Raw genomic sequence first — 42,981 nt, forward strand, 5'->3', positions numbered from 1 at the left:
TGAATCCGAAGAAATTGCAAATCAATTGGTAAAACCTTCGCTGTGCCTTCATTCCAATTTCTGCCTGGAACAGCATTAAGGTCAAAACAGAAACATCTGAAACCTTGCATTGCTCTACATTCTTACGATGAACCAGCTCATCAGGAGCAATCTTTTGATATAAGTCACATCAGACTTCACGAAGCTGTGGCATACTGAGTTGAAGAGGATGACGACTCGGTGTATAATGGAAAGTGTCCATTTGGTTTACCTCTCTGCTTTTTTCTTCACTTGCAGTGTACACCAAATGGGCTTTTTTGTGAAGCAAAATCAACTAGAAGCAGGGGTATATAGTATTTTAAAACAAGACTTCTGTAAATTTGACAACTATACTTTGTGCCTATGTAAACAAACATATCATTTCTTTTAAAATTTATCGGGGCAAAACTAGAAACGATTATGACTTTGCTTCACTTCCTCATCTAGCCAATTTTATTGTTTATTTACAAATCGCTTTAGAAACTGAACAAGAATAATCCAGAGTATAAAACTAATAAGCACAATATAAAGCCAAGCATTCTTATCACTTGACCAAGGCAGTGGCACATTCATTCCAAAGAATCCTGTAATAACTGCCAATACTGCCAATAAGACTGAAATAATAGTTAATAGAGCTAAATTGTCGTTTAGATTGTTGTTCAAAATATTGTTGTACGAGCCTGACAATTGATTGAGAACTTGAGCAATCAAATCTGTCATAGCGACGAGTTGACGAGCTTCAATCATGACATCATCAAACTGCTCTTTTTCAATCTCATCTAAATGGCGATAAATGGCATGGCCTTTAATATGCTCCAAAAGCATGCGGTTCTGCTTGGTAGCAGCAACCAGATAGACCATAGAGGTTTCTAAATCCGCTAAAGCAAAGAGATTTTTTTTAGTGGTTGTTTGGTGCAAAAGATGATTGATGTTATCTTTTGTTTCGTCCATTTGTTCAATCACAGGATAATAAGAATTACACACTAATTCTAAACTAGCAAATAGAAATTTGTAAACTGTAACTGGTTCATGGTGTTCAACATAATTTTTCATCATATCTACAACATAAGTATTTTCCTTATTGCTAATGGTAATGAGCCGATCCTGCTGTACCACAAAGGTCATAGGGACTGTTTCATAGTAATTTTTAGCTCTTTTTAAATTGAGTACATTGAAAATAAAAACAACTGTTCCTGTCTCACGATTGTAGTCCATGTGGGCGCGTTCATTTTTATCCAGTGCATACTCAATTGTTTCTTCATCAATATCGTATTTTGTATAAGAACCTGGGTGTTGACTCAAAATATCTGCATCCAAATTTATCCAGGCCATTCCACTCTGTAATTTCTTTTCGATAAACACTACTTTCCCCTTTCACTATCAATGGAAAAGGACTGAGAGAAGAAAGCTCAATCCTTAGGAAAATTTAATATATACAATTCAGTAAATTTTTATATCCCGTAGCAACTAACCTAGCGAGCCGATTTTATTATAACTATGATGCTGCTATACACGGTCTGTAATCAGATAGTTTTGGTACGTCACATCTTCTCTTCCAACTTGACATCCGGATACTTGTCTGCGAACCAGCGAAGAGCAAAATCATTTTCAAAGAGAAAGACAGGCTGGTCAAAGCGGTCTTTAGCTAAAATATTGCGACTTGAGGACATACGCTCATCCAGGTCATCTGGTGAAATCCAGCGAACTGTCTTTTTGCCCATGGGATTCATAACCACTTCGGCGTTGTATTCATTTTCCATGCGATGCTTAAAGACCTCAAACTGGAGTTGTCCGACAGCTCCTAGCATGTACTCGCCAGTTTGGTAATTGGTATAAAGCTGAATAGCACCCTCTTGCACCAGCTGTTCAATCCCCTTATGGAAGGATTTTTGCTTCATGACATTCTTGGCTGCAACCTTCATAAAAATCTCTGGTGTAAAGGTTGGCAAAGGTTCAAATTCAAACTTGTTCTTGCCCACAGTCAGGGTATCACCAACCTGATAAGTCCCGGTATCGTAAACTCCGATGATATCACCTGCCACAGCATTGGTGACATTTTCCCGGCTTTCGGCCATAAACTGGGTGACATTAGACAGCTTAGCGGACTTTCCGGTACGAGGCAGGTTGACACTCATACCGCGCTCAAACTCACCAGAAACGATACGGACAAAGGCAATCCGATCGCGGTGGCGCGGATCCATATTGGCCTGAATTTTAAATACAAAACCTGAAAAGTCTGGGCTGAGCGGCTCGACTACCTCACCGTCTGTCTTCTTATGGCCATGTGGTTCCGGAGCAAACTTAAGGAAAGTTTCTAAAAAAGTCTGCACGCCAAAGTTGGTCAAGGCTGAACCGAAGAAAACCGGGGTCAATTTACCAGCCAAAATCGCTTCTTCTGAAAATTCATTTCCAGCTTCTTGTAAGAGTTCGATATCCTCCTTGACCTGATCATAGAAAGAATTGGAAGCAAAAAGTTTATCCCCATCTTCCAAAGAAGCAAAACGCTCATCGCCTTTATACAGTTCTAGACGTTCATTATAGAGATCATAGAGACCCTCAAAACTTTTTCCCATACCGATTGGCCAGTTCATTGGGTAGCTAGCAATGCCTAGAATTTCTTCCAGTTCTTCCAGTAGATCTAAAGGTTCGCGGCCATCTCGATCCAGCTTGTTCATAAAGGTGAAGACTGGGATATTGCGATGTTTGACAACCTCAAAGAGCTTCTTGGTCTGTGCCTCAATACCTTTAGCTGAGTCAATGACCATGACCGCTGCATCCACCGCCATCAAGGTTCGATAAGTATCTTCTGAAAAATCCTCATGCCCCGGCGTATCCAGAATATTGACCCGTTTGCCATCGTAGTCAAACTGCATAACAGAGGACGTCACAGAAATTCCCCGCTGCTTCTCAATATCCATCCAGTCAGACTTGGCAAAGTTTCCGGTCTTTTTCCCCTTGACTGTCCCAGCCTCACGAATCTCGCCCCCAAAGTAGAGCAACTGCTCAGTAATGGTCGTCTTCCCTGCGTCCGGATGGGAAATAATAGCAAAAGTCCGTCGCTTCTTAATTTCTTCTTGTAAAGTCATCTTTTTCTCTTTCTTTCATTTTAGAATAATCGTGAATGTTAGCATCTACTTTTTATTTTTACATTGGAACCCTTGATCCTTTCAACTTATCCATTATAGCGGATTTAGCGCTTTTTTTCAATAATCTAAGGTTTGTAAATAATAGGTTAAGATATAGCTCATATAACAATTATTTAAAAAAATCCACCTTGTAAGGTGGATTTTTTGATAAGCAACTTTCTTCTTCCTATAAATCAGACAGAATTAAAAGTCAAACAAATCATCTTGGAAGAATTCATTCATTGGCTTCCAGTATTCTCTGTCATTGATATCCTCTTTCCATACAGTATTGTTAAAGAGTAAGCCCGTCACATCGCCAGCAGTATTGACGATTGGACGGACAAAAGCAAAACGCGCCCCATTTGGATTGGTGTCCTTATTTTCAGACCACTCTCGGATTGCTTTGAATTTTGCTTCTGAGTATGTGTCAATATTTTGTTTCTTTCCACCTTTAGTTTCAACGACATAGGTCCGACCATCTGTCCCTAAAAAAATATAATCCGGGAAAAAGCCTTCTTTCTTTTGCCCATACGCAACTGAGAAATAGTTATCTCCTCGGTCCTTGCTGCGGTACCACCACTTGACTTGTTGGCTGCTTTCAAGCCATTCTTCAAAGGCTTTTTCTGGCTTTGAAGTTGTCACCCAATTATTTCTGCCGTAACCTTTGTAAACATTTTTTGAGAAAACTTCTCCGGCTTCATTTTTCAAAGTTTGATACATTTCATTCTTAGGAAGAACCAAAGAAACAAGGTCCAATTCATTATGACTGATACCGTATTCCAAAGACAACTGTTTATCAAACAGTCCCTGTGCATCTGCATTTTTAGCAGTTTCACGAAGAAGTCTGTAATTATTGATGACAAAAGCCATAAATTCAGACGGTTTTAAACTTAGAAAACGCTTGGTAGGTTCTTCGCTGCGATTTGAAAATAATTCCAGTAAGATATGATTGACATCACTAGGTCTATCTCGGTAAAGATATTTTTGGATGGCTTGTTCAGCATTCAGTAGATCCAAACGATTGTCACGAAGATTGACAGGCATTTTAATATCAAATGCTATTAGCTGTTCAGTAACGATATCTCGCTCTAATTTATCAGATTTAACTAAATATTGAAGAATTGTTGTTCCAAAAATATAACCGTAACTCTCTAATTTTTCTTGATTTTGCTTGCCGTTTTGTTCTACTAGACCATAGTCATTTTTGAACTGCTTGCGAAGTGCTTGAATGACTTCACTGTTTGTCAAACCGGCTCGTAAATTTGGTTTTACTGAAGTAAGTTGGAAATCAGGTGCTTCCTCTTTCAGCTCATAAGTCGCAATATAAGCTCCTTCTCCTTTTTTCAAGACATCTGCTATATATTTCTGGTCGTTCGAATAGATGAAAGCGTTGTCTAACAAGGGATTATCATAATGCTTTTGCCCAGGCATTCTGCGAATACGACCAATAGTCTGCAAAGTAAAATTGGGTTCAGTATTGAGACGCAGCTTGACCAAAATTTTAGCTCGAGGCGCATCCCATCCGGTGGAAACCGCCTGCTTCATCAATAGATAATTAACAGGACTGTTCTCTTTTTCAATCGCAGTTATGTTAATTTTCTCATTAGCCAGCCAAGTCGCTACCTGTCCATCCTCCTGACCAATTTCAGATAGATAGTCCCTGACTTGTTTGATGAGGCTCTTGCGTTCCTCCTTATTTGCTTTTCTCTCATCAGGAAACTGAATCAATACCAATGGATTGATGGAAAGACCTAATTTTTCGTATTCTACTTTTACCTGACGGCGCTTATCATCCGCAAAATCCAAAAAATATTGGACCATATTATCCACAACATCTCCATCCACGCCATCTGGATTGAGCTCTACATTACGGACAATCAGCCCCTGAGCAATGACATCTTCATCATTGACCTGAACATTATCATAATCTGGTGATGATGATTTGGGTGTTGCAGAAGCTCTAATAATCTTATCTGCTTCAAATTTATCAATAATCCGCTGTGCTTTTTCCGTCTGATCGCGATGCTCTTCATCAATAATCAAGACAAAGTGCAACCCCTTATGCTTAGCAACTTTGATAATATCGTCAAGATTTTTAGTCTCGCCCTCACGCAAGGCAATAGCCTTATCGTTTTTGATACGTTCCCAATTCAGAAAAGTCGCTGTGCCAGCTTGAAAACCTCCAGTCAAGGCTTCATCTAAAGTAATAGATTTGACAAATTTCCCAATATCTCTGGCTTTGTTCCAAGACTGCTCTTCCAATTCTCCATTTCCCGGTGTCAGCCAGACAAAGACGTAATCATAAGGATTGGGATTATACTCAATAATTCTGTCCATCAGTCTAATGAGCATGATAGTCTTTCCGGCTCCAGTAGGTGCATAAAAGACCGTTGTTTGTTTTCGAGAATAAAAAAACTTGTCTTGCAGGGTTTGAACTGCCTGCTCTTGAAAAGGAAATAGTTTCATTATAATCCTGCCTCTCTCATTTCTTTTGCAAAATAGTATTCCGGAACATCAACTAGCTCAATCCCTTCATATCGCGCCCTATCTTCTTTTTCCATCAAAGCATGGGAATGCTGACGAACATAGACTGTCTTAATGCCTGTCAAATCCAGCTCTCTGATTTCCGACAAAGTAAAGGCAACTGCCTTATCACTTTCCTCTAGGTCAATGGCATGCTCCAGCTCAATCAAGGTCTTCACATTATTGAGCAGGGCATATTCTAAATCTTCATCCTCTTTTTCGATGAATTGAGTTTTGAAATATTTGAGATTATGCGGCAAATCTTCCTGAATATTGGAAAGGCGCTGATAAGTTACTTCTTCACAGATATTATTCTCATTGTTGGTGCAAAGAATATACTTGCGATTGCCGCCATCCTCTTTGTTGAGCTGAGCCACCGCATGACCCGTTGTGCCCGAACCAGCGAAGAAGTCGAGGATGGATGAAGTTTTATCGGATTTAAGAGAAATTAATTTCATAATTAGTTTTTTAGGTTTAGAAAAATTAAAATCAATATCTAATCCACTCAGCTCTTCTGCTGCATCCTCATTAACACCATCCTTATCAAACCAATTATTAGAAATCTGACCCTCTGATTTATCCAAAAAAATTTTTAAATAGGGAGTACCCGTTTTTGTCCAATAAATTTCGCCATTCTTATCTTTTTCTTTAAAAAATTCTTTTGTTCTTATACTTTTAATAACTCTTTCTATTCCAGTCGGGGATTTAATATGTAATAAATTTTTTCCTCTAGTATTATCTACGATTGTCCCTCTCCTAAATCGCCTACCGGTTAAGTCATCAACATATCTGTATTCTTTAATCGCGCTTTCTTTTAACTCAATCTTATTAAAGTGATTTTGAAACTTATTTAACGCGTAACACAATATTGACTCACCAACTATTGATAATTGTTTTGCATTATTATTTTGTGATTCACTTCTTTTCCAATGTATAGATGTTACAAAATTCCCTTCCCCAAATATCTCATCACAGAGCAATTTCAACTGTGCTTGTTCGTTATCATCAATGGAAATAAAAATAACACCAGTTTCACTTAGGAGATTTTGTGCAATCTCAAGCCGTTTACTCATAAAGGACAGCCATTTTGAATGTGAATAACCATCATTCTTATCCACAATTTTATCATTATAGATAAAATCGTTATTGCCCGTATTGTAAGGTGGATCAATATAAATCACATCAATCTTGCCGGCATGAGTTTTTTCTAACAGATGCAAACTGTGGAGATTATCTCCTTCCAGCAGAAAATTATAATCTTCCGATGCAGGATTTTCTTTGATTTTTCTGGTTTCATCTTCGACAAAAACAGGGATTTTGCTTTTCATCTCCTCTTCCACCAGTTCAGCATGTTCCTCCCAAACCAAACCATATCGCTTAGAATCAATCAATTCAATTAGTTTTTCCAATTTTGGCAGGTCTTCATGATTAGACTCTTTTCTTGCCTGCTCCATCAAGCTTCTGACATAAGCCAGGACTTCTGCCTTTTCATTTTGATGCGGGCGTTCGTCAAATGTCGCAGGCATTAGAAAACACCTCCAATCTTAGTGATTGAAAGTGTTTTTGAGTATACTAAAAAAAGGGTATTAATTACCTCTGCTCTGCTCTGCTCTGCTCTGCTCTGCTCTGCTCATGATAAAATCCTTTCCTAACCATGTCAAGCCAAAATATTTACTTTTTTTCTTTATTTTATCAAAATTTCAAAATGAAATCAAAAAAGAGTTTGGATTAGCCAAACTCATATTATTATCTGTGATAAAGAATCTCTTACAGATTAAAACTTAACAAGAATCATACTGAAAAGAAAAATGATTAAAATAAGTACTAAAAGCAAAGGTAAACTGTTGGCAAAAGGCAAACGAAAACCCACATACTAACTATAAAGAACTACCAACTGTACAATCTGAAGCCATTTAAAAATCTTCACAAAACGTGGATTATCATGATTTTTTAAAGCCGTATAAATAGACAAAGATAAATGCAATCATCAAACCATGCCAAAACATCGGTATCAGGAGCGGTTCTGTTTTGTGAGTCGTTAAAAAACTATTCACCATAACTTAATTTTCCTGTCTTATCGTTTCTTCTTGTTCTTGCTTAAGCTGTATTTGTTTAAAGACCAGAGAAATCATCCAAATAGCTAAAATCAGAGGCAATGACACCAACAGATAATTGCTAATTATCCCATGATCACCTACTAAAGGCGGCTCCTTCAAAAAACCATAATTTCCACCACTCACAAAATTTACAAATAATAACAAGAGATTCATAGCAAAACTAATCTCTACAATTCGCTGCAAGTCCAATTGCTTACTATCATAATGATTCATCAAATACGTGAGAGAATTCCCCAAAAGAGCATAGTGACCAATCAGATAGGATACTAAGGTAATATGAGGAAAAGCAAATGGATCAAATATAGGATAAATCAATGCACAAATAGGCCCAAATACTCCTAAAAGAGCAAAATATTGTTTATAAACTGAGGAATCAGGCAGAAACAAAATAGCAAACATCGCCAATCTACAATGATAAAAAGGAAGTGCCTCAGATAGTGGTGACAAAGTGGCGACATACCAGCTATAAAGCATTAGAATTTGGAATCCTTGTACAAATTTTAAAATAATTTGATAACGCTTATTTTGATGATATTTTACAGCACTGTACATGATGTAAATGATTCCTAAAAACATCATTCCATACCAAAACGGGGTTAATTGTGGTGCCTCTGTTTTATGACTTGTAAAAAATTCTTGTAAATTCATCTCTTACTAATCCATCCTATTGATTAATTTTTTTATTATAGTTAGTTTTCTCGCTGTGGCAACAGTCCCTAGTTTCTTTTCGAGAAAATTATTATTTAACTTCTTTTTTCTGGCATCTTTTAGCAAATATATATAAAGACAAGCTTCTCCAATTACAAATATTTCATCTGTAAAGCTCATTTCTGCTACTTTTTGAGTCTCTCTGTAGATAGAAAATTGTTTGTAAACAACAAATGAATCCTCAACTGGTCCAATTCCGTAGGAAAAAGATTTTGCAGGACAGCCTTTTCTAAATCAGATTTTTTCTTTACGACAATCGATAAATTCACACCAAGCTTCTCCCAAATCAACTGGTGAATATGTTGAGCAAGTTCTTCAGCGGACATACTAGTTTTGCAAATGACATTGCCTGATTGACTATAGCTTGAAACATTATCCAAACCAGATGTTCCCAACAATTGAACTAAGTCACTCATCTTAGGGATTCGATTTGATCCCGTAGGCATCACACTGCGAAAAAGAGCAAGATACTGCACCTGATGCTTACACCTCATTCTCCAATTCCTCTACTAGATTAGCTAAATTCATAGAATTGCTACCCTTTATCAAGACTTGATCCGTTGGTTTTAGTGCTTTTTTAACCGCTTTTACCAAATCCAAAAACTGATCTTTGTCAGCATTTTTTACAAAATAATGAACTTTCTCTGGTGGGAAAATTTCCTGAGCATAGGCAAAAAGCGCAGCCATATCCTCTCCGTAGAAAAATATTTCTGAGAGAATTTCCGGATTTAGACTAGTTATCATAGCACCATGCATTTGTTTAGACTCAGCCCCCAGCTCCTTCATATCAGCTAAAACAACCAACTTCCGACCATTATCATTATAAGGAATTGTAGAAAAAGTTTCCAAAATCAGACGCATTGCTGTTGGATTCGCATTATAAACATCTGAGAGGATATCAGCTCCATTTTTAGCTTTTTTCCATTCAGTGCGATTTCGCGTTAATTCAAGAGTCAAAAAAGCTTTTTGAATGACCTCTTCTGTCACCCCTTCTTTTAAGGCTACATAAGCGGCAATCATGGCATTAGTCGCATTGTATTTTCCAGTTACCGGAAGGTCAATAGCACTAGTTAAAAAGTTGGTCTCAAAGGTCAAACTATCTTTTCGTTCTTCTAATTTTGTTAGACAAATATCTTCGTCTGGACCAAAACGAACAACGTTCTGCTGACTTGGTAAAAAGTCATTGATAATTTTGTCCGCTGGGACAACTAAAAGAGCCCCATTTTTCATACCGTCAGCGATTTGTAGCTTTCCTTTTGCAATTTCATGACGGCTTTTAAAAAATTCTAGATGTGCTTCGCCAATTAAAGTCACTATGCCTACTTTTGGCTGAGCGATAGTAGATAAAAGATGAATATCTCCCATGTGATCTTGACCCATTTCCAGAACCAACTTTTCAGTATCATCTGGCATATGCAAGATTGTATAAGGAAGACCAATTTCATTATTGTAGTTTCCTTGCGTTTTGTAAGTCTTATAAGCCATTGACAAGAGGTGAGCCAGCATGTCTTTGGTCGTTGTTTTACCATTAGAACCTGTGACTGCAAAAACATCTACCTTCATCTTTTCCAGATAATACCGTGCCAAATGCTGCAGTGCTGCTAATACATCATCTACTAAAATATAAGGATAGTCTTCCAATTCTTTTTCTGACAAGGTTGCCACAGCTCCATTTTCAAATGCTGTCGCAATAAAGTCATGCCCATCACGCGCACCCTTAAGAGGCAGAAACAAATCTCCCTCTCCAATCAATCGGCTGTCAAATTCTGCCTTTCTAAATGTACAATCTGGAAATAGATGAACATCATTTTTAGCTTTCAAAACAGAAGCCACTTCATAGAACGTTAATTGCATTTTTATCCCCTACTTATCTTAAATATCTCTAACTCTCTCATTATACCACAGAAAAACCGACTTTTACAGATTCACTAAAAGATCTAGCAAAATAACAGAAAAAAATGAAAAGACAGGAGCAATGTTATTCCTGTCTTGTTTTATGACTGCAAAAAGCTCTTATATTGATGCTATGGCTAATTGCTCAAAGCAAAGCTTTAAGATTCAGACAAAACTTACGACTTATTCGCTTTTCAAACTTGGAAGAGTACCTGCTCTTATCTCATAGTAAATGCTTTTCACGTTTTGTAAACATTTCTTGAGCTAACCGAACCAATTTTTCAATCAAATCTGTATAAGAAATGCCCATATTTTCCCAAAGCAGGGGATACATAGACCACTGTGTGAATCCAGGCATCGTGTTTAACTCATTGAGGAAAATCTCACCTTTATCAGTGTAAAAGAAATCACAGCGAGCTAAACCAACGCCGCCAATCGCTCGAAAAGCTTTTTCAGCATGTTGACGCATGGTAGAAATCACATCATCTGACAATTTTGCAGGAATAGACATAGTGATTTTGTTGTCAATGTATTTAGCTTCGTAATCATAGAAAGCAACATCTTTCACTACCTCACCTGGTAAGCTGCTTTGGGCTTCTTCGTTCCCAAGTAAACCAACTTCAATTTCACGCGCATTGACACCTTGCTCAATCAAAACACGACTATCGTATTTGAAAGCTAACTTAAGAGCAGAACGCAATTCATCTTGATTTTCAGACTTGGAAATACCGACGCTAGAGCCCATATTGGATGGTTTTGTAAAGACTGGATAAGTTAGATTTGCCTCTACTTCTGCAATCTTTTCTTCTATATTTTCGTCTTCAATCACAGCTACATATGGTACTTGTGGAATGCCAGCAGAAGCCAACACTCGTTTTGTTGTGATTTTGTCCATGGCAACACTAGAAGAAAGGATATTACAACCCACATAAGGCATTTTCAACACTTCAAGAAATCCTTGGATAGACCCGTCTTCTCCCATTGGACCATGAAGAACGGGGAACACAGTAGCACCTTCTTCGTAAATATCACTCGGCTTCATTTTTTGACTCTCAATGACGGTATCATTTGTCATCAATTTTTCATCATCAGCAGGTTTGCTTGAAAATTCTTGCGTCTTGATAAAATCACCTGCTTGTGTGATGAAATAAGTCTTGACAAAAAATTTGTCATAATTAATCGCACGCATGACACTCTCTGCTGATAAGACAGAAACTTTTCTTTCCGCACTGCGTCCGCCGTAAAGAAGAATGATTTGTTGTTTTGACATTTTCATACCTAACCTTCTCATCTTAAAAGAAATCTACAAATTTAATCGCCTTTTAGTATACCATATTTTAGCTTGTTTTTGAACAGAAACAGAGCTTTCATTTTCTTTTAAACAAAGCTCTATCACCCTTTTACAACTCCGTACGATTCTCAATAGCTCGAAGCAAAGTCACTTCATCTGCATATTCAATATCAGATCCAACTGCTAATCCACGGGCTAGTCGCGTCACTTTGATACCAGCTGGCTTTAACACCCGCGAGATATACATGGAAGTTGCTTCTCCATCTGCTGTAGCATTGGTCGCTACAATCACTTCAGCCACCTCACTATCCATTAACCGTGTAATCAAACTTTTCAGATTGATGTCATCAGGTCCGACACCATTCATAGGAGAAATCAATCCTTGCAAAACATGGTATAAACCATGGTATTCTTGGATATTTTCCATAGCAGATACATCTCGACTATCTTCTACAACCAAAATAGTAGACTGATCACGGGTCTCATCGGTACAGATAGCACAAGGATCATCATCCGTTAAATTGCCACAAATAGAGCAATAGGCTAGCTCACGTTTGGCTGCAAGTAAATTTTTAGCAAATTCATTGACATCATCATCACTCATGCCAATCGTATAAAAAGCCAAGCGTGTTGCTGTTTTTATGCCAATTCCCGGTAATTTTGAAAAACTTTCAATTAATTTCGCAATCAGTGTTGGATAAAGCATAATTCCCTCTCTAATTCATCGGATGCTGTTGATGATATAAATTAATAATATCACGTGTAATGCTATGGCTAACGGTTGAAGATAAGTCTGTATTATGTGGAAAAACAACTGCAACTGCAATTTGCGGATTGTTACTTGGTGCATAAGCAACAACGTTTGTATTGATGGCTTCCTGTTTTCCATTATTGACAAACGTTTCAGCTGTCCCTGTTTTCGCACTGATTGGCACTGCTTCACCTTGAGATAAAGTACGCCCTGTTGTAAAGCCGCTTGTTCCATGTACTACTTGGTAAAAACCTCGACGAATCAAATCCATGTTGTCTTTTGAAATATCCACTTTATTTAACTCTTTGGTGGCTTTTCCTTCAATTAATTTTCCAAGACCACCTTTTTCATTATTGTCATAAATTCCTTCCACTAAGTGTGGTGCGATACGAGTCCCACCATTAGCTACCGTTGCAGCATACTGAGCTAATTGCATCGGTGTATAGTTATCAAACTGGCCAAAAGCATTGGTTAAATAGTTTGCAAACGTATATTTTTTAGGAGTATAGCCTTCGGACTCACTTGGTAAATCAATTCCTGTAGATGCTCCTAATCCATATTGCGCAAAAGTTTTACGCAATTTGTCCATAGAGGAATTCAAATTTTTCAAATCAATCGTCATATTAGGCGAATAAGGGGTTCCCATCATATTCAACGCTAGTTGAACCATATAAGTATTGGATGAATATTCTAATGCCTCTAAAGCTGTAATTTGTCGAGGACCATACTGAGTAAACCAAGAAGTGATTGCTGAGGAACCTCCAAAAGAAATCGGTTGATCTGTCAGAACTTGGTTACCTGTGATAGCTCCACTTCCCCAACCTGCTGTCAAAGTCGCACCCTTAACAACCGAACCAGGCACAAAGTTATTCATAATGGTACCAAGTGAATCGGCTGTCAATTCTCCAGTATCAATATTATGTTTTAAACCTGCCATTGCTAGAATAGCACCCGTTTTGGGATTCATAGCAACAGCATAAACACCCTCAGAATATGTCGCATGACCGTTCGCTAATTCTGCACTGAAATACCTTCTCAAAATATCTTCCACACCATTTTGGAAAGTCAAATCCATCGTTAATTTCAGATTATTTCCCTTACTACCATTGGAAATATTTTTCACGCTCTCCATATTTCCATTTTTGTCAAGATTGATTTCTTTGATTGCGCGTTTCCCTTGAAGTGTAGACTCATATTGTTTTTCCAAATAACTCGTCCCAACACGATCATTAAGAGAATAGCCTTTTTTCAAATAAGCATTCACTTCTTCTGCGGGTAGCCCTGCCTTTTCACTTGAGACACTTCCAATGATAGAAGCTAAAGATGTGTCTAACACTTTTCTATCCCAGCTGGTGGTAATACTGATACCAGACAATTCTTTTGAGCTAGAAGCAATTGTCGCAATTTGGTCAGGAGACAAATCGTCTGTTCGGATATTTCCCGTCTCAAAATTTGCAATAGCATTCATTTGACTAAACAAATAAATAACTTTTTTATCTTCATTTGAGTAGTTTAATTTGACCACATCAACACTTTTAACGGCATTACTATAAATCTTCGACTCTGTCAAACGATTTCCATCTGCACTATACTTTTTATTTTTAGGCAGTTGATTGACGACCTTCTTATAAACCTCGCTATCTGCCAAATAATAATCGACCTGTTGTCGATCAGTAACGTCTGCATTGGAAATGGAAACTAACGGCAGTAATTTTTGAGCAATTTCTTTAATTGTTTCAGCTCTCATTTTATTGCTACGCGTAAAGGAAACGACTTGCTTGGTTGTATTTTCCACCAAAGGTTTTCCACTTGCATCATAAATTTGCCCACGAACAGAGCTAGTTGTTACTTTGGTTTTGCTGGCAGTCGCCAATTTTTTTGTATAAAATTCCCTATGCACAACTTGCATATAGCCCAAACGAACAATCAAACTCATAAACAATAAAATCACAATCCCAAATAACAAATTGAGCCGTCTAGGAATGGAATGACTATCAAATTTTCTTTTTTTCTTAGACATGTTTTCTCTCATTCTAGTCAAAATACTACCTTTTATTTTACCATAAATCCAAAGAAATGAAGTCAAAGAAAATGGAAACACTGATAAAAAACACAGCTAAACCAATTAGAATTCTGCACAATATCAAAAAGCTCTGTTTACGCAGAGCTTCTTAATATTTTATTGGGCTTATTTTCCAAGATAGTATTCTTTTACAAGATTTAATTTATCATCAAATTCAAATACAAGCGGTGGGAAATTAGGAATTTCCACATTCATGATTTCATCATCTGATAATTGTTTGATATGTTTTACAAGAGCGCGGATTGAGTTACCATGCGCACCTACAAACACATTTTTACCATCTTTCAAAGCTGGAGCAATTTTATCTTCCCAGAATGGAAGAGCACGTTCCAAAGTAACTTTCAAGTTTTCCGCATCTGGAATCACTGAATCATCAAGGTTTGCATAGCGACGGTCAGTATGTGCTGAATATTGATCATCTTTTGCCATAGCTGGTGGCAATACATCATAAGAACGACGCCAAATATGAACTTGTTCGTCACCCCATTTTTCAGCTGCTTCAGCTTTATTTTGACCTGTCAAACCGCCATAATGACGTTCATTCAAGCGCCATGATTTTTCAACTGGCACCCAAAGTTGACCTGCCGCTTCAAGAGCAAGATTTGTTGTTTTGATAGCACGTGTCAAAACAGATGTGTAAGCTTGGTCAAACTCAATACCAGCTTCTTTAATCAATTTACCAGCATCAATCGCTTGTTGCGTCCCTTTTTCAGACAAATCAACATCAGCCCAACCAGTAAAGAGGTTAGCTTTATTCCATTCAGACTCACCATGGCGAGCAAAAACTAATTTTACCATTAGATATCTCCTTTGATTTTTGAAAACTGTCTTACAGTCATTTTATATTTTACAAAATTTTTCATAAAAAATCTAGTAGCAATAGGAGAATATTTGATTTTTACTGTTTTCTTTATTCAAACAGTGTATCTATTTACTCAGCTATCTCCTAAACAATCAGCACAAATTCCATATATCAGCACTTTGGTTTTTGTGATCTTATAACCTGTCTGCTTTTCAGCTTCACGTCTCAGATCAGGTAGGTCCACATCTTCAAAGTCTGCAATTCGTCCACATTTTTCGCAGACAATATTCAGATGTTCATGCCCCATAAAATCAAAATAGGTCGTATTGTCATTCTTTATCTTGATTTCTTCCACAAAACCCTCTTCAATCAATACTTTCAGATTATTATAGACCGTTGCTAGGCTCATGTTAGGAAACTCAGGCCTCAAATCTTGATAAATCTTTTCTGCACTAGGATGCGCATGCGTCCAAATCATATAGGCAATAACCGCCTTTCGAGTCTCTGTAATACGCACACCTTTCACTTTTAACCGTTGAATAACATTGTCATAATCACTTTGATCTTTAATTTCTAAATAAGGATGTAAATTCATGCCTACCTACTCATAATTGTTTTTTCTTATTATATCATGAAATTAAGAGAATACGTATTTAGAATGATTGTAAATAAATGCAAATGATCAGCTTTTGTCTTTCAAAACATAAGAAAAACCTATTGCACAACGCCGAAACGTTGATACAATAGGCTTTTTATCGTTGAATTATTTAACAGCGTCTTTAAGAGCTTTACCTGCTTTGAATGCTGGCACTTTAGAAGCTGCGATTGTGATTTCTTTACCAGTTTGTGGGTTACGACCTTTACGAGCTGCACGTTCACGAACTTCAAAGTTACCAAAACCGATCAATTGAACTTTTTCACCAGCTGAAAGGAATTCAGTTACTGCTGCAAATACCGCATCAACTGCTGCTGCTGAATCTTTCTTAGTCAATTCTGTAGCTTCTGCTACTTTTGCAATCAAATCTTGTTTGTTAGCCATTTAACAAATCCTCCAAAATATTTTATGAATTAGTAGTCACTAACTCTAACAAGTATTATCATATCTAAAAAATGTTATTAGGTCAAGCACAAAACGAACTTTTTTCAATTTTTCCAAAAATATCAAACTTATTCATAGCGAACGAGGATTGCCCACGCATTTTCACCTGTATGTGTTTGAATAATAGAACCAGTCTCCAAAACAGAAATCGTTTTTTCCACACACGGTTGCAAAATCTGTTTCATTTCGTTCGCCAATTCGGCAGTTCCTGCATACGAAATTCCAATCTCTGTTACTTTTTTATCCTTCAGACTTACAGCCAAATCATTGACCCATTTTTTAAAAGTTTTTACGCCCCGCCCCTTTACAATTGGTTGTAGTTCATGCTGTTTCATCTGCATCACCACTCGAATATTCAGAAGCGAGCTGAGAAGTCCTGTTACACGACCAATGCGACCTCCTTTTACAAGATTTTCAAGAGTTGATACACCGATATAAAGTTCCGTTTTTTCACGCACTTCTTCAATTTTTGCCAAAATATCTTCTAAATCAGCACCTGCCTTGGCTAATTTGGCAGCTTCTACCACTTGAAACTTCAAAGCTTGATCTGTAAAAGAGCTATCAATGACTGTAACATCGACGTTTGATAAAGTGGCACCTTGACGGGCGGCTTCAACTGTTCCAGATAAAGCATGGGACATATGAATTGAAATGATTTTATCAGCATGTTCACCCAATCGTTCAAAAACCTCTGCAAAGACGCCGACGGGCGGTTGACTTGTTTTAGGAAGATTTTTACTGGACTGCATCAAGCGAAGAAATTCTCCTTCTTTCAGATCAGCATCGGAATAAACAACACCATCTACCATTACAGACAAAGGGACGATTGTAATCTCTAAATCCTCTACAATTTGCGGTTCAATCGTAATAGATGAATCCGTTACAATTTTGATTTTTGTCATGTTTTTCCTACTTTATAAATTTTATCTATTTAATTTATTATATCAAAAAAATAACTTTTTGTGGAATAATTTTTCTGAATAAAATATGTAAAAGATGTGTATAGCTCTTTATTGTTCTCAATAGACAGAATTATTAAATTTTCAGAAAATAATTGACACTCTAATGTTTTTTTGTTAGCCTATTCTTGTATCTTAATTTAAAGTAAATTTTAGAGAAAGAGGGAATAGTTGATAAATGAAACAGACAAAATTTTTAGGAATTCTTTGTCTTATACTGGCTTTCATTTCAATTATGGTTGGTGCTAGCAGTTTTTCTTGGCATAAACTACTCAGTGGTGAGACGAACACTTGGCTATTATTTTTAGAGTCGCGCTTACCAAGGACTATTAGTATCATTTTAGCAGGATCTAGCATGAGTATTGCGGGACTTCTGATGCAAACTGTTACACAGAATCATTTTGCAGCGCCTAGTACAATTGGAACAGTAAATGCTGCAAAGTTCGGTATGCTTCTCAGCCTCTTCTTCTTTCCAACGGCGAATTTGGCTCAAAAAATGCTCTTCTCCTTTGTCTCTTCTATTTTTTTTACGATTATTTTTATTAGATTTATCAGAAAATTATCATTTAAGGAAAAATGGTTGCTGCCACTTGTCGGAATTATTTATAGTGGTGTCATTAGTGCAGCTGCTGAAATTCTTGCCTATCGTTTTGATCTAGTGCAAAGTATGACATCGTGGACGCAAGGATCTTTTGCAATGATTCAGACACATCAATATGAGTGGCTTTTTTTAAGTTTTGTTATTCTGATTGCTGTCTGGCGGTTGTCTGCTACTTTTACAATTATGAATCTAGGAGAAGATGCTAGCCATAATCTAGGGATATCTTTTTATCAAATGGAAGGATTGAGCCTATTTCTCATTGCTCTCACAACCAGTGTGACGATGATTACAGTGGGCTCGCTTCCTTTCATAGGCGTGATTGTACCAAATATTGTGCGAAAATTTTATGGAGATCATATCACGCGCATCAAAAGTATTACTGCCCTGACGGGAGCAGGCTTAATTTTAATCTGTGATATTATGTCACGTATGGTGATCCGTCCCTACGAAATCTCAGTTAGTTTGATTCTGGGAATTTTTGGAAGTTTAACATTCATTTATCTTTTATGGCGAGGTGCCACTCATGAATAAAATGAAAATCCAAACAAGAGGGCTCATCATCTTGCTACTTTTTGTGGCTATAGTAGCTATATTTTTCTACCTGATGCCAACAGAGTATCCTTTGACAGGCTTTATCATAAAACTGCGATCGCAAAAGTTATTGGCCTATCTAATCATTGCAGTTGCTGCTAGTTTTTCCACAATCAGTTTCCAAACGATAACTGAAAATCAATTTTTAACACCAAGTATCCTGGGGCTGGATGCTCTCTACGTGCTCATGCAGACTGTCTATCTATTTTTTGCCAATCAGTTTATTGGAAAGATATCAAATCCCTTGTTTGAGTTTATTATCATTTTGAGTATTCAATGTGGATTTTTCCTTTGTTTGCAGCCTATGATTAAAAAACTGTTACAACAAGGTTTTGTGTTCATCTTACTCATCTGTATGGCATTAGGCACACTATTTAGAAGTACAAGTACCTTTCTGCAAGTGTTGATGGATCCTAACGAATACGATAAGCTTCAAACTAAACTATTTCCTTCATTTCAACGAATGAATATGGAAATTGTTCTGATTGCTACTGTCATCATCGGACTAGTTAGTCTATATGTATTGAAAAAGAATGCTGTGCTCAATGTCTTCCGTTTAGATAAAAAGACAGCTATGATTTTAGGCATAGAGGTAGAAAAAGAGCAAAAAAAACTGCTATGGGCTATTGTTTTACTGACTTCGTCAACGACTGCTTTAGCTGGACCCATGATGTTTTTTGGCTTTATGATGTCTAATCTAGCCTATCTACTCATCAAAGAATACCAGCATAAATGGCTCTTTTTAGTGGCCAGTTTACTCGGCTTTATCTTTCTAATCAGCGGACAACTGCTGGTAGAGCGAATCTTTCAACTACAAATTAATGTCAGCATGGTCATCGAGTTAGTAGGAGGTTCTTTCTTCTTCTATCTCTTAGCAAAGGAGGCAAAACGTTAAATGCAATTAAAAAACATTAGCAAATCATTTGGGGAAGAGTTAGTCTTAGACGACATTCGTTTAAGAATTTCTCCCAGTAAATTCACCGCCTTTATCGGACCAAACGGTGCTGGAAAATCTACTCTTCTCTCTATCATGAGTCGCTTACTCAAAAAAGATCAGGGGTTTCTCAGTATCAAAGGAAAAGAAATTGAAGCTTGGAATTCTAGAGAATTAGCTAAAGAGCTAACGATTTTAAAGCAAAAAATCAACTATCAATCGAAATTAACTGTTGAAGAACTAGTTTCATTTGGGCGCTTTCCATATAGCCAAGATCACTTAACAAAAGATGATGTTCAACAAGTGGAGCAAGCCTTGATTTATCTGAATATCCTTGACTTGCGAAATCGCTTTATTGATACACTTTCAGGAGGGCAATTGCAACGTGTCTTTATTGCCATGGTTTTGGCACAGGATACAGATTTTATTCTTTTGGATGAGCCACTGAATAATCTGGATATTAAGCAAAGTATTGCCATGATGAAAATCTTGCGTTCACTTGTGGATGATCTGGGAAAAACGATTATTATTGTCATTCATGATATCAATATCGCTAGTCAATATGTGGATGAGATTGTCGCCTTTAAAGATGGAAAACTCTTTTGTCAAGGTACGACAGAACAAATCATGAAAAAAGAAACTTTAGATTCATTGTACGAAATGGACATAACCCTTGGTGAAATCAACGGGAAAAAAATCTGTGTATATCTATAATTTAAATTTGGAGGATTTCTGATGAAACAGAATACAAAAAAACTATTGTTATCTATCCTTACAGCTTTTGCTGTTGTATTTTTAGCAGCTTGTGGTGCTCATAATAAACAAAACACAAAGACAAATACCTCATCTTCTGCAAGTGAAGTCTCTATTAAATCGGCAGCAGGGGAGACTAAAGTTCCAATCAATCCTAAAAAAATTGTTACGTTTGACCTTGGTGCAGCCGATACCATTCGGGCTCTAGGAAAGGAAAGTAGTCTCGCTGGGATTCCAAAGAAAACCTTGCCTGCTTACTTGAAAAATCTTTCAAAAAACATCAAAAATGTTGGCACCATGAAAGAGCCTGATATGGAAGCAATCGCCGCCTTGAAACCAGATTTAATCATTGCTTCTCCACGTACGGCACAGTATGTTAAGAAATTTAAAGAAATTGCTCCTACTGTCCTTTTTAAAGCAGATAATAAAGATTACTGGGGGTCTACTAAACAAAACATTCTCTCCCTGGCAAGTATCTTTGGAGAAGATGGGACAAAAAAAGCTAAAAGCGAACTAGCTGCATTAGATAAAGAGATTGAAAGTGTTGCAAGTGCAAATGAAAAGTCAACTAAAAAAGCCTTAATGCTTATGCTGAACGAGGGCGCAATGTCAGCATTTGGTGCGAAATCACGTTTTGCATTTCTTTATAGCACCCTGAAATTCAAAGCCACTGATGCCAAAATTAAAGACTCTCGGCACGGTCAAGAGGTCAGTTTCGAAAGTGTCAAACAAATCAACCCAGACATTATTTTCTCTCTCAATCGAACTCTTGCTATCGGTGGCGATAATTCAGTGAATAAAGATTTCTTGAATAATTCACTAATTCAAGAAACAAATGCTGCTAAAAAGAAAGCGATTGTTAATTTAACATCGGATCTTTGGTACCTTAGCGGTGGTGGTCTCGAGTCTACTAAATTGATGATTAAAGATGTCAAAAATATAGCTGGAAAATAAACAAAAAGAGTTGAAAGAAAACTTACTTGAAAAGTTCTTTCAACTCTTTTGTTGTACAACATTCAATTATCTTCCGCCACCAATGTATGATTTTTGACGAAATAATGTTCTAAAATGCCCTCGTCTCCGAATAAAACTCCATGGAGAACTCCACCATAGACAGCTCCACCATCCATACCAATTTTTTGATCCTGCGTTCTCCAAAGGTGACTTGTCCCAGGTCTCTCAGACAAGAGATAAAAAGTTGGGGTATGACCAAATACGATTGTCTTTCCGGTTTGATTGTATCCCTGATGAAAGGGTTCACGCAACCAAACCTTTTGATAATCAGTAGTTTGGTGCCAATCTTTCAAATCTAAATCAATACCGGCATGCACAAAAATATACTGTTCTGTTTCAACAAAGAAGGGCATCTGACGAATGAAAGTCACGAGATCTGGTGCCTCTTCTAACACGCGCTTAACATCTTCCACTCCATCAACAGGAGTGTCTAAAGGTCGTCTTAAAATGGAATTGATTGTCGTATCTCCACCATTACGGCGATAATGTTCATATCCTCTCTCGGGATTATCTAACCAAGTTAGAAACATATACTCATGATTTCCGGAAATGCAAATCGCTCCTTGCTTTACAACAAGGTTCTTCACACACTCTAAAACTGCTCTACTATCCTCACCACGGTCGATCAAATCTCCTAAAAAAATGAGCTGGCTTTTTCCATTCCATTTTTTGAGTAGCGTTTCTAGCATATTTGCCTTTCCATGTACATCTCCAATTACAAAATAATTTGTCATGGTTTTCCTCCTGATAAAAGAAGAGATTGAAATTCAAGTCTCCAACTTCAAAGCCTTTTGTATAGTAAACAACTGGTGCAGAAACGAACTACTCAAAGTACTACTTTAAGGTTACAGATAAAACTTGCGAAGCAAGTCACTCTTCCAAATTTGGAAGAGTACTTTTGACGAAAACTTCGTTTTATTCAATTGCTGACTTAGCAGCCTTCTAGGTGCTTAAGCAACTTTGTAGAAATTAGATTATACAAATATCCGGGGTCATTATACCAGAACTTTGGCATAACGAAGGAGACGAACAACGTCAACCCATTCACTGTTTCAATAGTTCTCTAGCCTGCGTGAGAGCTGCTTCAGTCACATTTTCACCCGCTAACATTTTAGCAATCTCTTCGATACGCTCTTCATCAGACAACAAGCGAACTGTTGAAACTGTTGAATATTCATCTGATATTTTCTCGATGAAAAATTGATAATCTGCAATGGCAATCACTTGTGGCAGGTGCGAGATGGCAAGAACTTGTCCATTGGAGCCAATTTTATGAATTTTCTGAGCAATAGCTTGCGCAACACGTCCAGACACGCCTGTGTCTACTTCATCAAAAACAATGCTTGTCTTGCCTTCTTTACGAGAAAAAGCAGACTTGATTGCCAACATCAAACGTGACAATTCGCCACCGGAAGCAATCTTAACGAGCGGTTTGTAATCTTCGCCCGGATTAGTCGAAATGTAAAATTCAACATGCTCATTTCCCTCGCGGCTAAACTTTCCTTTGGTAAATTGAACTCGAAAATTCGCCTTTTCCATATAGAGATCTTTTAATTCTTGCTGAATCTCTGCTTCCAATTGCTGGGCTAATTCGTGCCGTTCCTGACTCAGACGACCTGCTAGAGAGACCAAATCTTTCTCTAGCTTTCTCAACTCTTGATCCAAATCATTTGATGAGAGATTCTTTCCAGTCAGAAGCGCATATTCTTTAGAAATTTGCTCTAAATAAGCTAACACATCATCCACATGCCCACCGTATTTACGAGTAATGCTATAAATTAGATCTAGGCGCCTTTCAACTTCTAAGAGACGATCACCATCAAAATCCATGTTATCTAGAATGTCTTCCAAACGCTTTGTTGTGTCTTCCAGTACATAGTAAGACTCAGAAAGATTAGCCGCAATTTCTTTGTAAGTAACATCGTACTCTTCGATAGCTTCCATATCATTCATGGCAGTTCGAATATTAGATAAACTCGAAAAATCCTCATTATCCAGCATAGCGTAGGCATTTGTCAAAGTGTCTGCAATCTGCTTATGGTTGAGTAATTTATCGCGTTCTTGGTTTAATGCCAAATCTTCGCCAGCTCTTAAATTGGCCGCCTCAATCTCTGCAATCTGATATTCCAGCATATCAATTCGCGCCTTATTTTCTTCTTGATTCTTCTGAATCGTTATAACTTGCTTACGCAACTGACGATACTGATCAAAAGTTTGCTGATAATCCGCTTTGAGTTTAAAAAATACTTCATCTCCAAACTCGTCCAACATAGCAATATGTAACTGGGAACGCATCAACTCTTCTTGGTCGTGCTGACCATGAATATCCACCAAATGCTGTCCAACCGATCGCAAAACGGATAAATTGACCATTTGACCATTAATACGGCTGATACTGCGACCGTTTTGGAAAATTTCTCGTCGAATAATCAACTCATCTGTCATATCAAGCCCTTGCTGCTCAAAGATTTCAACCAAAGCTTTACTCTGTTCAATCGCAAACAGTCCTTCAATCTCAGCTTTCGGAGCGCCATGACGAATCACATCTGTTGTTGCTCGGCTTCCCAACATCATATTCATAGCATCAATGATAATAGACTTCCCAGCACCCGTTTCACCTGTCAAAACAGTCATGCCTTGCTCAAAATTGAGAGAAACCTCTTCAATAATTGCAAAATTTTTAATGGAAATTTCAAGTAACATAGGCTACCTACCAATTTTTTATCTCTTCCAATACCTTATGAGCCATTTCTTCATTACGGAAAATAAGGAGGATTGTGTCATCATCCGCTAAAATACTAAAAATGTCATCAGAAAAATCTTCTACGATTTGTCGCTTCACAAAAGCTGTGCTTCCAGGGACAAGGCGAAGGTTGATCATATTTCTTAACAACTCAAAGTCTAAAATATTGTTATCCGCTAATTTTAAGCTTGTACTGGCTGATTTTGGTAATTCATAGATATAGGTGTTATCCTTCTGCGGAATTTTGACAATTCCCAGCTCTTTAATGTCTCGTGAAATGGTTGCCTGTGTTGCTGTGATTCCTGACTGTTTCAGATATTCTACAATGGCTTCTTGTGTTCCAACTTCATAATCCGACACAAAACGTCTAATTTTTTCTAATCTTTCTTTTTTATTCATCCTTAAATTCCTTATGTGCTGTTTCCACGACAGTTGTAATCATCGTCTTTACTAGGTTTTCGGGGTGAAACCTTTTTTCTAAATAGGCCAGAAATTCCACGTTCCCATGTCCACCTTGAATAGGGGAGAAATCCAGACCTTTGACAGAGAATCCGGCTTCAACCATAAAGTCCGTTACTTTTTCTAAAACTGCTTGATGCACTTTTTTATCTTTTACAATTCCATTCTTACCAATTTGCTCTCTACCAGCCTCAAACTGCGGTTTAATGAGTGCCACAACTTCCCCATTTTTAGCCAAAATCTTATGCAAAGCTGGTAGAATGAGACGAAGCGAGATAAAACTGACATCAATGGAGGCAAAACTAGGTATCTTCTCAAAATCAGCTGCTTCAGCATAACGAAAGTTAAATTGCTCCATGCTGACCACTCGCTCATCTTGACGGAGTTTCCATGCCAGCTGATTCGTGCCGACATCTACTGCGTAGACTTGCTGCGCACCATTTTGCAGCATAACATCCGTAAAGCCACCTGTCGAGGCTCCAATGTCCAGCGTGACCTGCTCCTCAACTGAAATGTCAAACACCTGCAAAGCCTTTTCTAATTTTAAACCACCACGACTGACATATTTGAGCTTTTCTCCCTTGAGTTTCAACTCCATACTTTCATCAATTTTTTCACCAGGTTTATCAAAACGTTGACCATTGGCAACGGCAACAACTAAACCTGCCATGACCCCTCGTTTAGCTTGTTCTCTCGTTTCAAACAAACCTTGCTTATAAGCTAGAACATCTACTCTTTCCTTCGTCATTAAGCCTCAAACTTTCTATTATTTTTCTGATAGCAGACCCTGAAAAATCTATGTCCATTTCTACCTCTGCTAATAAAATCTCAGCTGCGCTCAACTGTTCTTCAAAGAAATGCTTAGCACCATCCAAGCCCAAGATAGCTGGATAAGTAGCCTTCCCTGCTGCTACATCTTTTTGTGGTGTCTTCCCCAAGTCCTCAAAACTAGCTGTCTCATCTAGAATATCATCTCGCACCTGAAAAGCTAGTCCAAGTAATTGACCCGTTTTTCTTAATTTTTCTTGCTGCGGTTCTGCTAGTTCAGCAATCAAACCAGTTGCAATAAAAGGATAGGTCAGGAGTTTACCAGTTTTGTTAGCATGAATAACCTGTAACTCTTCCAAACTAACGTCACGACCTTCTCCTTGCATATCAAGAACTTGACCTCCAACCATGCCAAAGGTTCCAGCAGCTTGAGATAATTCTGCAATTAAGTTTGCCTTAATCTGACTAGGTAATGCCGCTTCTGCTACTAAGGCATAAGAATCCAAAAAGAGCGAATCCCCTGCTAAAATAGCCATATCCTCTCCAAATTTTTTGTGGCTGGTTAAACGACCACGACGATAATCATCATCATCCATAGCTGGCAAATCGTCATGAATCAAACTTCCAGTATGAATCATCTCAAGCGCTGCGGCCACCTGAAAATGGGCCTCCGTCAATTCCAAACCCATACCTTCTAACAATTCCAAAAGCAGCAGAGGGCGAATCCGCTTGCCGCCTGCATTGATTGAGTAAAGAATCACTTCAATCAAATCAGCCGATACCATCTTTTGAACATAAAAATTCTCAATAGTCCGTCCAATTCTAACCAATTTTTCGTCTTGTTTCATTCCACTTCCGTTTCTGTGCCGTCAGCCTGCATAACCTTGACTAGTGTTTTTTCTGCCTTATCTAAGGTTGCTTGAAGTTCTTTTGAAAGTTGCATTCCTTTTTGAAACTCAGAAATCGCTTCTTCCAAAGAGACATCTCCGTTTTCTAACTTTTGCACAATGACTTCTAAATCAGCTAAATTTTCTTCAAATTTCTTTTCTTTTGACATTTTTTACCTCAACTTCCAGATGACCATCATGCATAACCACACTGACCTTGTCACCCTTTTCTATATCTTTGGTACCTGATACCACCTTGTCGTCTTTTTGAACAATCGCATAGCCACGAGCCACAATTCGACTGGTATCCAACATAAGCAATGCATCAGATAAACGCTTGACTTCTGCTACCTTGTAATCATAAATCACCGCCATATTGCTACGTAAAAGGCGTTCCAACTGGACTGCACGTTCTTGATAAGTCTGAACCATCCTTAAAGGAGATAAAGCCTCCAAACGATGTTCTAAGAGCTTTGCTTGCTGCATCCCTTCACTATAATATTCGCGAATTTGTTGCTTGAGTCGCAAATTTAATTGATCTAATTTTTGAAGATAGCTATCATATAATCGTTCCGGTTGACGAAAAATGACAGACTGGCTCAACTTAACCAATCGCTCACGATTATAGGTAAGACGATTAGACGTAGCAGTAGCCAAACGATTTTGTTGCTGCTGTATGTGGGCTAAGAGATCCAATTTTGTTACAGGTGTTGCTAGTTCTGCAGCGGCAGTTGGCGTTGCGGCGCGTCTATCTGCAACAAAATCTGCCAAAGTCGTATCTGTTTCATGCCCTACACTTGAAATGATTGGAATTTGAGATTCAAAAATGGCACGGACAACAATTTCTTCGTTAAATGACCAAAGATCTTCAATTGATCCACCACCTCGACCGATGATAAGGACATCTAAATCCCTTCGTGTATTAGCACGACGGATACTATCTGCCACCTGAGTAGCAGCTCCTTCTCCCTGTACTTTGGTTGGATAAAGAATAATCTCTACTCCTGGAAAACGACGGCTAACAGTTGTAATAATATCGCGAATCACTGCACCACTAGGACTAGTCACTACCCCAATTTTCTTAGGAAATTGCGGTAAGGTTTGTTTAAATCGAGTCTCAAACAAGCCTTCTTCCCCTAACCGTTTTTTAAGCTGCTCAAACTGAATTGCCAAAGCCCCTACACCATCTGGCTCCGCTTTTTCAATGATAATAGAGTAGGAGCCACTTGGCTCATAAAGCTGAATCCGGCCGACAACATTGATTTTCATGCCTTCTTCCAAGTCAAAACCTAGCTTTTTGTAAACTCCGCCCCAGATTGTTGCCTGAATGACAGCCTTTTCGTCTTTGAGAGAGAAATACTGATGATTCGGACGTTTGCGAAAATTGGAAACTTCTCCTGTCAGATAAACCCGCTCTAAATAAGGATCTTTATCAAACTTTAACTTTAAATATTTAGTCAAGGTCGATACAGATAAATACTCAGCCATTTCTCTCCTTTCTTCCCCTATAGTTCTTCTTCATTTGTAATGTTTATTATACCAAACTATCTATAAAAAATCATTGACAGAATTCATAAAAACTAACACCATTTCTTCATCCACTTAGGAATCTCTTTACTAATTTTTGTTGGCAAGACCACATAAGATTTTTTGCTCAACTCCTCTGCAATCGCCGAATGAAGATAGACAGCGGCAGTTACACGATCTAGTAGAGAGCTCGTTTTAAATTGTCCTGTAAAGCCCGCAATCATACCTGCAAGCGTGTCCCCCATACCGCCTGTTGCTTGATACGGACCTCCGATGGACAGTTGAAAACAGTTCCAATTTCCACTTTGAAAAATAGTCGTTCCATGCTTTTTTTGAACAACGATAGTTTTAACAGGAAAAGCATTAACTGCTTCTTGACTTTTTTCGAGTGTCTGCTCTGTTAGCTTTAATCCACTCAACCGTTCCCATTCTTTTTGATGTGGTGTAAAAATCGTCTGTGCCTTTGGAAATGGCAAAACTTCTTTGCTAAAAAAAGAAATGGCTCCGCCATCCATGATAAAAACTTGACGTTCACTAACAAGATTTATTACCAACTGTAAAGTAGCTTTTTCAAGAGGATTTTCAGCCAAACCTGGACCAATCAATAGCACATCTGCCTTTTGGATCTGTTCTTTCAATAATTTCTCGTCCCGAATATCAAAAGCCATTGCTTCAGGTAATTGTGCATGTAACGATGGGATATTTTCCTTATCTGTTGCCACTGTGACCAAGCCAGCTCCACTATAGATCGCAGCCATTGCTGCCATTATTATTGCGCCACCAAACGGATAAGTACCACCAATCAATAACAGACGACCATACTCTCCCTTGTGACCATTCAGCGCACGTGGTTGAATAACCTTTTTCAATAATGTATAGTCTACCACTTTCATGTTTGCTCCCTTCACTTATGCCAGTAGAGAAGTGACACCCTTGTTTATCTTTATTTTACCATAAACAAAATAGACATGTCTCCAAAATCGAAAACATGTCGCACTCTATTTCTTCAAACTCCGTTTGCAGGCTCTATATGTCTGTTCCATAAGCATAGTAATAGTCATGGGACCAACACCCTTTGGCACAGGAGTAATGAGACTAGCGATTTCTGATACTTCATCAAATTTTACATCGCCAATCAATTTACCATTCTGATCACGGTTCATCCCCACATCAATCACGACTGCACCTTCTTTAACAAAATCTTTCGTCACAAAGTGACCACGACCAATGGCAACAACCAAAATATCAGCTTTTTTTGTTATTTCTGACAAATGATGTGTCCGCGAATGAGTCAAAGTCACTGTGGCATTTTTAGCCAGCAAGAGCTGTGCCATGGGCTTACCCACAATATTACTTCGTCCAATGACCACCGCACGTTTGCCTTCTAAGTCAACACCATATTCATGAAACATTTCCATAATACCAGCAGGTGTTGAGGGAATCATAACAGGATGGCCACTCCAGAGTCGCCCCATATTCATCGGATGAAAGCCATCCACATCTTTATCGGGATCAATCGCTAGCAGCACCGCTTCTTCATCAATGTGTTTGGGAAGAGGCAACTGTACTAAAATGCCGTGCCAGTCTGGATCTTGATTATATTGTTCAATTAAGGTAAGCAATTCCTCTTGTGTCGTCGTTTCTGGCAAACGTACCACTTCACTATGAAGCCCCACTGACAAAGCGGAGCGCTCTTTATTTCGCACATAAATTTGACTAGCTGGGTTATTCCCCACTAAAATCACTACAAGTCCTGGAATCAATCCTGTTTCGTCTTTTAATTTTCTAACCTTTTCTGCTAACTGTATTTGCAATTTTTCTGCCAAAGCCTTGCCATCAATTATCTTTGTCATATCCATCTCATTTCTAATTTCTTCATTCTATTATAACATATAACAAAAAAATGACTGCTTTTTCTTATAAAACGTTATCAATCAAAAGATCGTAGAATTCCTTTCTTCTTTCAGTTTTTAATATTTTATAAAAAATTACAGAAAAAACAGAAAAAAATCAGCCAAAAAACTTAAAATTACCTTAAACCTTAAAACTATTTTAAGGTAACTGCTTTAACATAGAACACGGTACCGATTTAGTTTTAAAATATATAGAAGGGAAGAAAATTATGCAAATAGCCAAGCAGGCTTTGAATTACATCAGTAGAAAAAGAGTTAAAACTCTTCTTGTATTTCTGATACTTACTCTCATTTCAACTGCCTTAACTAGTAGCTTTTCTATTATGGGAACGACTAATAATATCGAAAAGAAAATCTATGACGCATCAAATACTGGCTTTACAATAACTAGCAAAACACTTGAACGACCACTTTCACTAAAAACAGCAGAAAAATTACTTGAGAATAAAAAAATTTCAAAATTCAACTTCAAATACGATGCTTTAGCAAGTTTGACAGATAAAACTATTGTTAAGAAAAAACAAGGTGTCACAAGAGACAATCAAAACCCTGTCCTCAACAATCTGGTTGCTGCATTAGGAACAAGTGATTCTACTCTAGAAACAACCTTTGCAAGTGGTGTTTTCAAACTTGAACAAGGAAAGCCAATTCGTAAAGGCGATAAATCCAAGATTCTCATCCATGAAAAATTAGCTAAAAAGAACCATTTAAAGGTTGGAGATAAACTAAAACTAAAGGGAGCTTCCTTAAAGGATGAGGATGCTAAACAACTCCATGAAGTAGAGTTTGAAATTGCTGGTATCTTCTCTGGAAAAAAAGAAGAGAAACAAACAGGTTTAAGCTCAGATGCGACAGAAAATACTGTCTATATGGACTATGAATCAAGCCAACACTTACAAGGCTACAAACCAGCTGATTATAAATTATCTGCAGCCGTTTATTTCGTATCAAATCCAAATCAAATTGATAAAGTCATCAATACAGTCAAAAAGTCAAAAATTGATTGGAAGCAAACTGATCTTGTTAAAAATTCTAAGGCTTTTGAAGCAGTTTCTTCTTCTGTTACCAGTTTCAAACAGATTATTAATGTTTTAACTTTCAGTATCATTATTGGAAGTATCATCGTTCTTTCCTTGATTCTCATGTTCTGGTTGAGAGAAAGAATTTATGAAATCGGAGTACTATTATCTCTCGGTATTTCAAAAGCGATGATTATCTCTCAATTCATACTAGAACTGGTTATCATATCAGTATTTAGTATGGCACTAGCTTCTATTAGTGGCTCTTATATTTCCACTATGGTATTCAAAGGGTTTATAAAAGGCGGTCAACAACAAGATAGCTCATCCGCTATTTTTGAAAATATCGTTCCGCACTTACATACCTCTACTATTTTGATGACTTATGGAATACTGCTCATCATTATTTTACTTGCAGTAGTAGGTTCATCTTCTATTATCCTACATAAAAAACCAAAAGATATTTTAACCGATATAAGTTAAGGAGACAAAACATGACAATTTTAAAAATGGATTCAGTTAGTTACCAATACAATAGCCTACAAGAAAATGTATTGAATCAGATCACAGCTTCATTTGAAGAAGGAAAATTTTATGCTATTATAGGGAAATCTGGTGCAGGAAAATCAACCTTGCTTTCCCTCCTTGCAGGACTTGATACTCCTACAAAAGGAAAAATCCTCTTTGAAGATCAAGACATTGCTCAAAAAGGCTATAACCATCACAGACGGAAACAAATCTCTCTGGTTTTCCAAAATTATAATTTAATCGATTACTTAACTCCGATGGAGAATGTTCGACTCGTAAATTCTCAAGCAAGTAAAGATAGCTTACTACAACTTGGACTCAACGAAAAAGAAATCCATCGTAACGTATTACGATTATCAGGTGGCCAGCAGCAACGGGTTGCTATTGCACGCGCTCTTGCATCTACAGCACCAATTATCTTAGCAGATGAACCAACTGGGAACTTAGATGAAGGTACTGCCATGGACATCATTGAAGTCCTAATTAAATCAGCTAAACAAAAAAATAAATGTGTGATTGTGGTGACACACAGCAAAGAGTTAGCTAATAAAGCAGACGTCGTCTTAGAGTTAAGCAATAAGAACTTAGTCGAAGTCACTAAGAATTATAAATAAGACCTCCAAGGAGAAGAAATTATATGTTAACGATAAAGAACGCTCTTGCCTATGTATGGCGCAAAAAAATAAAAACACTGATTATCTTTTTAATCCTGTTAGCCATCTCTACTTTAACACTTGGCAGTATTGCTGTTAAAAATGCAACAGACGCTGCTTCAAAAGAAACTTTCAAAAATATCACTAGCAGTTTCTCAATGCAGATTAACCGCGAAGTGAACCAAGGTACACCTCGCGGAGCAGGAAATCTTAAAGGCGAAGATATCGAAGCTGTGGAAAAAGTTAAAGGTATCTCTGGCTACATCAAACGAATGAATGTTGTCGCTGACTTAATTGATCACCAATTGGTTGAATCTGGAGAAACCGACTTTGAAAGCGAAGATAGAAAACAAAAATTCGGCCGTGCCATTATGGCAACAGGTATCAACGATTCATCTAAAGATGATAAATTTACCGCAGAAACCTTCAAACTAGTTGAAGGTAGACATATCAACAAAAATGACAAAAATGTTGCTTTAATTCATAAAGATTTTGCAGAAAAGAACAAACTTAAAGTCGGCGATACGATTAATATAAAATCGAATACTTATGATTATGATAACGTTCGCAAAGCTAATAAAACGACTAAAGTGACAGTTATCGGAATTTTTGACGGGAAAAATAAAGGAGGCGTTTCTAGTCCTCAAGAATTGTATGAAAATACCTTTATCACAGACTTAGAAACGACTAAAACTTTACAAGGTTCAACAGATAAAAACGCTATTTATCAAGATGCTACTTTCTTTGTAAATGGTAGCCAAGATATTGATAAAGTGATGGCGAAAGTAAAAGAAATATCATCTATTGATTGGGAAGCCTACACCCTTGTTAAGAGTACAAGCAACTTCCCAGCACTTCAATCTTCTATTAACGGTATTTATGGCGTTACTGGAAATCTCTTAATCGGAACGCTAATCTTTGGAGCGATTGTTCTTACCCTAGTCTTGTTCTTATGGATCAATGGTCGTAGAAAAGAAATGGGAATCATGCTTTCAATGGGAATTAGCAAAACAAAGATTTTCTTCCAATTTATCACAGAAGTCCTCTTTGTAAGTATATTTAGCTTCATTGGTGCTTACTTTGCAGGTAGTGCTGTCAGCAAGGTGATGGGAAATAGCATTTTAAAACAAGTTACCAGTGGTATTGCTGAAAAACTAGCTCGAGAAGGTAAGAGCGCCAATCTTGGAGGCGGGGCTGAAGTGGATGGCTTTAACAAGACCCTCACTAGCCTCAATGTACATGTATCTCCTGATGATATGACCAAAGTGGTCATCTTTGGACTTGCCATTATCATCGTTTCCGTCCTCATTGCTTCAATCACGCTCCTTAGTAAGCAACCAAAAGACTTACTAATGGGAGATAACAGCAAATAAAATATCAATGAGTTCAGACAAAATCGGTCCGTCAGCTAAGTTGACGGACCGATTTATTTATAGACAGCTGGACTGACTCTCGGATGAAATGACGTGAGGTTCGCTTTGTCGACTTGGTCGATAAAATGAACCGCTTTGGATTGGATCTGTCGACCTAGTCGAAAAGATAAATGACTTTTAGTTTACCACGTCGACCCGGCGGACGAGATGAACTACTTTTGGTTTGCTCCGTCAGCCCGGCGGACAGGATGAAACTGTTTTGATTGGCTCCGTCAGCCCAGCGGATGAGGTTAACTACTGTGGATTTGGCTCGCTTGAGCATTGTTGTTTGTCTTTTTGCTACCAACCCTACTGATTGTTTACTGATTTTTACAGTTCTTTTGATGTGCTTTCAGCTTCTTCATAGCCCAGTCGTAGTGACTGGATGTGCAGCTGACAAAGTAGGAGCCAAGAGTACTCCCACCAACCCATTTATAAACGCTCTTTGAAAACAGCTCTTCATTTGTAAAGGTTTCAGCCAGGGTTAGCACTTTTTCCTGTGATTGATGAAGCAACTTGATTGCTTTTTCTAGCGGTGTCTGTTGATGTTTTTGCCAAAATGCCACATTCATCTCACCATAGCTTCTCCAATTATAAGGTGCTGGCAAAAACGATTTTTCGACACCATTTTGATTGGAATACACCCAATTGAGAAGTAATTGTTGCCACTCATAAAGATGAATGAGAACATCTCTAAGATTTTTATCTCTCTTCCAATGAGCTTCTTTCCGTTTCTCATCTTTTGAAAAATCAAATGTGGTATTCAACTCTTCTTCTGTTAATCGGGAAATCAATGACTGTAGCTTTGCATATTGCTGTGTTGCTGCACTAATCAACTCAGTCTTGCTAGTAGGTCTTACCATGTTGTGTTCTCCTTTTTTAATAAATCATATAACAAATGACCTGACAACCTCTGTCATATTTTTAGTTTTCTCTTTATTTTTGTCTCATTTTTTCTTTGATTTCACATTGGCAGTCGCAATCGCCACAGCGTCCTTTTCCTTTGATGATATGGTGCATAGCTGCACCTGCTAAAACTAAAATGATGATAAATACAATAATCGTGGACATAATTTCTCCTATACTGTTTGATGTGTCAGATTATCTAAAGTGATAACTTCTATTTTTTCTTTACGTGGTTTTCTAAAGATGAAATAGAGACCAACTACTACAACGAATAGAGCAAAAATAGTTCCAGAAGATAATCCTTTTCCATATAGCAACGCTTGACCAAACTGATAAATCACAAGACTGACATTATAAGCCAGTAGCGTTTGGAAAGATATGGCAATCCATGTCCACTTTGCATTGCCCATTTCGCGATGAATCGCACCAATCGCTGCAAAACAAGGGGCACAAAGCAAGTTAAAGACAAGAAATGAATAGGCGGAAAGTGCCGTATAATGCTGTTGGAGATTGTTCCATAGTTCTTTCGTAGTCTCTGTCGCATCAGTCACTTTATACAAAATTCCAAAAGTCGAAATCACCGTCTCTTTAGCTAATAAGCCGGTAATAGCTGCTACAGTTGCTCGCCAATTACCAAATCCAAGAGGAGTAAAGATCCAAGCTAATCCTTTTCCTAAGGTAGCTAGAATACTATTTTCTGTTTCGACCGCCTGTAAGCTAAAGTTATAGGAACTAGCAAACCAGATGAATATATTAGTCACAAAGATAATCGTTCCAGCCCGTTTGATGAAACTCAAAGCCTTCTGTCCCGCATAGCGCAAAACAGTTTTGACTTGTGGCAAGTGATAACTCGGTAGCTCCATGATAAAAGGTGCCACAGCGCCACCGAGAATTGCCGTCTTTTTCAAAGCAATTCCTGATAAGACAATGGCTCCCATTCCGATAAAATAAGCGCTTGGTGCAATCCAAGGATTATTAGGGAAGAACGCTCCAGCAATTAAAGAAATAATTGGTAATTTGGCGGAGCAAGGCATAAATGTTGTTGTCATAATCGTAATCCTACGGTCACGTTCATTTTCAATAGTTCTACTCGCCATAACGCCAGGAACACCACATCCCGTAGAAATCAGCATAGGAATAAAAGATTTCCCAGATAAGCCAAAGCGTCTAAACAGCCGATCCATAACAAAGGCAATCCGGCTCATATAACCAATGTCTTCCAAAATTCCCAAGCAAACAAATAAGACGAAAATCTGCGGAACAAAGCCCAAGACAGCCCCACAACCTGCAACAATCCCATCAACAATCAAAGATTGAAGCCAATCAGATACTGCTAAGTGTTCCAGCAGTGATTTGATACCGTTCGGAATCCATTCTCCAAAGAGGATGTCGTTTGTCCAATCCGTTCCCATCGTTCCAATCGTTTGAATAGAGAGGAAATACACCAACCACATAACAAGCGCAAAGATTGGTAAAGCTAAATAACGATTGGTCACAATACGGTCAATCTTGTCTGACAAACTTAATTTAGTAACATCGGCTTGCAGCGCCATTTTGACCGCTGACTCAATAAACTCATAGCGCGCATTAACAACAATGGTCTCTGCGTCCTCAGTGTAGATTTCCTCCGTAATCCTAATCGCATCTTCAATCTCCGCTTTTTGGAAATCAGACAACACCAGCTGTTCGGATAATTCTTTATCGCGTTCAAAAAACTTAATGGCATAAAAACGAGCCTGTTTTTGAGGTACTGCATTTCCTAAAATGCGGATAATTTCTGACAAAGCCGCTTCAAAATGACTGTCGTAAACAGGATAGAGCGTTTCATCCGTGCGCTCCATTTCTCGTAAGACCTGCTGCATGACTTGGTCAATCCCAGTCTTTTTCAAAGCACTGGTCGCAACGACTGGCACACCTAGCTGATAGCTTAATTTAGTCGTATCGATCCATTTCCCTTGTTTTTCAACGACATCGCTCATATTTAAAGCCAGCACAACCGGAATTCCTGTCTCAATCAATTGCAAGCTCAAGTACAGATTTCGTTCCAAATTGGTTGCGTCAACTACATCCAAAATCCCGTCTGCATTACCGCTTAAAAGATAATTTCTACTAATCACTTCTTCAGAAGTATAAGGCGACAATGAGTAAATTCCCGGTAGATCTTGAATAATAATATCTTTATTTTTACGAAACAGACCACTTTTCTTTTCAACCGTTACTCCAGGCCAATTTCCTACATGCTGTCTACTACCAGTTAATATGTTAAACAAACTAGTCTTTCCACTATTCGGATTTCCCGCAAGCGCTAATTCTTTCATTGTTTTGCTTCCTTTTCACCTTTCACCACACTGATCAAGCTAGCCTCCGACTTTCTTAAGGTCAAGTCATAGCCCCTAAGCTTAATCTCAAGTGGATCACCCAACGGTGCAACTTTTTGTAATTGAACGTTTGTGTTTTTGGTCAACCCCATGTCCATCAACCGTCGTTTTAAAGCACCATCTGCATGAATTGCTTCGATGTATGCCGAATCTCCAACTGCCAACTCAGATAAAGGAAGAGAAGATTTGCTACTGCCCTTTGGCACAACATCCAGCTTTTCCAAAATGGAATTGTCCAAAGCAATCCTCGCAGCTCGAACTAAGAGAATAGCTGTGTCGTTTGTTTTTGAAATGACTTGAATAAAACTGCCTATCTTAATCCCTAGATCAGCTAAATGACGGACACTCGCTTCCTCTAGATCGATTCCGACAATTTCATATTCTGTTACTAATTTTATTTGAAATAAATCCATACTCTCTCCTTTTCATTTTGTCAAGAAATATGCTTACTACCAACATTAGTATACCACTTTTTTCTAAGAATTTCTGACAATTCTAAGATAGATAAGCAAAAATTATTGCAAAATAAATATCCCCTAAGCAGATGCCTAGAGGACATATTTATTAGAGACTAACAAATTTAATATAACAATTCATAGATTTCCATTGCAATCAAATCAATGCTATCAAAAGTATAGGTTTCACGCGCTGCAACATCGCGAAGAGTGAATACTGAGCCATTTTCTTCGTCATAGCTATAAGTTACTTCTGCTACAACAACCCCGTCACGTTCAAAATTACGTTTCAAATTGCCGCCATCTTTTGTCATAGCATCTAAACGATTGATAATTCTTACTAAATGTGATTCCATTTTCCTTCTCCTATTCATTTATACGTTACTATTTTACCACAAATGAAAGATGAAATACCAGCAAAAGACCCATTTTTGGTAAATTTAACACAAAATGAAATACTCAAATATAAAATTCTATCTTTTAACACTTTATTCTTGCAATGTTTTAGAATACTGATATAATGAAAATAAGAAGTTTGACTATTATTGACCAATTGATTTCCGTCAAGCAAATTTTAAAAGAAAGAGGTAGCACATGCTTTGTCAAAACTGTAAAATAAACGAATCAACTATTCACCTTTACACAAATGTGAATGGAAAACAACACCAAGTTGACCTCTGTCAAAATTGTTATCAAATCATGAAAACAGACCCAAATAATGCCTTATTTCGTGGCATGACCAATATGAACAATCAAAATAATTTAGACCCTTTTGATGATTTCTTTAGCAATCTAGGGAATTTTCAAAATCATCAAGAACCGCAGACCCCTCCTACTCAATCAGGTGGCGGATACGGTAACGGAGGCTATGGTTCCAATCAAGGTGGCAGCACGCGCCAACAAGTACCACAACAACCCAAAGGCCTCCTAGAAGAATTTGGTATCAATGTAACTGAATTTGCTCGGCGGGGCGAGATTGACCCTGTAATTGGTCGTGACGAAGAAATTGTGCGCGTCATTGAAATCCTCAATCGTAGAACGAAGAACAATCCTGTCCTCATCGGAGAGCCCGGTGTCGGTAAAACAGCAGTTGTCGAAGGCTTAGCTCAGAAAATTGTAGATGGAGATGTTCCACATAAACTCCAAGGCAAAGAAGTCATTCGTTTAGATGTCGTTAGTTTGGTTCAAGGGACTGGTATCCGTGGTCAATTTGAAGAACGAATGCAAAAACTCATGAACGAAATTCGCTCTCGACAAGATGTTATATTATTCATTGATGAAATTCACGAAATTGTTGGAGCTGGTTCTGCTGGCGATGGAAATATGGATGCTGGAAACATCCTAAAACCAGCACTTGCTCGCGGTGAACTCCAATTAGTCGGTGCCACAACTCTCAATGAATACCGGATTATCGAAAAAGATGCTGCACTGGAACGCCGTATGCAGCCTGTAAAAGTTGATGAACCAACAGTTGAAGAAACGATCACTATCCTCAAAGGTATTCAAAAGAAATACGAAGACTATCACCACGTCAAATACACAGACGATGCCATTGAAGCAGCAGCTGTCTTGTCCAATCGTTATATCCAAGATCGCTTCTTGCCTGATAAGGCCATTGACTTGCTAGATGAAGCAGGCTCTAAGATGAATCTGACACTTAACTTTGTCGATCCAAAAGTCATTGATCAACGATTGGTAGAAGCTGAAAATCTCAAGGCACAAGCTACTCGTGATGAAGATTTTGAAAAAGCTGCTTATTTCCGTGACCAAATTGCCAAATACAAAGAAATGCAGCAAAATAAAATGGCTGATCAAGATACGCCTCTTATCAGTGAAAAAACCATTGAACATATCATTGAGCAAAAGACAAATATTCCAGTTGGCGACTTGAAAGAAAAGGAACAATCACAATTGATTAGTCTGGCTGATGATTTGAAAGCTCATGTCATTGGTCAAGATGATGCTGTTGATAAAATTGCGAAGGCCATTCGCCGTAATCGAGTTGGACTAGGTACACCAGACCGACCAATTGGTTCTTTCCTTTTTGTTGGGCCAACCGGTGTCGGCAAAACAGAACTTTCTAAACAACTAGCGATTGAGCTCTTTGGTTCAGCTGACAGCATGATTCGTTTTGATATGAGTGAGTATATGGAAAAACATAGCGTAGCAAAACTCGTCGGAGCGCCTCCAGGTTACGTTGGCTACGAAGAAGCTGGACAATTAACAGAACGTGTACGTCGTAATCCTTATTCTCTCATTTTACTTGATGAAATAGAAAAAGCTCACCCAGATGTCATGCATATGTTCTTACAAGTACTGGATGACGGACGTCTGACAGATGGACAAGGTCGGACAGTCAGTTTCAAAGATACGATTATCATTATGACTTCCAACGCCGGTACCGGAAAAGTTGAAGCAAACGTCGGATTTGGTGCAGCGCGTGAAGGACGAACCAATTCTGTTATCGGTGAATTAGGAAACTTCTTCAGTCCAGAATTTATGAATCGTTTCGATGGTATTATTGAGTTCAAATCTCTTAGCAAGGAAAATCTCCTACAAATCGTAGATTTGATGCTTGAAGATGTGAATAAACGCTTAGATGTAAATGGTATTCACCTAGACGTAACAGACAAAGTCAAGGAAAAATTAGTTAATCTTGGTTACGATCCAAAAATGGGAGCTCGTCCACTTCGTCGGACAATCCAAGATCACATCGAGGATGCTATCACCGACTACTATCTTGAACATCCAAGCGAAAAAGAGCTCAAAGCTGTCATGACGAGCAATGGCAAGATTGTTATCAAGTCGTCCAAAAAGTCTGAAAACGAGACCGAAAAAGAAATTAAAACAACAGCAGACGACACTGCTAACTAACTATGAAAATCACTCCTTAGAAGTTTCTCTAGGGAGTAATTTTTCGTTACTGAACTCTATATCTCAAAATTGTCTTCAGCTTTTGTGGAGTTGTTCGATTTTTGTTGTTCAAATATATTTCACGATGATATGACGTACAACGTTTTAACCCATTTTCTTGACAGAAAGCATCCATTTTCGCAAAAGTTTGCGGTTCATCATCAAAAGGTCCTACATGAAGCATTGCAATACTATTTCCTTCATCCATTCGTTCAAAGCGAATTTCATCATAGTGTAAATTTGGTTTTTTCACTTTTACTTTTGCAAGAGCTTTTTCAACCATTTCTCTGGTAATAAACTCCGGCTGTGCAATCATAATGGTATAAACCAAGTCATCTTTTACTAAAACTTCTGCTTCTTTTTGCCGCCAAATCCCTTCCAGCGGATAGACTGTAAAATCTGTCACTTCTAGCTCTGGATTGGATTTTTTATAATCCATTTTAACTGCATAAGCAAGAGAGTACAGAGCCGAAACCCGCTCAGAGAAATCAGAGCTATTTGGATTGCCTTCTCCGTCAATCATAATGAAAGCCTGCTCCGGAACCGTCACTAGCGTCGGACTTACCTTCACACCATATATAGCTTTTTCAGCCTTTCTCCATTCATATTTCATTTGTTTACCCCTTTCGTTTTTCTATCATAATCATAACAAAGTAAACTTGTCAGTTTCTGTCAACTTTTATATTTTTGGGAAATTTCGTTTAATTTTTTTGCTAAATTCTGTCGCACTTCAGGCGGTTCTAACACTTCCACTCCATCCAAAAAGGATAAAAGATAAGCATAAAGACTGTCATGATTCGGAAATTCTGCTTCTACAAGTAAATTTCCTACCACATCTGTCGAAATCAAACCAGAAAATTCTTCATAGACACGAAAAGCTCGATGTTTTTCAAATTTCAATTGTAGCCGAATTGTTTCCTTTTGGCTTTCTTTACTTTGAAAGTCAGCTTGTCTTAACTCTCGGTCAAATATTTCAGTTGATAGCTGGCAGTGATTGATTCGACTTAGTTTGAATAACCGATAATCCTGTTTTCTCCGACAAAATCCATATAAATACCAATCTTGACTTTTAAAAATCAATTGCATAGACTCAACCCATCTGCTCATCTCTTCACCCTGTTGATTCAAGTAGTCAAACTGAAGAAGCCGCCTCTGAAAGATTCCTCTCTTAATCTGCTCAAACGTTTCTTGATGGTATTTTTACCCACGCCAATCTGTAAAATCAATTTGTAGCCAGTTATCCATTTTAATTTGAAACAAAGCCTGCAGCCTTTCTAATACTTGATGTTCTTCTCGTAAAGCTTGTAAGCCTTGTACAGATAAAACCAATTCTTCTTACTCCTGAGCCGATAGTAAACTTTTATCCAGTACAAATGAATCCAGTAAAAATACCACCGCCTTTCCCCGGATTACAATAAATAGGGATACCTACACTGCTTAACCGATCCACATCACGATAAATAGTACGAATCGACACCTCAAACTTCTCAGCCAATGCTGGTGCTATAGCATGCCCATTTCCCAGTAGATAATAAATGATACCTAGTAATCTTCCTTGAGTCATGTTCTCACCTCTCTATAATTATACCACTATAACTTGCCAAATCTTGTCTCGTTTTAATACCAAGTGATTGAACAAAAAGAAATCTTATTAAACCCTTGACAGTAATCACTTCATCCTTTATGATAATAGTAAACTAGTCACAAAAGAGGAACAAATATGACAGTCGCAACTTTTGGAGAAAAGAAAGAAAGCGTTCAATATGTAAACCGCTATGGTGTTTACGCAGTTATTCCAGATGCTAAAAAAGAAAAAATCATCTTAGTGCAAGCACCAAATGGAGCTTGGTTTTTACCAGGTGGTGAAATCGAAGAAGGTGAAAACCATCGAACCGCACTTGAACGCGAATTGATTGAAGAACTTGGCTTCACAGCTGAAATCGAGCAATATTACGGACAAGCAGATGAATACTTCTACTCTCGCCATCGTGATACCCACTTTTACAATCCTGCCTACATTTACGAAGTGAGCCATTATGAGCAATCACAGGCACCTTTAGAGGATTTTAATCAGCTTGCTTGGTTTCCAATCGAAGAAGCTATTTCCAAACTAAAACGCGGAAGCCATAAATGGGGAATTGAAATGTGGAAAAAGAGTCATAAAGTCTGAGAAATTGTTCACATTTCTTATGGAAAAGTGCTATAATAGGGTTAGCATATAGGAGGAAATCATTATGAAGCTTATCAATACAACCAATAGCCACGCGAATCTTGTCCAAAGCCAGTTAGAAAGCACAGATGCCACTTTAGTTGAAACTTTTTCTGCTGGAAATACAGATGTTGTTTTTACGCAGGCTCCACTTCATTATGAAATCCTGATTTCAAATAAACACCGCGCTATTCGCGAACAAGAAGTTGAAAAAATTCGAGAATTTTTCCTAAAACGAAAAATTGATACAAAATTGATTGATGCATCTCAAATTAAAACACTCTACTCTACTAACTTGATTGAAATTTCTATTCCAACAAAATAAGCCCTTGTGGGCTTATTTTTTATCTTGCATTTCGCGCTTAAGAAATCACCCCAAAAGTTAGATAGAAAAATCTAACTTTTAAGACGATTTTTATTTAACCAAACCGCTTTTCTCTAACTATGACTTAAATCTTTTACTTCCATAACGTGCTACGAGATAAATAATTAAAGCAGAGTATATACAAATAAACATGACTAGAAACACAGAAAAAGAAACAATAGATACTCACTTTGCTAGTTGATAAAAAATTCTAAATGGTAGGCTAAAAGAACCTGTTCAATCTCCAATTGCCATTCTGCTAAAGACCTAACAATCGGGTGCTCAATGTCAAACATTGCATTTAGAACAAAGATTCAAGTTTCAATAGTTTCTCGGATGGCTAAAATTGCTGGATTGTTATGCTCATCGGCGCTCTCCATATTTTTACAAAGCGGCGTCCAAAGATGAATCCCCTTTGCCTCCAAGCGTTCTTTCAATTCTTTACTTAGGTATCCCAAATCTCCTAAAACGCAAGAATAAGGGACACGGTCTCCAGCAATTCTTCTGCTACCTGAATAGGCAAGGGTAACCAGATAATCCAAAATATAGCCCGACTCTGTCACCGCCAAATGCACTTTCAAACCG

42 protein-coding genes and 1 pseudogene are annotated in these 42,981 nt (G+C 37.8%); 10 read left to right on the top strand and 33 right to left on the bottom strand.

The window, feature by feature from the left end; all coding sequences use genetic code 11:
• Positions 1-471 precede the first annotated feature (471 nt).
• The 14 genes and pseudogenes from HMPREF2542_RS06435 to HMPREF2542_RS06500 form a co-directional block, all read right to left on the bottom strand.
• Positions 472-1,380 (bottom strand): magnesium transporter CorA family protein, encoded by a 909-nt coding sequence (locus HMPREF2542_RS06435; protein WP_058669743.1) that lies wholly within the window; start codon positions 1,378-1,380, stop codon positions 472-474.
• Between the two features lie 179 nt (positions 1,381-1,559).
• Positions 1,560-3,104 (bottom strand): peptide chain release factor 3, encoded by a 1,545-nt coding sequence (locus tag HMPREF2542_RS06440; protein WP_058669744.1) that lies wholly within the window; start codon positions 3,102-3,104, stop codon positions 1,560-1,562.
• A gap of 243 nt (positions 3,105-3,347) precedes the next feature.
• Positions 3,348-5,609 carry a DEAD/DEAH box helicase gene (locus tag HMPREF2542_RS06445; protein WP_058669745.1) on the bottom strand — a complete coding sequence of 754 codons (2,262 nt, stop codon included), beginning with the start codon at positions 5,607-5,609 and terminating at the stop codon, positions 3,348-3,350.
• Positions 5,609-7,192 (bottom strand): site-specific DNA-methyltransferase, encoded by a 1,584-nt coding sequence (locus HMPREF2542_RS06450; protein ID WP_058669746.1) that lies wholly within the window; start codon positions 7,190-7,192, stop codon positions 5,609-5,611. The genes HMPREF2542_RS06445 and HMPREF2542_RS06450 overlap by 1 nt, the downstream gene beginning before the upstream one ends.
• A 534-nt stretch (positions 7,193-7,726) precedes the next feature.
• Complete coding sequence (locus HMPREF2542_RS06455) at positions 7,727-8,431, bottom strand: YwaF family protein (protein ID WP_049481361.1); 705 nt, start codon at positions 8,429-8,431, stop codon at positions 7,727-7,729.
• A gap of 6 nt (positions 8,432-8,437) precedes the next feature.
• Positions 8,438-8,985, bottom strand: a pseudogene (locus HMPREF2542_RS06460) (DUF1697 domain-containing protein).
• A complete protein-coding gene (gene murF / locus HMPREF2542_RS06465) occupies positions 8,975-10,345 on the bottom strand; it encodes a UDP-N-acetylmuramoyl-tripeptide--D-alanyl-D-alanine ligase (protein ID WP_058669747.1) in 1,371 nt (456 codons plus the stop codon). The pseudogene HMPREF2542_RS06460 and the gene murF overlap by 11 nt, the downstream one beginning before the upstream one ends.
• 262 nt (positions 10,346-10,607) lie before the next feature.
• A complete protein-coding gene (locus tag HMPREF2542_RS06470; protein ID WP_037598724.1) occupies positions 10,608-11,654 on the bottom strand; it encodes a D-alanine--D-alanine ligase in 1,047 nt (348 codons plus the stop codon).
• Between the two features lie 130 nt (positions 11,655-11,784).
• On the bottom strand, positions 11,785-12,381 hold the full coding sequence (gene recR / locus HMPREF2542_RS06475; protein WP_070484596.1) for a recombination mediator RecR: 597 nt from the start codon (positions 12,379-12,381) through the stop codon (positions 11,785-11,787).
• A gap of 10 nt (positions 12,382-12,391) precedes the next feature.
• The gene (gene pbp2b, locus HMPREF2542_RS06480) at positions 12,392-14,458 is read right to left on the bottom strand and encodes a penicillin-binding protein PBP2B (RefSeq protein WP_186822136.1); all 2,067 of its coding nucleotides are present in this window, start codon (positions 14,456-14,458) and stop codon (positions 12,392-12,394) included.
• A 156-nt stretch (positions 14,459-14,614) separates the two neighbouring features.
• Positions 14,615-15,307 (bottom strand): phosphoglycerate mutase, encoded by a 693-nt coding sequence (locus tag HMPREF2542_RS06485; protein WP_003036126.1) that lies wholly within the window; start codon positions 15,305-15,307, stop codon positions 14,615-14,617.
• 137 nt (positions 15,308-15,444) lie between these two features.
• Positions 15,445-15,906: a Fur family transcriptional regulator gene (locus HMPREF2542_RS06490; protein WP_058669749.1), complete on the bottom strand. Its 462-nt coding sequence runs from the start codon at positions 15,904-15,906 to the stop codon at positions 15,445-15,447.
• 168 nt (positions 15,907-16,074) lie between these two features.
• Positions 16,075-16,350, bottom strand: a complete 276-nt coding sequence (locus HMPREF2542_RS06495; RefSeq protein ID WP_003036014.1) for an HU family DNA-binding protein — start codon at positions 16,348-16,350, stop codon at positions 16,075-16,077.
• A gap of 128 nt (positions 16,351-16,478) precedes the next feature.
• Positions 16,479-17,312 carry a DegV family protein gene (locus tag HMPREF2542_RS06500; RefSeq protein ID WP_058669750.1) on the bottom strand — a complete coding sequence of 278 codons (834 nt, stop codon included), beginning with the start codon at positions 17,310-17,312 and terminating at the stop codon, positions 16,479-16,481.
• A 235-nt stretch (positions 17,313-17,547) separates the two neighbouring features.
• Between HMPREF2542_RS06500 and HMPREF2542_RS06505 the strand changes: the two genes are divergently transcribed.
• From HMPREF2542_RS06505 to HMPREF2542_RS06520, 4 genes are read left to right on the top strand one after another with little or no spacing between them, the layout of a single operon-like run.
• Complete coding sequence (locus HMPREF2542_RS06505) at positions 17,548-18,501, top strand: ABC transporter permease (RefSeq protein WP_058669751.1); 954 nt, start codon at positions 17,548-17,550, stop codon at positions 18,499-18,501.
• Positions 18,494-19,456 (top strand): iron chelate uptake ABC transporter family permease subunit, encoded by a 963-nt coding sequence (locus HMPREF2542_RS06510; protein WP_070484599.1) that lies wholly within the window; start codon positions 18,494-18,496, stop codon positions 19,454-19,456. The genes HMPREF2542_RS06505 and HMPREF2542_RS06510 overlap by 8 nt, the downstream gene beginning before the upstream one ends.
• Positions 19,457-20,209: an iron ABC transporter ATP-binding protein gene (locus tag HMPREF2542_RS06515; RefSeq protein ID WP_006269739.1), complete on the top strand. Its 753-nt coding sequence runs from the start codon at positions 19,457-19,459 to the stop codon at positions 20,207-20,209.
• Positions 20,210-20,230: 21 nt separating this feature from the next.
• Complete coding sequence (locus HMPREF2542_RS06520; RefSeq protein ID WP_058669752.1) at positions 20,231-21,202, top strand: siderophore ABC transporter substrate-binding protein; 972 nt, start codon at positions 20,231-20,233, stop codon at positions 21,200-21,202.
• Between the two features lie 62 nt (positions 21,203-21,264).
• Here HMPREF2542_RS06520 and HMPREF2542_RS06525 read toward each other — a convergent pair whose 3' ends face one another.
• From HMPREF2542_RS06525 to HMPREF2542_RS06565, 9 genes are all read right to left on the bottom strand, one after another.
• Positions 21,265-21,996 (bottom strand): metallophosphoesterase, encoded by a 732-nt coding sequence (locus HMPREF2542_RS06525; protein ID WP_058669753.1) that lies wholly within the window; start codon positions 21,994-21,996, stop codon positions 21,265-21,267.
• A 310-nt stretch (positions 21,997-22,306) separates the two neighbouring features.
• Entirely contained in the window at positions 22,307-23,965 is a 1,659-nt protein-coding gene (recN, locus tag HMPREF2542_RS06530; RefSeq protein WP_058669754.1) for a DNA repair protein RecN, read from the bottom strand.
• A gap of 7 nt (positions 23,966-23,972) precedes the next feature.
• A complete protein-coding gene (locus HMPREF2542_RS06535) occupies positions 23,973-24,404 on the bottom strand; it encodes an arginine repressor (RefSeq protein WP_058669755.1) in 432 nt (143 codons plus the stop codon).
• Positions 24,397-25,212 (bottom strand): TlyA family RNA methyltransferase, encoded by an 816-nt coding sequence (locus tag HMPREF2542_RS06540; RefSeq protein ID WP_039677314.1) that lies wholly within the window; start codon positions 25,210-25,212, stop codon positions 24,397-24,399. Before HMPREF2542_RS06540 ends, HMPREF2542_RS06535 begins: the two co-directional genes overlap by 8 nt.
• Positions 25,178-26,080 carry a polyprenyl synthetase family protein gene (locus HMPREF2542_RS06545; protein ID WP_058669756.1) on the bottom strand — a complete coding sequence of 301 codons (903 nt, stop codon included), beginning with the start codon at positions 26,078-26,080 and terminating at the stop codon, positions 25,178-25,180. The genes HMPREF2542_RS06540 and HMPREF2542_RS06545 overlap by 35 nt, the downstream gene beginning before the upstream one ends.
• Entirely contained in the window at positions 26,077-26,289 is a 213-nt protein-coding gene (locus HMPREF2542_RS06550) for an exodeoxyribonuclease VII small subunit (protein WP_058669757.1), read from the bottom strand. Before HMPREF2542_RS06550 ends, HMPREF2542_RS06545 begins: the two co-directional genes overlap by 4 nt.
• On the bottom strand, positions 26,267-27,607 hold the full coding sequence (gene xseA / locus HMPREF2542_RS06555; RefSeq protein ID WP_058669758.1) for an exodeoxyribonuclease VII large subunit: 1,341 nt from the start codon (positions 27,605-27,607) through the stop codon (positions 26,267-26,269). The genes HMPREF2542_RS06550 and xseA overlap by 23 nt, the downstream gene beginning before the upstream one ends.
• 92 nt (positions 27,608-27,699) lie before the next feature.
• Positions 27,700-28,539, bottom strand: coding sequence for an NAD(P)H-hydrate dehydratase (locus HMPREF2542_RS06560; RefSeq protein ID WP_058669759.1), 840 nt, complete (start codon positions 28,537-28,539; stop codon positions 27,700-27,702).
• Between the two features lie 105 nt (positions 28,540-28,644).
• Positions 28,645-29,499 carry a bifunctional methylenetetrahydrofolate dehydrogenase/methenyltetrahydrofolate cyclohydrolase gene (locus HMPREF2542_RS06565; RefSeq protein ID WP_058669760.1) on the bottom strand — a complete coding sequence of 285 codons (855 nt, stop codon included), beginning with the start codon at positions 29,497-29,499 and terminating at the stop codon, positions 28,645-28,647.
• 269 nt (positions 29,500-29,768) lie between these two features.
• On the opposite strand from HMPREF2542_RS06565, the gene HMPREF2542_RS06570 reads away from it, so the two are divergent.
• From HMPREF2542_RS06570 to HMPREF2542_RS06580, 3 genes are read left to right on the top strand one after another with little or no spacing between them, the layout of a single operon-like run.
• On the top strand, positions 29,769-31,061 hold the full coding sequence (locus HMPREF2542_RS06570; protein WP_058669761.1) for an ABC transporter permease: 1,293 nt from the start codon (positions 29,769-29,771) through the stop codon (positions 31,059-31,061).
• Between the two features lie 11 nt (positions 31,062-31,072).
• Positions 31,073-31,720: an ABC transporter ATP-binding protein gene (locus HMPREF2542_RS06575; protein ID WP_003071962.1), complete on the top strand. Its 648-nt coding sequence runs from the start codon at positions 31,073-31,075 to the stop codon at positions 31,718-31,720.
• Between the two features lie 23 nt (positions 31,721-31,743).
• Positions 31,744-33,132 carry an ABC transporter permease gene (locus HMPREF2542_RS06580; RefSeq protein ID WP_003068202.1) on the top strand — a complete coding sequence of 463 codons (1,389 nt, stop codon included), beginning with the start codon at positions 31,744-31,746 and terminating at the stop codon, positions 33,130-33,132.
• Positions 33,133-33,491: 359 nt separating this feature from the next.
• Here HMPREF2542_RS06580 and HMPREF2542_RS06585 read toward each other — a convergent pair whose 3' ends face one another.
• The 5 genes from HMPREF2542_RS06585 to HMPREF2542_RS06600 all read right to left on the bottom strand — a co-directional run bounded on the left by HMPREF2542_RS06585 (position 33,492) and on the right by HMPREF2542_RS06600 (position 37,266).
• Positions 33,492-34,034, bottom strand: a complete 543-nt coding sequence (locus HMPREF2542_RS06585) for a ClbS/DfsB family four-helix bundle protein (protein WP_003036027.1) — start codon at positions 34,032-34,034, stop codon at positions 33,492-33,494.
• A gap of 73 nt (positions 34,035-34,107) precedes the next feature.
• Positions 34,108-34,242 (bottom strand): FeoB-associated Cys-rich membrane protein, encoded by a 135-nt coding sequence (locus HMPREF2542_RS09585; RefSeq protein WP_003023693.1) that lies wholly within the window; start codon positions 34,240-34,242, stop codon positions 34,108-34,110.
• Between the two features lie 8 nt (positions 34,243-34,250).
• Positions 34,251-36,395, bottom strand: coding sequence for a ferrous iron transport protein B (gene feoB / locus HMPREF2542_RS06590; protein WP_058669762.1), 2,145 nt, complete (start codon positions 36,393-36,395; stop codon positions 34,251-34,253).
• Positions 36,392-36,868 carry a FeoA family protein gene (locus HMPREF2542_RS06595; protein WP_058669763.1) on the bottom strand — a complete coding sequence of 159 codons (477 nt, stop codon included), beginning with the start codon at positions 36,866-36,868 and terminating at the stop codon, positions 36,392-36,394. Before HMPREF2542_RS06595 ends, feoB begins: the two co-directional genes overlap by 4 nt.
• Before the next feature lie 167 nt (positions 36,869-37,035).
• A complete protein-coding gene (locus HMPREF2542_RS06600) occupies positions 37,036-37,266 on the bottom strand; it encodes a DUF1797 family protein (RefSeq protein WP_006267994.1) in 231 nt (76 codons plus the stop codon).
• Between the two features lie 238 nt (positions 37,267-37,504).
• Between HMPREF2542_RS06600 and HMPREF2542_RS06605 the strand changes: the two genes are divergently transcribed.
• Positions 37,505-39,784, top strand: a complete 2,280-nt coding sequence (locus HMPREF2542_RS06605) for an ATP-dependent Clp protease ATP-binding subunit (protein WP_070484602.1) — start codon at positions 37,505-37,507, stop codon at positions 39,782-39,784.
• A 46-nt stretch (positions 39,785-39,830) separates the two neighbouring features.
• Here the strand turns inward: HMPREF2542_RS06605 and HMPREF2542_RS06610 are convergent, their stop codons facing one another.
• The 4 genes from HMPREF2542_RS06610 to HMPREF2542_RS10160 form a co-directional block, all read right to left on the bottom strand.
• Positions 39,831-40,436: a GyrI-like domain-containing protein gene (locus HMPREF2542_RS06610; RefSeq protein ID WP_058669765.1), complete on the bottom strand. Its 606-nt coding sequence runs from the start codon at positions 40,434-40,436 to the stop codon at positions 39,831-39,833.
• A 59-nt stretch (positions 40,437-40,495) separates the two neighbouring features.
• On the bottom strand, positions 40,496-40,951 hold the full coding sequence (locus HMPREF2542_RS10150; RefSeq protein WP_261674385.1) for a helix-turn-helix transcriptional regulator: 456 nt from the start codon (positions 40,949-40,951) through the stop codon (positions 40,496-40,498).
• Between the two features lie 72 nt (positions 40,952-41,023).
• Entirely contained in the window at positions 41,024-41,152 is a 129-nt protein-coding gene (locus HMPREF2542_RS10155; RefSeq protein WP_261674386.1) for a hypothetical protein, read from the bottom strand.
• A 31-nt stretch (positions 41,153-41,183) separates the two neighbouring features.
• Positions 41,184-41,387, bottom strand: a complete 204-nt coding sequence (locus HMPREF2542_RS10160; RefSeq protein ID WP_049481400.1) for a helix-turn-helix transcriptional regulator — start codon at positions 41,385-41,387, stop codon at positions 41,184-41,186.
• A 156-nt stretch (positions 41,388-41,543) separates the two neighbouring features.
• On the opposite strand from HMPREF2542_RS10160, the gene HMPREF2542_RS06625 reads away from it, so the two are divergent.
• Together HMPREF2542_RS06625 and HMPREF2542_RS06630 are read left to right on the top strand one after the other, a co-directional pair.
• On the top strand, positions 41,544-41,993 hold the full coding sequence (locus HMPREF2542_RS06625) for an NUDIX hydrolase (protein ID WP_003068183.1): 450 nt from the start codon (positions 41,544-41,546) through the stop codon (positions 41,991-41,993).
• 64 nt (positions 41,994-42,057) lie between these two features.
• Complete coding sequence (locus HMPREF2542_RS06630) at positions 42,058-42,357, top strand: DUF1827 family protein (RefSeq protein ID WP_058669766.1); 300 nt, start codon at positions 42,058-42,060, stop codon at positions 42,355-42,357.
• Between the two features lie 353 nt (positions 42,358-42,710).
• Here the strand turns inward: HMPREF2542_RS06630 and HMPREF2542_RS06635 are convergent.
• The coding region (locus HMPREF2542_RS06635; RefSeq protein WP_148129468.1) for a transposase at positions 42,711-42,981 on the bottom strand (271 nt) is incomplete at its 5' end.

The organism is Streptococcus sp. HMSC034B05, from assembly GCF_001809055.1.
Classification (GTDB): domain Bacteria; phylum Bacillota; class Bacilli; order Lactobacillales; family Streptococcaceae; genus Streptococcus; species Streptococcus constellatus.

Bases quoted from the DNA above. Each gene is read 5' to 3' on its own strand.
- HMPREF2542_RS06440 (WP_058669744.1), bottom strand. From the start codon at position 3,104: ATGACTTTACAAGAAGAAATTAAGAAGCGACGGACTTTTGCTATTATT.
- HMPREF2542_RS06445 (WP_058669745.1), bottom strand. From the start codon at position 5,609: ATGAAACTATTTCCTTTTCAAGAGCAGGCAGTTCAAACCCTGCAAGAC.
- HMPREF2542_RS06450 (WP_058669746.1), bottom strand. From the start codon at position 7,192: ATGCCTGCGACATTTGACGAACGCCCGCATCAAAATGAAAAGGCAGAA.
- HMPREF2542_RS06455 (WP_049481361.1), bottom strand. From the start codon at position 8,431: ATGAATTTACAAGAATTTTTTACAAGTCATAAAACAGAGGCACCACAA.
- murF (WP_058669747.1), bottom strand. From the start codon at position 10,345: ATGCAATTAACGTTCTATGAAGTGGCTTCTGTTTTGAAAGCTAAAAAT.
- HMPREF2542_RS06470 (WP_037598724.1), bottom strand. From the start codon at position 11,654: ATGTCAAAACAACAAATCATTCTTCTTTACGGCGGACGCAGTGCGGAA.
- recR (WP_070484596.1), bottom strand. From the start codon at position 12,381: ATGCTTTATCCAACACTGATTGCGAAATTAATTGAAAGTTTTTCAAAA.
- pbp2b (WP_186822136.1), bottom strand. From the start codon at position 14,458: ATGAGAGAAAACATGTCTAAGAAAAAAAGAAAATTTGATAGTCATTCC.
- HMPREF2542_RS06485 (WP_003036126.1), bottom strand. From the start codon at position 15,307: ATGGTAAAATTAGTTTTTGCTCGCCATGGTGAGTCTGAATGGAATAAA.
- HMPREF2542_RS06490 (WP_058669749.1), bottom strand. From the start codon at position 15,906: ATGAATTTACATCCTTATTTAGAAATTAAAGATCAAAGTGATTATGAC.
- HMPREF2542_RS06495 (WP_003036014.1), bottom strand. From the start codon at position 16,350: ATGGCTAACAAACAAGATTTGATTGCAAAAGTAGCAGAAGCTACAGAA.
- HMPREF2542_RS06500 (WP_058669750.1), bottom strand. From the start codon at position 17,312: ATGACAAAAATCAAAATTGTAACGGATTCATCTATTACGATTGAACCG.
- HMPREF2542_RS06505 (WP_058669751.1), top strand. From the start codon at position 17,548: ATGAAACAGACAAAATTTTTAGGAATTCTTTGTCTTATACTGGCTTTC.
- HMPREF2542_RS06510 (WP_070484599.1), top strand. From the start codon at position 18,494: ATGAATAAAATGAAAATCCAAACAAGAGGGCTCATCATCTTGCTACTT.
- HMPREF2542_RS06515 (WP_006269739.1), top strand. From the start codon at position 19,457: ATGCAATTAAAAAACATTAGCAAATCATTTGGGGAAGAGTTAGTCTTA.
- HMPREF2542_RS06520 (WP_058669752.1), top strand. From the start codon at position 20,231: ATGAAACAGAATACAAAAAAACTATTGTTATCTATCCTTACAGCTTTT.
- HMPREF2542_RS06525 (WP_058669753.1), bottom strand. From the start codon at position 21,996: ATGACAAATTATTTTGTAATTGGAGATGTACATGGAAAGGCAAATATG.
- recN (WP_058669754.1), bottom strand. From the start codon at position 23,965: ATGTTACTTGAAATTTCCATTAAAAATTTTGCAATTATTGAAGAGGTT.
- HMPREF2542_RS06535 (WP_058669755.1), bottom strand. From the start codon at position 24,404: ATGAATAAAAAAGAAAGATTAGAAAAAATTAGACGTTTTGTGTCGGAT.
- HMPREF2542_RS06540 (WP_039677314.1), bottom strand. From the start codon at position 25,212: ATGACGAAGGAAAGAGTAGATGTTCTAGCTTATAAGCAAGGTTTGTTT.
- HMPREF2542_RS06545 (WP_058669756.1), bottom strand. From the start codon at position 26,080: ATGAAACAAGACGAAAAATTGGTTAGAATTGGACGGACTATTGAGAAT.
- HMPREF2542_RS06550 (WP_058669757.1), bottom strand. From the start codon at position 26,289: ATGTCAAAAGAAAAGAAATTTGAAGAAAATTTAGCTGATTTAGAAGTC.
- xseA (WP_058669758.1), bottom strand. From the start codon at position 27,607: ATGGCTGAGTATTTATCTGTATCGACCTTGACTAAATATTTAAAGTTA.
- HMPREF2542_RS06560 (WP_058669759.1), bottom strand. From the start codon at position 28,539: ATGAAAGTGGTAGACTATACATTATTGAAAAAGGTTATTCAACCACGT.
- HMPREF2542_RS06565 (WP_058669760.1), bottom strand. From the start codon at position 29,499: ATGACAAAGATAATTGATGGCAAGGCTTTGGCAGAAAAATTGCAAATA.
- HMPREF2542_RS06570 (WP_058669761.1), top strand. From the start codon at position 29,769: ATGCAAATAGCCAAGCAGGCTTTGAATTACATCAGTAGAAAAAGAGTT.
- HMPREF2542_RS06575 (WP_003071962.1), top strand. From the start codon at position 31,073: ATGACAATTTTAAAAATGGATTCAGTTAGTTACCAATACAATAGCCTA.
- HMPREF2542_RS06580 (WP_003068202.1), top strand. From the start codon at position 31,744: ATGTTAACGATAAAGAACGCTCTTGCCTATGTATGGCGCAAAAAAATA.
- HMPREF2542_RS06585 (WP_003036027.1), bottom strand. From the start codon at position 34,034: ATGGTAAGACCTACTAGCAAGACTGAGTTGATTAGTGCAGCAACACAG.
- HMPREF2542_RS09585 (WP_003023693.1), bottom strand. From the start codon at position 34,242: ATGTCCACGATTATTGTATTTATCATCATTTTAGTTTTAGCAGGTGCA.
- feoB (WP_058669762.1), bottom strand. From the start codon at position 36,395: ATGAAAGAATTAGCGCTTGCGGGAAATCCGAATAGTGGAAAGACTAGT.
- HMPREF2542_RS06595 (WP_058669763.1), bottom strand. From the start codon at position 36,868: ATGGATTTATTTCAAATAAAATTAGTAACAGAATATGAAATTGTCGGA.
- HMPREF2542_RS06600 (WP_006267994.1), bottom strand. From the start codon at position 37,266: ATGGAATCACATTTAGTAAGAATTATCAATCGTTTAGATGCTATGACA.
- HMPREF2542_RS06605 (WP_070484602.1), top strand. From the start codon at position 37,505: ATGCTTTGTCAAAACTGTAAAATAAACGAATCAACTATTCACCTTTAC.
- HMPREF2542_RS06610 (WP_058669765.1), bottom strand. From the start codon at position 40,436: ATGAAATATGAATGGAGAAAGGCTGAAAAAGCTATATATGGTGTGAAG.
- HMPREF2542_RS10160 (WP_049481400.1), bottom strand. From the start codon at position 41,387: ATGACTCAAGGAAGATTACTAGGTATCATTTATTATCTACTGGGAAAT.
- HMPREF2542_RS06625 (WP_003068183.1), top strand. From the start codon at position 41,544: ATGACAGTCGCAACTTTTGGAGAAAAGAAAGAAAGCGTTCAATATGTA.
- HMPREF2542_RS06630 (WP_058669766.1), top strand. From the start codon at position 42,058: ATGAAGCTTATCAATACAACCAATAGCCACGCGAATCTTGTCCAAAGC.